Origin of the sequence: Pectobacterium sp. F1-1 (assembly GCF_025643735.1) — a bacterium.
Classification (GTDB): domain Bacteria; phylum Pseudomonadota; class Gammaproteobacteria; order Enterobacterales; family Enterobacteriaceae; genus Pectobacterium; species Pectobacterium colocasium.
Map to the genome: position 1 here is coordinate 2595213 of NZ_CP104733.1, position 57671 is coordinate 2652883.

General features: G+C 50.4%; 42 protein-coding genes (2 of these 42 cut by a window edge). 25 read left to right on the plus strand and 17 right to left on the minus strand.

Going from position 1 to position 57671, the window contains the following annotated elements; genetic code table 11:
• The 3 genes from NAL19_RS11460 to NAL19_RS11470 form a co-directional block, all read right to left on the minus strand.
• Positions 1 to 1070: the 5' portion of an ABC transporter substrate-binding protein gene (locus tag NAL19_RS11460; protein WP_263057392.1), read on the minus strand. It extends 10 nt beyond the left edge of the window; only the first 1070 of its 1080 coding nucleotides appear in the window; the start codon lies at positions 1068 to 1070; the stop codon falls past the left edge of the window.
• 464 nt (positions 1071 to 1534) lie between these two features.
• Positions 1535 to 3001 (minus strand): NAD-dependent succinate-semialdehyde dehydrogenase, encoded by a 1467-nt coding sequence (locus NAL19_RS11465; protein ID WP_263057393.1) that lies wholly within the window; start codon positions 2999 to 3001, stop codon positions 1535 to 1537.
• A 10-nt stretch (positions 3002 to 3011) separates the two neighbouring features.
• The gene (locus NAL19_RS11470) at positions 3012 to 4277 is read right to left on the minus strand and encodes a 4-aminobutyrate--2-oxoglutarate transaminase (protein ID WP_225084816.1); all 1266 of its coding nucleotides are present in this window, start codon (positions 4275 to 4277) and stop codon (positions 3012 to 3014) included.
• Between the two features lie 153 nt (positions 4278 to 4430).
• Between NAL19_RS11470 and NAL19_RS11475 the strand changes: the two genes are divergently transcribed.
• From NAL19_RS11475 to NAL19_RS11505, 7 genes are all read left to right on the plus strand, one after another.
• The gene (locus NAL19_RS11475) at positions 4431 to 5924 is read left to right on the plus strand and encodes a PLP-dependent aminotransferase family protein (protein ID WP_225084817.1); all 1494 of its coding nucleotides are present in this window, start codon (positions 4431 to 4433) and stop codon (positions 5922 to 5924) included.
• Between the two features lie 194 nt (positions 5925 to 6118).
• The gene (locus NAL19_RS11480; protein WP_225084818.1) at positions 6119 to 7213 is read left to right on the plus strand and encodes an ABC transporter ATP-binding protein; all 1095 of its coding nucleotides are present in this window, start codon (positions 6119 to 6121) and stop codon (positions 7211 to 7213) included.
• 653 nt (positions 7214 to 7866) lie between these two features.
• Positions 7867 to 8538 carry a hypothetical protein gene (locus NAL19_RS11485; RefSeq protein ID WP_225084819.1) on the plus strand — a complete coding sequence of 224 codons (672 nt, stop codon included), beginning with the start codon at positions 7867 to 7869 and terminating at the stop codon, positions 8536 to 8538.
• A 112-nt stretch (positions 8539 to 8650) separates the two neighbouring features.
• Positions 8651 to 10612, plus strand: coding sequence for a DUF1800 family protein (locus NAL19_RS11490; protein ID WP_263057394.1), 1962 nt, complete (start codon positions 8651 to 8653; stop codon positions 10610 to 10612).
• A gap of 16 nt (positions 10613 to 10628) precedes the next feature.
• Positions 10629 to 11828 (plus strand): DUF1501 domain-containing protein, encoded by a 1200-nt coding sequence (locus tag NAL19_RS11495; protein WP_263057395.1) that lies wholly within the window; start codon positions 10629 to 10631, stop codon positions 11826 to 11828.
• A 33-nt stretch (positions 11829 to 11861) separates the two neighbouring features.
• Complete coding sequence (locus NAL19_RS11500) at positions 11862 to 14933, plus strand: DegT/DnrJ/EryC1/StrS family aminotransferase (RefSeq protein WP_263057396.1); 3072 nt, start codon at positions 11862 to 11864, stop codon at positions 14931 to 14933.
• Positions 14930 to 15958, plus strand: a complete 1029-nt coding sequence (locus NAL19_RS11505) for an NAD-dependent epimerase/dehydratase family protein (protein WP_225084823.1) — start codon at positions 14930 to 14932, stop codon at positions 15956 to 15958. The genes NAL19_RS11500 and NAL19_RS11505 overlap by 4 nt, the downstream gene beginning before the upstream one ends.
• Before the next feature lie 382 nt (positions 15959 to 16340).
• Here the strand turns inward: NAL19_RS11505 and NAL19_RS11510 are convergent, their stop codons facing one another.
• Positions 16341 to 16868, minus strand: a complete 528-nt coding sequence (locus NAL19_RS11510; RefSeq protein ID WP_263057397.1) for a MarR family winged helix-turn-helix transcriptional regulator — start codon at positions 16866 to 16868, stop codon at positions 16341 to 16343.
• Positions 16869 to 16930: 62 nt separating this feature from the next.
• On the opposite strand from NAL19_RS11510, the gene NAL19_RS11515 reads away from it, so the two are divergent.
• Positions 16931 to 17803: a DMT family transporter gene (locus tag NAL19_RS11515; protein ID WP_263057398.1), complete on the plus strand. Its 873-nt coding sequence runs from the start codon at positions 16931 to 16933 to the stop codon at positions 17801 to 17803.
• Positions 17804 to 17901: 98 nt separating this feature from the next.
• Here NAL19_RS11515 and narI read toward each other — a convergent pair whose 3' ends face one another.
• From narI to NAL19_RS11540, 5 genes are all read right to left on the minus strand, one after another.
• Positions 17902 to 18606 carry a respiratory nitrate reductase subunit gamma gene (narI, locus tag NAL19_RS11520; protein ID WP_411561396.1) on the minus strand — a complete coding sequence of 235 codons (705 nt, stop codon included), beginning with the start codon at positions 18604 to 18606 and terminating at the stop codon, positions 17902 to 17904.
• On the minus strand, positions 18606 to 19325 hold the full coding sequence (narJ, locus tag NAL19_RS11525; RefSeq protein WP_263057399.1) for a nitrate reductase molybdenum cofactor assembly chaperone: 720 nt from the start codon (positions 19323 to 19325) through the stop codon (positions 18606 to 18608). Before narJ ends, narI begins: the two co-directional genes overlap by 1 nt.
• Positions 19318 to 20898: a nitrate reductase subunit beta gene (narH, locus tag NAL19_RS11530; protein WP_263057400.1), complete on the minus strand. Its 1581-nt coding sequence runs from the start codon at positions 20896 to 20898 to the stop codon at positions 19318 to 19320. The genes narJ and narH overlap by 8 nt, the downstream gene beginning before the upstream one ends.
• Positions 20898 to 24719, minus strand: coding sequence for a nitrate reductase subunit alpha (locus tag NAL19_RS11535; protein WP_263057401.1), 3822 nt, complete (start codon positions 24717 to 24719; stop codon positions 20898 to 20900). Before NAL19_RS11535 ends, narH begins: the two co-directional genes overlap by 1 nt.
• 669 nt (positions 24720 to 25388) lie before the next feature.
• Complete coding sequence (locus tag NAL19_RS11540; RefSeq protein WP_263057402.1) at positions 25389 to 26777, minus strand: NarK family nitrate/nitrite MFS transporter; 1389 nt, start codon at positions 26775 to 26777, stop codon at positions 25389 to 25391.
• A gap of 336 nt (positions 26778 to 27113) precedes the next feature.
• Between NAL19_RS11540 and narX the strand changes: the two genes are divergently transcribed.
• From narX to NAL19_RS11560, 4 genes are all read left to right on the plus strand, one after another.
• Positions 27114 to 28922 (plus strand): nitrate/nitrite two-component system sensor histidine kinase NarX, encoded by a 1809-nt coding sequence (gene narX, locus NAL19_RS11545; protein WP_263059703.1) that lies wholly within the window; start codon positions 27114 to 27116, stop codon positions 28920 to 28922.
• Positions 28915 to 29565, plus strand: coding sequence for a two-component system response regulator NarL (gene narL, locus NAL19_RS11550; protein WP_225084830.1), 651 nt, complete (start codon positions 28915 to 28917; stop codon positions 29563 to 29565). The genes narX and narL overlap by 8 nt, the downstream gene beginning before the upstream one ends.
• A 327-nt stretch (positions 29566 to 29892) precedes the next feature.
• Positions 29893 to 31170, plus strand: coding sequence for an acyltransferase family protein (locus tag NAL19_RS11555; protein ID WP_225084831.1), 1278 nt, complete (start codon positions 29893 to 29895; stop codon positions 31168 to 31170).
• A gap of 296 nt (positions 31171 to 31466) precedes the next feature.
• Positions 31467 to 32507, plus strand: coding sequence for a DUF481 domain-containing protein (locus tag NAL19_RS11560; protein WP_225084832.1), 1041 nt, complete (start codon positions 31467 to 31469; stop codon positions 32505 to 32507).
• 73 nt (positions 32508 to 32580) lie between these two features.
• Here the strand turns inward: NAL19_RS11560 and NAL19_RS11565 are convergent, their stop codons facing one another.
• On the minus strand, positions 32581 to 33267 hold the full coding sequence (locus NAL19_RS11565; RefSeq protein ID WP_015840489.1) for a gamma-glutamylcyclotransferase: 687 nt from the start codon (positions 33265 to 33267) through the stop codon (positions 32581 to 32583).
• Between the two features lie 440 nt (positions 33268 to 33707).
• On the opposite strand from NAL19_RS11565, the gene NAL19_RS11570 reads away from it, so the two are divergent.
• The 3 genes from NAL19_RS11570 to dauA all read left to right on the plus strand — a co-directional run bounded on the left by NAL19_RS11570 (position 33708) and on the right by dauA (position 37756).
• Complete coding sequence (locus NAL19_RS11570) at positions 33708 to 34511, plus strand: siderophore-interacting protein (protein WP_263057403.1); 804 nt, start codon at positions 33708 to 33710, stop codon at positions 34509 to 34511.
• Positions 34512 to 34797: 286 nt separating this feature from the next.
• Entirely contained in the window at positions 34798 to 35898 is a 1101-nt protein-coding gene (gene chaA / locus NAL19_RS11575) for a sodium-potassium/proton antiporter ChaA (protein ID WP_225084834.1), read from the plus strand.
• A gap of 163 nt (positions 35899 to 36061) precedes the next feature.
• The gene (dauA, locus tag NAL19_RS11580; RefSeq protein ID WP_263057404.1) at positions 36062 to 37756 is read left to right on the plus strand and encodes a C4-dicarboxylic acid transporter DauA; all 1695 of its coding nucleotides are present in this window, start codon (positions 36062 to 36064) and stop codon (positions 37754 to 37756) included.
• A gap of 113 nt (positions 37757 to 37869) precedes the next feature.
• Here the strand turns inward: dauA and rdrB are convergent, their stop codons facing one another.
• From rdrB to NAL19_RS11595, 3 genes are all read right to left on the minus strand, one after another.
• A complete protein-coding gene (gene rdrB / locus NAL19_RS11585) occupies positions 37870 to 40452 on the minus strand; it encodes an antiviral RADAR system adenosine deaminase RdrB (RefSeq protein ID WP_263057405.1) in 2583 nt (860 codons plus the stop codon).
• Between the two features lie 9 nt (positions 40453 to 40461).
• The gene (rdrA, locus tag NAL19_RS11590; protein ID WP_263057406.1) at positions 40462 to 43062 is read right to left on the minus strand and encodes an antiviral RADAR system adenosine triphosphatase RdrA; all 2601 of its coding nucleotides are present in this window, start codon (positions 43060 to 43062) and stop codon (positions 40462 to 40464) included.
• Between the two features lie 147 nt (positions 43063 to 43209).
• Positions 43210 to 43605 carry a hypothetical protein gene (locus NAL19_RS11595; RefSeq protein WP_263057407.1) on the minus strand — a complete coding sequence of 132 codons (396 nt, stop codon included), beginning with the start codon at positions 43603 to 43605 and terminating at the stop codon, positions 43210 to 43212.
• 138 nt (positions 43606 to 43743) lie between these two features.
• Between NAL19_RS11595 and folM the strand changes: the two genes are divergently transcribed.
• The 3 genes from folM to NAL19_RS11610 are packed head-to-tail and all read left to right on the plus strand — an operon-like array spanning position 43744 to position 45812.
• The gene (folM, locus tag NAL19_RS11600) at positions 43744 to 44466 is read left to right on the plus strand and encodes a dihydromonapterin reductase (protein ID WP_225084837.1); all 723 of its coding nucleotides are present in this window, start codon (positions 43744 to 43746) and stop codon (positions 44464 to 44466) included.
• A 57-nt stretch (positions 44467 to 44523) separates the two neighbouring features.
• Positions 44524 to 45012, plus strand: a complete 489-nt coding sequence (locus tag NAL19_RS11605) for a sigma-70 family RNA polymerase sigma factor (RefSeq protein ID WP_263057408.1) — start codon at positions 44524 to 44526, stop codon at positions 45010 to 45012.
• Positions 45009 to 45812: an anti-sigma factor family protein gene (locus NAL19_RS11610; RefSeq protein WP_263057409.1), complete on the plus strand. Its 804-nt coding sequence runs from the start codon at positions 45009 to 45011 to the stop codon at positions 45810 to 45812. Before NAL19_RS11605 ends, NAL19_RS11610 begins: the two co-directional genes overlap by 4 nt.
• 74 nt (positions 45813 to 45886) lie before the next feature.
• Here NAL19_RS11610 and NAL19_RS11615 read toward each other — a convergent pair whose 3' ends face one another.
• From NAL19_RS11615 to NAL19_RS11625, 3 genes are all read right to left on the minus strand, one after another.
• Positions 45887 to 46462 carry a YceI family protein gene (locus tag NAL19_RS11615; protein WP_263057410.1) on the minus strand — a complete coding sequence of 192 codons (576 nt, stop codon included), beginning with the start codon at positions 46460 to 46462 and terminating at the stop codon, positions 45887 to 45889.
• Between the two features lie 234 nt (positions 46463 to 46696).
• Complete coding sequence (locus NAL19_RS11620; RefSeq protein ID WP_263057411.1) at positions 46697 to 48253, minus strand: EAL domain-containing protein; 1557 nt, start codon at positions 48251 to 48253, stop codon at positions 46697 to 46699.
• 322 nt (positions 48254 to 48575) lie between these two features.
• Complete coding sequence (locus tag NAL19_RS11625; protein ID WP_263057412.1) at positions 48576 to 49148, minus strand: hypothetical protein; 573 nt, start codon at positions 49146 to 49148, stop codon at positions 48576 to 48578.
• Positions 49149 to 49368: 220 nt separating this feature from the next.
• On the opposite strand from NAL19_RS11625, the gene rstA reads away from it, so the two are divergent.
• The 7 genes from rstA to NAL19_RS11660 all read left to right on the plus strand — a co-directional run bounded on the left by rstA (position 49369) and on the right by NAL19_RS11660 (position 57077).
• Complete coding sequence (gene rstA, locus NAL19_RS11630; RefSeq protein WP_263057413.1) at positions 49369 to 50106, plus strand: two-component system response regulator RstA; 738 nt, start codon at positions 49369 to 49371, stop codon at positions 50104 to 50106.
• On the plus strand, positions 50103 to 51416 hold the full coding sequence (rstB, locus tag NAL19_RS11635) for a two-component system sensor histidine kinase RstB (RefSeq protein ID WP_263057414.1): 1314 nt from the start codon (positions 50103 to 50105) through the stop codon (positions 51414 to 51416). Before rstA ends, rstB begins: the two co-directional genes overlap by 4 nt.
• Before the next feature lie 178 nt (positions 51417 to 51594).
• On the plus strand, positions 51595 to 52005 hold the full coding sequence (asr, locus tag NAL19_RS11640) for an acid resistance repetitive basic protein Asr (protein ID WP_263059704.1): 411 nt from the start codon (positions 51595 to 51597) through the stop codon (positions 52003 to 52005).
• Between the two features lie 494 nt (positions 52006 to 52499).
• Complete coding sequence (locus NAL19_RS11645) at positions 52500 to 52757, plus strand: type 1 fimbrial protein (RefSeq protein WP_263057415.1); 258 nt, start codon at positions 52500 to 52502, stop codon at positions 52755 to 52757.
• Positions 52758 to 53058: 301 nt separating this feature from the next.
• Complete coding sequence (locus NAL19_RS11650; protein WP_225084845.1) at positions 53059 to 53880, plus strand: trypsin-like serine peptidase; 822 nt, start codon at positions 53059 to 53061, stop codon at positions 53878 to 53880.
• 514 nt (positions 53881 to 54394) lie between these two features.
• On the plus strand, positions 54395 to 56173 hold the full coding sequence (locus NAL19_RS11655; RefSeq protein WP_225084846.1) for an EAL domain-containing protein: 1779 nt from the start codon (positions 54395 to 54397) through the stop codon (positions 56171 to 56173).
• Positions 56174 to 56219: 46 nt separating this feature from the next.
• The gene (locus tag NAL19_RS11660) at positions 56220 to 57077 is read left to right on the plus strand and encodes an EcsC family protein (protein WP_263057416.1); all 858 of its coding nucleotides are present in this window, start codon (positions 56220 to 56222) and stop codon (positions 57075 to 57077) included.
• Here NAL19_RS11660 and hrpA read toward each other — a convergent pair.
• Positions 57074 to 57671: the 3' portion of an ATP-dependent RNA helicase HrpA gene (gene hrpA, locus NAL19_RS11665; RefSeq protein ID WP_263057417.1), read on the minus strand. Its footprint extends 3290 nt past the window's final position; 598 of the gene's 3888 nt are visible here — the last part of the coding sequence; its start codon lies beyond the right edge, outside the window; it ends in the stop codon at positions 57074 to 57076. The two genes, NAL19_RS11660 and hrpA, sit on opposite strands and share 4 nt — an antisense overlap.

A 57671-nucleotide genomic window follows, 5' to 3' on the forward strand; every position in this document is an offset into this window, starting at 1 on the left:
GCCCAGGCGTTAAAACGCTGCTCCAGCTCTTCACCGTGATCGATCCAAAACTCAGTATCTACCTGCAATGCCTGTGCCAAATTATCCGGCGCAGTCGGCAGATTGGCAGCGACGGCTGGCGTTAGCAGGCTGATGGTTTTGACGTGTGTCGGGCCATAAGGAATGTTCTCGGCGAACACCTTCTGGTTTTCCGGCTGGTTGGCAAACGCAATAAACTGCTCCGCCAGCGCCTTGTGCTTGGAGCCTTTGACGATCGCCCAGCTATCCAGATCGTAAATGCTGTCAGCCCAGACGATCTTGAAGTCATGCCCTTCTTTCTGCGCCGCCGAAACGCGACCGTTATACGCGGAAGTCATCACCACATCGCCCGACACCAGCCATTGCAGCGGCTGTGCGCCAGATTCCCACCATTGAATGTTGGATTTGATCTCATCCAGTTTCTTAAAGGCGCGATCGACCCCTTGCGGCGTCGCCAGTACCTTGTAGAGATCTTCACGCTTCACGCCATCGGCCAGCAGCGCGATTTCCAGCGTAAATTTGGCGCTTTTACGTAACGCACGTTTGCCGGGATACGCTTTCACGTTCCAGAAATCGGCCCAGCTTTTCGGTGCCTGCTTCAGCTTCTGTGCGTTATAGGTCAGAACGGTTGACCACAGGAAAATCCCCGCGCCGCATTCGGTGACCGCCCCTTTAACGAACTGGGATTGATCGCCGAGCTTTGACCAGTCCAGCGGCTCAAACAGCCCTTCACTACAGCCACGCATCAGCTCAGGGCCTTCGACTTCCACCACGTCCCAGCCTACCTGTCCGGTTTCCACCATCGCCCGGATACGCGCCATTTCGCCGTTATACTCACCGGCTTCCACCGTACCTTTGCCCGCCGCAGCGAACGGTTTGTAAAATGCCTTATCCTGCGCATCTTTGTTTAAACCGCCGAATGAGATCACCGTGACGGATTCCGCCTGTGCCTGACAGGCCATCGTCACCAGAAAAGCCGTAGCCGCGATTTTTTTCAGCGCCTGACGCTTGAACAGTCCTTTTGCTTTGGAGAGAGTATTAAGTCTGGACATTCTTTTGCTCCTGGAGTGGTAGTCAACGTAAAGGTCAAATGCGTTTCACAATTTTGCCCATTGCATTTTTGATGCATCATGTATCATCTTAATCATGCAAAAAAAGATGAGCATAAATTGTGCCAATTAAAAAATTTTATTGATGTTTTGCTACAGCGGCGGCGGGAACGGTGATGAGAAGCATCAGGGATACACGGCGATCCTTTGCACCTGATAAGACGTCACCCTTTTTGCCATGTTGTGGTGCAAATCAGGACTGCCTTGCACCATCCAAACGCATTGCGCGTCTGGTATATATTCGTAATACTTCAAGTTGCATGTGCGTTGGCTGCGTTCACTCACCCGAATCACTTACCTGAGTAAGCTCATCGGGACTCCTTCTCTTGCCGCCTTCCTGAAACTCGAATTATTTGGAATATACGCGTGCCGATATCGACTATCGACACGCGTTTCTTACTGACGATCTATCGTGAAAGATCGACGCAGAGATATTTCATTTCCAGATAGTCTTCAATACCGAACCGTGACCCTTCACGCCCCAGCCCAGACTGCTTCACCCCGCCAAACGGCGCGACTTCATTCGAAATCAACCCGGTATTAATGCCGACCATGCCGTAGTCCAGTGCTTCCGGCACCGTCCACTGACGCACGGCATCACGCGTGTAGACATAGGCCGCCAACCCAAATTCGGTATCGTTCGCCATCGCTATTGCCTCGGCCTCATCACTGAAGCGGAACAGCGGTGCCACAGGTCCGAACGTCTCTTCGCGGGCGAAACGCATTTCGCGCGTCACCCCGCCGACGATGGTTGGCGTGAAGAACGTGCCGCCCAGTTCATGACGTTTACCACCCAGCAGCAGCGTTGCTCCGTGCGATAACGCATCGGCAATGTGTTGTTCAACCTTACTGACCGCATCAGCATCAATCAGCGGCCCCTGCGTCACGCCCGGTTGCGTACCGTCGCCAACCTTCAATTTGCGTACTTCCTCAACCAGCCGTTCGACCAGCGTTGGATAAATACCGTCCTGCACGTAGATCCGGTTGGCACAAACGCAGGTTTGTCCACTGTTGCGGAACTTGGAGGCCAGAATGCCCTTTACCGCCTGCTCCACATCAGCATCATCGAATACGATAAACGGCGCGTTGCCGCCCAGTTCCAGCGACAGCTTTTTCACTGTTGGCGCGCTTTGCGCCATCAGGATACGACCCACTTCCGTCGAACCGGTAAAGCTCAGTTTACGTACCACCGGGCTATCGCACAGCACTTTACCGACCGACTGCGCATCACCAACGATGACCTGCAAGACGCCGCGCGGAATACCAGCCTGCTGCGCCAGTTCCGCCAGCGCCAGCGCGGTAAACGGCGTTTGCTCGGCAGGTTTAACGATCATGGAGCAACCTGCCGCCAGCGCGGGCCCAACCTTACGCGTAATCATCGCCGCCGGGAAATTCCACGGCGTAATCGCCGCACACACGCCAATGGGCTGCTTAATCACCAGTAGACGCTGCTGCCCCTGCGGGGATTGCAGCACGCTGCCTTCAATGCGCTTGGCTTCTTCCGCAAACCAATCAATGAAGCTGGTCGCATAGGCGATTTCGCCCCTGGCTTCCGCCAGCGGTTTTCCCTGCTCTGCCGTCAACAGCGTAGCCAGGTCATCCTGATTGTCCATAATCAGGCGCGCCCACGCCTGCAACAGCGCGGCACGTTCTTTTCCTGTCTTCTTACGCCATTCAATCAGCGCCCGTTCAGCCGCGGCAATCGCCTGCTCGGTTTGTGACACCGTCACGAGCGATACCGACCCCAGCACCTCGCCCGTCGCCGGATTGGTCACATCCAGACGTTCACCGCTTTGGCTGTCTTGCCACTCGCCGTCAATCAGGCAGTGTTGACGGAATAAGGTTTGTTGTTTCAGTAACGTTTTCAGTTGCATAGCTTCTCTTCTATCGTGTTAATACGCGCGTCAGAATGCTCATGGCCTTGCTGAACTGATCGTCAGGCACCGTTAACGGATACAGGAAGCGGATCACGTTGCCATGTACGCCACAGGTTAGCAGCAGTAGACCCGCTTCCAACGCGCGTTTCTGAAATTGACGTGTTAGCTCTGCCGATGGTTTACCCGTGTGCGGGTCGTTAAATTCTGCCGCCACCATTGACCCTTGCGCACGAATTGCCACCAGCGCCGGACACTGCACTTTGATATTTTCCAGCGTTTCCACCAGCGCGGCACCGAGACGCTGTGCCCGCTGGCACAATTTCTCGTCTTCAATCACATCCAATACCGCCAGCGCGGAGGCCACCGACAGCGGGTTCCCCGCATAAGTACCGCCCAGTCCACCCGGCGATGGCGCGTCCATGACATCAGCGCGACCGACAACGCCGGAAATCGGGAAGCCGCCGCCCAGGCTCTTCGCCATCGTAATCAGATCGGCTTTCTCTGTGTAATACTCCATCGCGAACAGCTTACCGGTACGGGCAAAGCCTGTCTGCACTTCATCGGCAATCAGCAGGATGCCGTGCTCATCACACAGCTTACGCAGCCCGCTAATGAAGGCCGGTGGCGCGACGTTGAAGCCACCTTCACCCTGCACAGGCTCCAGCAGAATGGCAGCCACCTGATCGGCGGCGATATCGGTATGCATCAAGCGTTCAACGCTTTCCAGCGCCTGTTCAACGGTGATGCCGTGTTGCTCACTTGGATAAAGCGCATGAAAAATGGAACCAGGGAACGGCCCGAACCCTGTGGAATACGGTGCCACTTTGCCCGTTAGCGTCATGGTCAGCAGCGTACGGCCATGAAATGCTGCGTTGAAGGCGATGACGCCGGGGCGTTTGGTGTACGCGCGGGCGATTTTCACCGCGTTTTCCACGGCTTCAGCGCCGGTGGTAAAGAACGTCGTTTTTGCTACGCCCTCAATCGGTGCCAGCGCGTTGATGCGTTCGGCCAGTGTAACGTAGCTGCCGTAAGGCACAATCTGGTAGGCCGTATGGGTAAAGCGATCTAACTGCTCGCGCACTGCCGCGACAATCTTCGGGTGGCGGTGGCCAGTGTTCAGTACCGCAATCCCGGCAGCGAAATCGATAAATTCCCGACCTTCCACATCCCACAGGGTGCTGTTTTCCGCACGCTCGGCATAGAAATCACACATGACACCCACGCCACGCGGTGTGGCGGCCAGACGGCGTTGATTCAGTTCGCTATTCTTCATGGTCTGCTCCGGTATCCCAAACACATCTGTTAGTCGTTGAACGAGGATGAGTCAAACGATAATGGTTAGTGTAGTTGCAAGATGATGATGTCATTTAGACGTGAGATGGTTCTATAATCCAGTGCCAGTTTTGAATATTTGAAGGATCCACTTTTGCGCTCACTTCTGACCGATTTATTGCTTCAGCGTTTAGCCGACCAGCACGATGGTGCGCTAAACAAGCGTTTATATGACTGCATTCGGCTCGCGATTCTCGATGGGGCGATTGCCGCTGGCGAGCGCCTACCGTCGTCGCGCGATCTGGCACAGCAGTTGTCGCTGTCGCGCAATACCGTGCTGACGGCTTATGAACAGCTACTGGCTGAAGGCTATATTGACGCGCGCAAAGGCAGCGGAACCTTCGTCACGGAACAGTTGCCCGATGGCAATATGCAGCCCGTGGACAGTGCCAAGGCGGGCGACGTGCGTGAGCCTAAACATGAGCTTTCGCGTCGCGGTATGCATCTGCTGGGTTATGCCGGTGCCTCCGCCCGACAATGGGGGGCGTTTATGCCGGGTATTCCGGATATCGCCAGCTTTCCTCACGACCTATGGCGACGCATTCAAACGCGCCTGACGCGCCGCGTGCGTCCCGAACAACTGTCCTATTCACCGATTGGCGGTTGCCCCGAGCTGCAACTCGCCCTGGTGGATTACCTGCGCGTCGCCCGCTCCGTTGAGTGCACGCCGGAACAGATTCTGATTACTGAAGGTACCCATCAGGCGATGGATCTGCTGGCTAAAATGCTGTGCAACCCCGGTGATTTGGCGTGGATTGAAGATCCCTGCTATTGGGGAATTCGCAATGTCCTGACGATTAACGGCCTGCGTGTCGCCCCTGTCGATGTCGATGAACAAGGGCTTGCACCGCCGGAAACGCTTGCGCCCGATGCCATCCCGCGCCTGATTTGCGTGACACCGTCACATCAATATCCACTGGGCGCGGTGATGAGTCTGACACGACGTCAACGGCTGCTGGCACTGGCGCAGGAGCACGGTTGCTGGGTTGTGGAAGATGACTACGACAGCGAGTTCCGCTTCTCCGGCAGTCCGATCCCCGCGCTGCAAGGGCTACAAACGCAGTCGCCGGTGATCTATATCGGTACATTCAGCAAAACGCTCTACCCCGGCCTGCGCGTCAGCTACATGGTACTGCCGCCGCTGCTGGCAACGTCGCTGAAGACAGCCCATTCTGAGCTTTACCGCGGCGGGCACTGGCTCACGCAGGCGACGCTCGCACAGTTTATCCGCGAAGGCCACTACGCTGCACATATCCGCCGTATGCGCCTGCTGTATGCCAGACGCCGCGCCCTCTTGACGTCGTTGATTGAGCAGCATCTGGGGGCGGATTACGTTGGGGATAACAGCAACGCTGGGCTACATATGCTGCTCAGCCTGCCTTCCCACATCGACGATGTTGTGCTGAGCGCCGCGATCTTGCGCCGTGGCGTGATGGTTAAACCGCTTTCCAGTTACTATCTGCAACCCACCCAGCAGCGTGGTTTACTGCTGGGTTACGCCAGCGTGGAAGAAGAGCAAATGACACAAGCGTTCGCGGTGATTGTGGCCTGTATTCAAGCACTGAATACGTCTCATCCGACGGCATGACCGCATCTCATTTTCATACCCACTCATTCGCACCGTCACGGTGCCATCCGATACCAGCACGCCCCATGACGGGGCACCCATTGTGATGAATTAACGCATTTTAGCTTGTCACAGCACGGTATTTTCTGCTTGCGAAGCATCCGGCATGGTTTATGCATTCTTATGAATAACAGTGACTGCCGGAGAGTGAAAAAATGAGAAATTATGTCAGCTTCAGGAATGTTCAGAAGACCTATGACGGCGACCGCCTGATCGTCAAAAACCTGAATCTGGATATTCGTGAAGGTGAATTTCTGACCCTGCTTGGGCCATCCGGCTCGGGAAAAACTACCAGTTTGATGATGCTCGCCGGGTTTGAAACCCCGACGCAGGGGGAAATCCTGTTGCGCGATGCACCGTTGCACCATCTCCCGCCACATCAGCGTGACATCGGCATGGTGTTTCAGAACTACGCCCTGTTTCCGCACATGACCGTGGCAGAGAATCTGGCGTTTCCGTTGTCCATCCGTCGCCTGAACCGTGCCGATATCAAAGAGAAAGTGGATCGGGTACTGGATCGTGTGAAGCTCACCAGTCTGGCCGACCGCTACCCTGCACAAATGTCTGGCGGCCAACAGCAGCGTGTCGCGTTGGCTCGGGCGCTGGTCTTTGAACCCAAATTGGTACTGATGGACGAACCGCTGGGTGCGCTGGATAAACAGCTGCGCGAGCATATGCAGTTGGAAATCAAAGAGCTGCATCAGTCACTGGAGCTAACCGTGGTGTACGTGACTCACGACCAGAGCGAAGCCATGACCATGTCGAACCGCGTCGCCGTGTTCAACGACGGTGTGATTCAGCAGATGGACAGCCCCAGCGATATCTACGAAAAACCGGAAAATGCCTTTGTGGCGCAGTTTATCGGCGAAAACAATACGCTGCTCGCCACACGTGCCGATGCCGAAGGCGCGTTCTACCGGGCAACCCTGGACGACGGCACCTCGCTGCGTGCTCTGAAAGTCCGCCCCAGCTCGCCGGGCCGCAAAATTACGCTTTGCATCCGCCCGGAACGTATTCACGTCAATGCACCTCATACCGATAATGGCATGCAGCATGTCACTGCACGCATTCAGCAGTTCATCTATCTGGGCGATCACGTCAGGATGATGACAGAAGTGGCTGGCCAGCCACAGTTTATGGTGAAACTTCCCGCCAGCGAAATCCAGCCACACTGGAAAGCCGGCACCGAAGTCGATTTGTCGTGGCAGCCAGAGCATCTGCGCGCGCTGGATAGCATCATTACGCATTAACTGACAAAAGCAAAAAAGATGTGCATCACATGCAGTGCGCAAAAATGTGCGCACTGTTTTTACTTTACACCGCCCCTCTCCCTCTCTGCCCATACATATTAGCCATAATCATCTTCCCCATACCCTTTAACATATATACTCGTAATACTTCAAGCTGCATGTACGTTGGCGGCGTTACTCGGCACACTGGCGTGTGCCTCAGCCCGTTGGGGCCGCTGCAAGCAGCGTTCAAACCTGCCTATGGCAAGTTTGTCACTCGCCCGAATCACTTACCTGAGTAAGCTCATCGGGATTCCTTCTCTTGCCGCCTTCCTGAAACTCGAATTATTTGGAGTATAATTAAAGAATAACCGATATGTTCTGAGGTTATTTAAAAGCAATAACACATCGATTAAAAAAGCATTTTGTGAACAAAAAACTCGGCATATCATTAATAATGCTTTCGGCAAAGCTGACATTATTAAATAACCGGGGAGAAATAACAAAAACAAAAAAAACATAAAAGCCACCACAAAATGTTCGAACACTGTAATAAACACAGTCACAAATGAAATGATAAAAGGATTGTCATTATGCTTTCAAAATATTACCCTTTCCTCATTATAAAAACATTTTATCGCCCTATAGAGGTCGCTATTCGTTGGAGTAATTTAATGTCATCAGAATTGGAAATACTTAGTAAATTCGATGAGAACCCACTCATTTTCTTACATTCATCTACTCAAACATGGCCAAACCTGTCATTAAACCACGAAAGAGTACTTGATGGACTCATCAATGGGGAACTGCGGCATAGCAAACGCGGCGTTATCAGTTCAACCCCTATGGACTTAAACGACCCCGATTTATCCATTCGTCATGTCGATCTAAAAAACTGGATGATGTCATATTATCCAAATGAGAAGCCTGATTTTTTATTCTCTCCAGAGGAGCGGTTCTCAACTACAACAATAAATATAAATTCGGTGCAAATACTTTTGGCCGAATTAGAGGTGATGCGTATAAAGAACAACCATCTTGAAATGCAGTATAATAAGATAAAAGACGATTACCTTTCACTACAAGCTAATTGCGCATCAGCGATGCTGAATTCAACACAGTCTGCACTAGGAGAACGGAGCGAGAGTACATATTTAACCGTTATCGGGGCGTTAATTAGCCTATATAATCAACATTCACCTTCAGGCCAAGCATATACACTTTTCACCTCTCAGGATGCGGTGATTTCGGCATTAATTGCTCACTATGGCGATAAAAGGGGGATTTCCAAAAGCACGCTTGAAAACAAGTTCGCTCAGGCAAAACGTCTGCTCAATAACTCATAATTTTTAACCTTATCAGGGTTTCCATCACCCCAGCTAAGGTGAAAACCAACGACTCCTTTTACATAGTAGATATCCACATCATTCTATTACGTCTGAGGGATAATCTACTATCATGCATAAACAAGCTCGTTTTGCATTCGTGTATCTCACGCTATTTCATACACAGCAGCTCTCATCAACCCGTAGAAAACCACGACCATCATTTTTTGCAAGTAGTCTATGCAACATGCTCATTCTGCTGTGGTCTCTCACATTCGGTACCTCAGCAATCGCCTTAACAATTGCAGAAACACGCCATCTGGTCGACCGCACTGGATTTGGCACAACCCCACAGGATATTGAACGCTTCAAAGATATGACGCGGGAACAAGCCGTGGATTATCTGCTAAGCACACTCGATGCGCCTTTTTATACTCTTCCCCCTGTTTTCGTACAGAAACCTTATCCAGATTACTGGCAGAAAGGCTGGCGAGAGCAAAATATGATTTTTTTACGTATCAATGAAATTAACCAGCTACAAGCGTGGTGGGTGCAGGAAATGATTCTTACACCCACCCCATTTGCCGATCGCCTTACGCTGTTCTGGCACAACCATTTTGTTTCACGGTTTGACAATACCCTTATCAGTGCCCCTTTTTTCGATCAGCTCACTCTATTTCGTCAGGTAGGTAGCCAGAGTTTTCGCCTTCTGACGCGAAAAATACTGCAAGACCCTATGATGCTCAGTGGGTTGGATAACACCTCTAATACACGCCAGAATCCTAATGAGAATCTAGCCAGAGAATTGATGGAACTTTTCACGCTGGGAGATGGTAATTACAGTGAGAATGACGTCAAACAGGTTTCTCGTATTCTGGCGGGGCATACTGTGAACGCCACACAACAATGGCGTTATCAATTCAATGCAAGTGCAGCGGTACCCGGCGAGAAAATCGTATTAGGTAAAAGCATTCAGGGAACTCCCGACGAGGAGCTCGATCAGCTTGTCGATGTTTTATTGTCGCAGCCCCAAACCGCCACTCGTTTAGCGAAGAAATTCTACCGCGCCTTTATTTCCCTAGACGATGACCCTGAAACAGTATCCGCATTAGCACAAATTTTACGTAACAATGACTATGCGATGAAACCGTTCATACGTGAATTATTGCTTAGTCCAGCTTTTTGGCACGAGCGCAATCGTGGAGCATTGGTCAAATCCCCGCTGGACCTTATCGTCGGTTTTTCTCGCACGCTGTCGCTGGTGTTGCCCGATCAACACATCCTACTGGATTATCTTCAGACTCTGGGGCAAAGCCCATTTATGGCTCCCTCAGTGGCGGGATGGGAAGAGGGAATAGGATGGCTTGATGGGAAGACACTGGTTGATCGTACCAGAGTACTAGCACGACTGTGGTCTGCTGTAGAAAGCCCGCAGCCAGAGAACGATGGGATAATCGTGCGTTTTTCATCCGAAAGCCGCGGACTACCTGCGCACTTTATCGTTACTGCCAATGGGGAAAAGCTTGCCAGAATTACTGCAAAGATCGGGGTAGATACCCGGCAAGAGCAAGCCTCCAACGAGCCGGGAAATCTGAAACCAATGTGGGAAACAGTGACTATTCCCTTTCCCAACGGGTCCGAAACCTTGAAAAATGTCACCATTACGATGGATGCGGATGAACCCGACACTAACTTATTTATCAATTGGATTTCCTTCAAGGGTTATCGTTTTTCTCCACATCAAGCCAGTTGGATCATCCCGAAAGGTTCCTCCTGCCTTGCAGACTCACCATTAGGATCTTTTTACTGCAACCTGAGTTTATCTTTTGACCTTACCACACCGATCGGGAGCGAAGCGGCCAGCCTGATAGATCGGAACACCCCACTCAACGCCAATATCGAATACGGTACGGGTCGCCTAAAACCGCAATTTAGCCAATTGGGAAGCAGGCTCCCTACTCACGTGACGCCTTACGCTCGCATACCTGCTCATTCACTGCTGGCTCTCTCACCTTTTAGCCCCCCCGTCAATTGGGACAACAGTGCAGTGACCTTAAAGGCACTAACACTTGACCCTGTATTTAATCTGAAATAAATAAGGATATTTGTTCATGTCAGCACCCCTTATACCATCACGGCGTTTACTTCTCAGTGGGCTTGCCGCAGGAATATTGGCAACAATGCTTCCCCTGCGTGTGTTCACCAAAAGCACAATCCCTGTAAATAAGAATTTGATCGTCATTGAATTATTTGGGGGAAATGATGCGTTAAACACGTTGGTTCCCTATCGGGATCCGCTCTATCAACATTATCGCCCTATGCTAGCGTTAAAAGCGCACGAATATGCCACCTTAAACGACGATTTGGCCTTTAACATCGCCTGGAAAAGACTCGCTCATCTATTTCAAAAGGGAGAATTAGCCGTAATACAAGACGTTGGTTACCCTTCTCCCAACTTGTCTCATTTCAGTTCCGCCGCAATATGGGCCAATGGTGCTGACACCCCAACGCTGAAGTCAGGGTGGGCTGGCCGCGTTCTGAGCACCTCTTCACGTGAGGAACGATATCATGATACTGATGGCATTATTCTCTCTGGCGATCGGTCTTTACTTATCCATCCGACGATCCAGGCGCTGGCGCTTCAGGATAGTCGTGCCCTACTTAGTGCCGATTTCACCCTAGCCTCCGCCCAAACGAATGATACAAACACACTAGCCGCACAACACATCCTTCGGTTAATGGAGAGTACCAGCATAATAAGTCGACGAATTCAAAATAAGCTGCGTAATCAGAACCATTTCACTCGCCGATTTACCCACGACGGCTACATTGAACCGCAAAATGCCCAAGCGGCGACGATACTCTGGCTTATAGAGAATAATGTCCGTTCACCGCTATACAAAATAAGCTTGTCTGGCTTCGATCTGCATAGCCATTTGCGCGGTGAACATGAACGCCAACTCAGCAAAGTAGAAACGTTAATGTTGGGGCTACGGCAAGGGCTCATCGATATTGGTGCCTGGCAGGATAGTCTGATTATGGTGCACTCAGAGTTCGGACGTCGACCAAAAGAAAATGCATCGGGCGGAACCGATCACGGTACCTGCGGGCCAATGTTGTTATTGGGGGGGCAAGTCGAAGGCGGTATCTGGGGAGAACGCAGCCCACTCGATAAGTTAGATAGCGATGGCAATCCTTATTTCTCAACCGATTTCCGCTCGATATACGCGGCCGTCGCCGAACGCTTTTGGAAACTACCAATGACTCAGACAGGGAGAATGCCGATCTCTCCTCTGAATATTCGGCTTTAGCCGAGCGCCTTATTTCTACGGGACACCCTTTATATGAAAAAAACCATGTCACTTAACCATTCCACAACGATCACCGATAAGGATAGCTGGCAAATGCTGGCAAAAATCCGGCAATCCTGTCGTGATAATATCCATATAAGTGGAGACCTCCCCACCAGACAAGCCGATATTCTCGTTTGCCTAACGCTGTATAACGAACCAGCCCACATGCTTGCCGATACACTGGCAGGGCTGGTTCGTAATCAGCAAGAGTTAACTGTAACGTTTGCCAATCGTCCGCCCAACATCATCATTTGCATCCTGCTTGATGGCACCGACAGCGCTCACCCATCAACGGTTTCGCTTTTAGCATCGCTGGGATTACGGCCCATGCCAGCGCCCAAACCGAACCATCAGAGCAATTCGTTGACGCTTCAGATCAGCCAGCAGTCCGCTTCTCATATTCTAGGCTGCTGTGATCAATCTGGCATAGCTGAAAGTCCGGAGCAGAACATAACACTACTTCTTGCCAACAAGCATCATAATGCAGGAAAGTTGGACAGCCACGCCTGGTTTTTTTGGGGCGTAGGAAGTGTCGTTAAGGCCGAATTTGCCATGCAAATCGATGCAGGCTCGGTGACAGAATCAGCATGTTTGATAGCGTTGCTACAAAATATGTGGCGAGATCCTTATTGTGGAGCCGTCACAACGCGCGTTATGCTCCCAGTTCCCACGGATGCAAACCTGGCACAAAATTGGCAATACGCCGATTTTATGTGGGAAAAAGTCAGTGATTGGGCCATCGGCAGTGCCCTGCATTATCTGGAAGTGGTTCCAGGGCAATGCAGTATGGTTCGATGGAGCCAATTTTGTGAAAACCATGGACATCCGCACGCGCCGATTGAGGCCTACCTACGTGGGCTAATTCCCCAAGGTTTACTGGAACGCAACCTGTTTCTAGCGGAAGATCGGGTGATGGGTTTTGAACTGGCTACACACTATAAAGGGAGCGGGGTACGTTATGAGCAAGATGCCGTCGTATGCTCGGATCCAGCTCCTACCTTTATAGAGCTTCTGCGTCAACGACGGCGCTGGGTTAACAGCACCATTGCCGCCCGCTTACACTCGTTATCCCGATTGCCCGAGGTGATAACACAGCCCTCTCTTTCACCAATGCGGCGCTGCAATATTACGTTTTCTTTACTTTGGGGAATGTTGCAGTTTATTTCTCAATTTATGATGCCCTCATTTAGTGCCATTTTGCTCGCGGCAGGTGTACACGCATTTGTCAGCCGTATCCTGCCAGACGTCAATCCGTCACTTAACACCACCGTAGCAATAGGTGTGGCACTGCTTTTTCTTGTCATCTGGCTCGGAACCCTCTATATGAGCCGTAGTGCCAAGTTGAATAACGAGCCTGGAACGGGCTTCCACATCGCTGCGATGTCGTTGCTTGGGGGATTACTGGGGTGTGCATTCGTCTTGGCACTTTTGGAAACATCCATACAGAGCGTTAGTCTCATGGGCATAGCTCTGTCACTACTTTGCCTTGCAATTGGACTACATTCATGGAGTTATCTGCGACAGTTCCTACGCTGGATGCCTCTTTACCTCGTTCTATTACCGATTTTCAGCCTCTATCTGACAACCTACTCCATCGCCAACATTAATGATGTCAGTTGGGGAACCAAAGGGTTGACTACTCACCAGGCTGGGGATAATAAACAAAAATCGTGGGCAGCCACACGCGACAAACTGCTATTTATCTGGGGAGGCGCTTCACTGACCGTCGTATTGCTGTTCTTGCTGGCACTCCCTAACACACAATGGATGTTCATTATCCAATGTGCCGCCATGTTTTTTTGCACTCGAATAATACTGTCATCGATCGCTAGCATCGGTGCCAGCATCACCATACGATTGCGCACGCTGCGTAAACACGCACCCGTTCCCTGTGTCGATCGCGCTCAATCTCCAGTCTCCCCCTTGCTCCCTATCGTCAGGCCGGTTTTCCCACCTTTCGAGTCATTCGCGTCGCTCATAGAAGAGAGTCTTGCCCTAGGTAATGTTACTAACAATGGCCCCTATGTTCGCGAATTGGAAAATCGGCTAACTGAATATCAATCGGTTCCTACACGCGTATTCTGTAACGGAGAGCAGGCATTAATTACCCTGTTACTGGCAGCCGATATTCACGGCAAAGACGTTATTGTTCCCTCATTTACCTTTGCTGGCACGCCTCATGCTGTCGTGATGGCTGGGGGAAATCCAGTTTTCGCTGATATCAAAAGCAAGGATTGCCCACTACTGGATCCCAACGATGTCATACGTTGCATCACGGCGAATACTACTGCAATTGTCGCGGTGGACGTTTATGGCTATGCCAGCGACTATACCGTATTACAACAAATTGCACGAACCCACGGACTACGTCTGTTTATCGACAGTGCTCCTGCATTTGGTACCACGGTTGATGGACAACGAACAGGGGGGTTCGGCGATGCACAAATTTTCAGTTTTCACGCCACGAAGTCATATAACACCATTGAAGGTGGCTGCCTATGCAGTCATGACGCGGAACTCATCAAACGTGCCGAAGCGATTCGCAATTTCGGGCAGGATGCATCTGGTATCTGTGTACTTCCTGGATTGAATGGCAAGATGAGTGAGATCAACGCGATTATCGGGCTGGCACAACTTCCTTATCTGGAATCCCAATTAACATGCCGTCGGCAAGCAGCGTCGCGTCTGATTACGGGAATGGCTGCCATTCCCGGACTGACCCCCTGCTTACCCCCCGAGGGACAATGCCCTGTATGGCAATATCTACCCATTTATGTAGATGCGAAGCGCTATGGTATGAGTCGTAATGACCTGCAACACGCGCTGCATGCCCAAGGGATCATGGTGCGCAGCTATTACGCACCGGCCTGTCATCTCATGCCCGCCTATGCTGGGAAACGGCAGGTCTCGCTCCCACAAACAGAACACCTGTCTGCATGTGTTTTGGCATTGCCAATTTACAACGACATGACGGAGAAAGAATGCGAACTCATCATTACCTCGCTTAGCGCATTAGCCCTTTCTTCCATCACTCACCACGTCGCTGAAGGAGTACACGCATGAAAAACACCATTCTGGTTGCTGGCGCAGGTGGCTACATAGGCATACCACTATGTCATTTATTAATTAATCAGGGATACCGCGTGGTAGCCTTCGATCGCTTTTACTTCGGCATGCCCATATCAGAAATGCCACAATCTCCAGAATTCCATACGCTACGTGGCGATATACGCTACATCACCTCCGATATATTGCATAATGTTGAAACCGTCATCGATCTCGCGGGATTAAGCAACGATCCTGCCGCACAGATATCATCCACGCTCACCCATGCCATCAACTACGAGGGCGCTTGTCATCTCGCAAATACGGCAAAAAAGGCGGGCGTTCAGCGCTACATTTATATGAGTTCCGCTTCAGTTTATGGTCGTTCTGGTACAACATCAGCAGATGAGGAAATGGAGTGCAAACCGCAGAGCCTCTACGCAGAACTGAAACTCAATGTGGAACGTAAACTTCTCCAGTTGCGCGATACCACTTTTCATCCTGTCATTCTGCGCAATGCCACAGTGTTCGGTCTTGCACCTCGCATGCGTTATGATCTCTCCGTCAATATCATGACGCGTATGGCAGTGCGTGAGAAATGCATTACCGTTGATGGCGATGGCCTCCAGCATCGTCCGTTTATTCACGTTCAGGATGTCGCCCGTGCCTTACTACTCGCCTTACAGGTTGATCTCCCACTTTCAGTGTCCCCCGTTTTTAATATTGGTGGCGAAACGTTAAATCACACCATCAACAACATTGCAGCCGTCATCTCCGAGGAGGTTCATGGGGTGAAAATCGTTCATCGCCCTCTATCTCTGGATACTCGTGATTATCGCCTCTGTTTTTCCCATGCGAGAAATACGTTAGGTTTTTTACCGACACGCAGCATTCGTGATGGAGTAAGAGAAATTGTTCATGTGCTAACGACCGATCAGCAGGCGGGAACACAGCCGACCTGCTTTACCGCACAGTGGTACACGGATTTAATTGAGTGGGAGAAACGTCTACAGCCTTTGCAGCTAGATGGGCATCTTTTTTAGGTGTACACAGACAACATTGATGGAGTAAGGGGTTGTAAAACAGCCCCATCGCACAGTCACACCAACGAGGAGGTAACCATGCATCGGAGGGATATCCCAGAAATCCAGGCTAATCATGAGCATCATATTTTGCCAGGTGGCATTTCAACGCAACTGCATGATTGGTTTTCTTGATATTGAAGTAACAGAACCCGTTTCCCTTGTTCAGGGGCAACGGGTATAGCACTAGTCTCGTATTTTGCGGTACACCCACAGCACGACATGAGGCGCGCAGCGTAATGGCGCCGTCAAACTGCCACCGGTGCAGTCGGCTGTAACGGTTATCAATAAAATCTTGCCCATCGCGCTGTCAGCAGATTGACGCATGGTATTCAGAAATCATTCAGTTCATTTTGTTATAGTTTTCCAGCTCTCGCAGTAGCGCTGCAAGGTTAGCATCAAGAGAAGCCAACACATCGGCAGGCAGCACCGAGAGCACCTGACGCTCGTTCTCAATGTGTGCCTCAACGGCGCGATTAATTAACTCAAGCCCTGTGCCGGTGAGTTGCACAAGCGTACTGCGCGCATCCTGTGCGTTTTGCACACGTTCGATAAATCCTCGGGTTTCAAGGCGTTTGAGCCGATGAGTCATGGTGCCTGACGTCACCATCAGCGTGGAGAACAGCTCGGTTGGGCTGAGGCAATGCGGCGCGCCCGCACGCCGTAGCGTCGCCAACATATCAAACTCCCAACTGCTCAGGTCAAATCTGGAGAAACAGGATTCCAGACGCTGATCCATGAGGACTGCACAGCGTCGGAGGCGTCCAATCGGCCCCATGGGGCTGGCATCCAGATCGGGACGCTCACGCCGCCACTTATCAAGAATGGCATCTACTGCGTCGTATTCTCGCTCGCGAGTCGAATTTTTCATTTATCTTGACTTCAAGGTAATTGCTCAACACTATCATAGTATCTTGAATTGAAGGTAAAGTCATGAACACGATATCCTCACCACACTATTGGCGTGACGTCTTACTCACGGCGCTGGCTCCCGCGATTTGGGGGTCGACCTACATTGTGACATCCGAACTCCTACCACCGGATCGCCCTTTTACCGCGGCGCTTATCCGCGTGCTGCCTGCGGGTCTGCTGTTACTGTTATTCACCCGCCGCTTTCCCGCCCGACGAGACTGGTGGCGTGTGATTGTGCTCAGCGCCCTGAATATCGGTGTGTTTCAAGCTCTGCTGTTCGTCGCCGCTTATCGCTTGCCTGGTGGGCTGGCGGCAGTCCTCGGCGCGATCCAACCGCTGCTGGTGATGGTGCTGGTCTGGGCGGTGGATCGTCGCGCCCCCAGACTGGCGACGCTGTGGTCGGCGATAATCGGTGTGGTCGGCATGGCTATTTTACTGCTGTCACCGCAGACGACATTTGAACCCGTGGGCGTCGCCGCCGCACTGCTGGGAGCGGTCTGTATGGCGACGGGAGTCTGGCTGACGCGCCGCTGGCAGCTCGATCTGCCCGTGCTGCCGATGACGGGCTGGCAACTTTTTATCGGTGGGTTAATGCTGGCTCCCGTGGCGTGGGTAGTCGATGCGCCTCTGCCTGCGTTAACGCTGTCGCAATACGCTGCTTATACCTATCTCTGCCTGGCTGGTGCCGTGATCTCTTATGGGCTGTGGTTTCGTGGCATAACCCGTCTGCCAACAATTGCCGTTGCGTCATTGGGATTACTGAGTCCGTTAACTGCCGTCGTGCTGGGTTGGGTGTTACTTTCACAATCGATGACCGGTACGGCGTTTCTGGGTTTGGCGATCGTATTAGCCAGCGTCTTCGCCGTGCAATGGACGACGGCGCGAGGCAAATAATCGCTGAACTGCCGATGACGATCGTTGTTGGCGGGGAAAGATGAAAAGGAAACCATTAAAACAGCGGCGTTATCATAACACCGCCGTTTTTATCATATCTAGCGACGGTTACGCACTAACTGGTAGCGACGCGTCAGATACTCGACCGGTGCGCTCCAAATGTGAACCAGACGGCAGAACGGGAACAGCACAAACAGCGTCAGCCCCAGAACGATGTGCAATTTAAAAATCAGCGCGACACCCGCCAGATGTTCAGACCCTCCCCCCTGGAAAAACGCCACGCTTTGTGCCCAACCGACCAGCTTCAGCATTTCACTGCCGTCCATATGCTGTGCAGAGAATGGGATGGTCAACAGCCCCAGACCGGCCTGAATCACCAGCAGAGACAGAATGAGAATGTCGCCAACGCTGGAGGTGGCACGAATACGCGGGTTGGTCAGACGGCGTTTTAACAACAGCACGCCACCGACAAACGTCAGCAGACCCGCCGCACCACCGCCGAACATCGCTATTTTCTGTTTTACATCCATCGGCAGGAAGGCTTCGTACATCCAGTGCGGCGTCAACATACCGAGAAAGTGCCCGGCAAATACGCCCAGAATCCCCAGATGGAACAGGTTAGACGCCAGACGCATCCCTTTCTTATCCAGCATTTGGCTCGAACCCGCACGCCAGCTGTACTGGCCGTAGTCATAGCGCAGCCAGCTACCAATCAGAAAAATCGCCATCGCCAGATAGGGATAGATATCAAAAAAGAATACATTGCTGTAGTTGATAAATGAAAAGTTGGTGATTGCACTCATTAGCGTTGCCCTCCCGCCGATGTCGCGTCAAGATTCAGATATTGCGGCACCACCGCGCCAGCAAAGCGGCGTTGGTGTTGCGTTTGTTGGGCCGATGCGCAGCCTTCTTCGCCGAGGAACTTAACCTGTTCCTCTTCCCACACGGCATCCAGCGCCTGCGGCGTGTCGTCACGCGCTTCATCAGCCACCTGATGTGTGACATCGTCACTTTTCAGGTCACTACCGGACAGCGCCAACAGCAGATCGAACAGCACGGCATAGCGGCTGTCACGCTGCTGCAAACGCGCGCCAATCAACGCCAGAATCGGCGCGATGTCGAGTAAACCCGCGTGCCCCTGCGCGGGCTCCAGACGAGAAAGGTACTCAAGATACAGCGGCAGGTAGTCCGGCAGCTCACGGCAATCCAGCGCCAGACCGGCATCCTGATATTGCTGCATGAGATCGACCATCGCCTGACCACGGTCGCGAGACTCACCGTGAACGTGTTCGAACAACAGCAGCGAGGTCGCCCGACCGCGGTCAAACAGGCCGCTATACTCCGCCTGTTTGTCCAACAGATCCTGCGCGCACAGCGTATTAATGAACTGCATGAGCTGATGACTCTCACGCAGCGGTAAAGCATCGGCCTGCTCTACCGCTTCGATCAACTCAGCCCGGTTTTCCCACAGCTCGCTATCGGGATAGTCCAGCAGGCGGGCAATAATCCGCAGGCTAATCATGGTTCGTCTCCCGCATGATTTTGCTGTTCATATCGCGCGTTTTGCTGCTGACATCAATCGCATCAATACGTTTGCTGTTGAACAGATTGAATTTGGTATCGCTGCCGTGGCAGCCATCGCCAAAGCTGAAGCCGCAGCCTTTACTTTCTGGGAATGCTTCACGCGCCAGTTCACGATGGCTTGATGGAATCACGAAACGGTCTTCGTAGTTCGCAATCGCCAGATAGCGGTACATTTCCTGCGCCTGCGCTTCGGTCAGCCCAACCTGCTCCAGCGCGCTGGTATCGATTTTGCCTTCTACGGTTTCTGCACGTTTGTAGTGACGCATCGCCAGCATACGTTTCAGCGCCAGCAATACCGGCTCGGTATCGCCTGCGGTCAGCAGGTTCGCCAGATATTGCACCGGGATACGCAGGCTTTCGACGTCCGGCAATACGCCAGTGTGCGCCAATTGACCCGCGTCTGCGGCAGACTGAATCGGTGACAACGGCGGCACGTACCACACCATCGGCAGCGTGCGGTATTCTGGGTGCAGCGGCAGCGCCAGCTTCCAGTCCATCGCCATTTTATACACCGGCGACTGCTGTGCCGCTTCAATGACGCTGTTTGGAATGCCATCTTTCCGTGCTTGTTCAATGACTTTCGGATCGTGCGGGTCAAGGAACACGTCCAACTGGCTCTGGTACAGATCTTTCTCGTTTTCCACCGAAGCCGCTTGTTCGATGCGATCGGCATCATAGAGCAGCACGCCCAGATAGCGGATACGCCCTACGCAAGTTTCCGAGCAAAGCGTCGGCTGGCCGCTTTCGATACGCGGGTAACAGAAAATACATTTTTCTGATTTGCCGCTCTTCCAGTTGAAGTAGATTTTTTTGTACGGACAACCAGTCAGGCACATACGCCAGCCGCGGCACTTATCCTGATCGATCAGGACGATGCCGTCTTCGCCGCGTTTGTAGATCGCGCCGCTCGGGCAAGTTGCCACACACGCGGGGTTCAGGCAGTGCTCACACAGACGCGGCAGATACATCATGAACGTGTTTTCGAACTGGCCGTACATCTCTTTCTGCATTTCGTTGAAATGGACAGGATCGAAGTTTTTATCCTTGGAGCGTTTACTGAATTCACCACCCAGATCGTCTTCCCAGTTCGGCCCCATTTCGATTTTCTTCATCCGCTGACCGGTAATCAGCGAGCGCGGACGGGCGACAGGCTGGTGCTTACCTTCCGGCGCTTTACGCAGGTTCTGGTAGTCGTAGTCGAACGGCTCGTAGTAGTCGTCGATTTCCGGCACATCCGGGTTAGCGAATATTTTGGACAACACGCTGATGCGGTTACCCATACGCGGTTCGAGCTTGCCGCTGATTTTACGGATCCAGCCGCCCTTCCATTTGTCCTGATCTTCCCAGGCATGGGGATAACCCACGCCCGGTTTGGTTTCGACGTTGTTAAACCAGGCGTATTCCATCCCTTCACGACTGGTCCAGACGTTTTTACAGGTAACGGAGCAGGTGTGACAGCCGATGCACTTGTCCAGATTCAGCACCATGCCCACTTGTGAACGAATTTTCATCAGGCTTTCTCCTGCTGTACCGGTTTCTGTACTGTTTGTTGCTGAACCGTTTTTTGCTGAACCGTTTTTTGCTGAACCGTTTTTTGCTGAACATAGTCCTGGTCTTCATCATCCAGCCAGTCGATGCGTTTCATTTTACGAACCACGACAAACTCATCGCGGTTTGACCCGACGGTGCCGTAGTAGTTAAAGCCATAAGCCAGTTGGGCATAACCGCCGATCATATGGGTCGGTTTCGGCGTGATACGGGTTACCGAATTGTGAATACCGCCGCGCTGCTGGGTCACTTCCGATCCCGGCAGGTTAATGATGCGTTCCTGCGCGTGGTACATCATCGTCATACCCGCAGGTACACGCTGGCTAACCACCGCACGCGCCGTCAGCGCACCGTTGGCATTGAACGCCTCTATCCAGTCGTTATCTGCAATACCCAACTCGCTGGCATCGTCTTCGCTCAGCCAGATAATCGGGCCGCCGCGTCCCAGCGTCAGCATCAACAGGTTGTCGCTGTACGTGGAGTGAATGCCCCATTTCTGGTGCGGCGTCAGGAAGTTCAGCGCTTTTTCCGGGTTGCCGTTAGACTTCTTATTCATCACCGGCTCCGCCGCACGGGTGTCGACGGGAGGACGATAAACCAGCAGGCTTTCACCAAAGGCGCGCATCCACTCATGGTCTTGATACAGCTGTTGGCGGCCGGACAGCGTACGCCACGGAATCAGCTCATGAACGTTGGTGTAACAGGCGTTATAGGAAACGTGTTCGTCTTCCAGGCCAGACCAGGTCGGGCTGGAGATAATCTTGCGCGGCTGTGCCTGAATATCGCGGAAGCGAATTTTTTCGTCTTCTTTATTCAGTGCCAGATGCGTGTGGTCACGCCCCGTGAATTTACTCAGCGCTTCCCACGCTTTCACCGCCACCTGACCATTGGTTTCCGGCGCCAGAGACAGAATCACTTCTGCCGCATCGATCGCCGTTTCAATCTTCGGACGACCTGCCGCCGCACCGTCAGCCTTGGTGTAGTTCAGCTTTTTCAGGAAATCGACTTCGGTCTGTGTGTTCCAGCCAATACCTTTACCACCGTTGCCTAACTTGTCCATCAACGGACCGAGCGAGGTGAAACGTTCGTACAGGTTCGGGTAATCGCGCTCCACGACCATCAGGTGCGGCGCCGTTTTGCCCGGAATCAGGTCGCATTCGCCTTTTTTCCAGTCCTCCACGCCGAACGGCTGGGCCATTTCCGCCGCAGAGTCGTGTTGAATCGGCAAGGTCACCAGATCGGTTTCCTGACCCAGATGCCCCTGACAGACACGGGAGAAGGCTTTCGCGATATCTTTGTAGATTTCCCAGTCGCTTTTCGAATCCCAAGCGGGATCGACAGCCGCAGACAGCGGGTGAATAAACGGATGCATATCCGAAGTATTCATGTCGTCTTTTTCGTACCAGGTTGCCGTCGGCAGGACGATGTCGGAGTACAGGCAGGTGCTGGACATACGGAAATCCAGCGTCACCACCAGATCCAGTTTGCCTTCAACGCCTTGATCGTGCCATTCCACCTCTTCCGGCTTCACGCTGCCCGCCGTGCCCAGATCTTGCCCTTGAATACCGTGCTCCGTACCCAGCAGATACTTCAGCATGTATTCGTGGCCTTTACCGGAGGAACCCAGCAGGTTAGAACGCCAGATGAACAGGTTGCGTGGGTAGTTTTGCTGGCTATCCGGCTGCTCAGCGGCAAATTTGATTTCGCCTGATTTCAACGCGGCAACGGTATATTCCTGCGGCGTAACACCAGCGGCACGCGCTTTCTCTGCAATATCCAACGGGTTAACGTTCAACTGCGGTGCAGACGGCAGCCAGCCCATACGTTCGGCGCGCACGTTGAAGTCAATCATGCTGCCGCTAAAGCGGGATTTGTCCGCCAGCGGTGACAGCAGTTCCTGCGGCGCGACGGTTTCATAACGCCACTGGCTGGAATGGTTATAGAAGAACGAGGTACTGTTCATGTGACGTGGCGGACGCTGCCAGTCCAGACCAAACGCCAGCGGCGTCCAACCGGTTTGCGGACGCAGTTTTTCTTGTCCGACGTAGTGCGCCCAACCGCCACCGCTCTGACCGACACAGCCGCAGAAAATCAGCATGTTGATGATGCCGCGGTAGTTCATGTCCATGTGATACCAGTGGTTGATACCGGCACCGACGATGATCATCGAACGACCGTGCGTTTTATCGGCGTTATCCGCAAATTCACGCGCAATGCGGATGATGTTCTGACGAGAAACGCCAGTAATTTTCTCAGCCCAGGCTGGGCTGTACGCTTTCACATCGTCATAATCACGCGCGCAGTTGTCGTCGCCCAGACCGCGATCCAGACCGTAGTTCGCCATCGTCAGGTCATACACGCAGGCCACCAGCGCGTCGCTACCGTCAGCCAGCGTCAGGCGCTTAACCGGCAGTTTGTGCAGCAGGATGTCTTGTAGCGCAACGTTATTGAAATGTTCGCTGACCGCGCCGCCAAAATACGGGAAGCCGACATCAACCACATCGTCGTGCGACCCCAGCAGGCTCAAGCGCAGCTTCACTTCTTCGCCGCTCAGGCCGTCGCGCTGTTCCAGGTTCCATTTACCTTGATCGCCCCAGCGGTAGCCGATCGACCCTTGCGGTGCCGTCAGATTACCGGTTTCCTGATCAACTGCGATGGTTTTCCACTGCGGGTTGTTGTCCTGCCCGAGGTTGTCCACCAGATCGGAGGCACGCAGCATTCGACCTGCGGCGTAATAGCCGTCCTCACGCGGTTCCAGCAGCACCAGCATCGGTAAGTCCGTGTATTGACGCACGTACTCGCTGAAATACTGGCTCGGTTTGTCGAGATGGAACTCTTTCAGAATAACGTGGCCCATTGCCAGCGCCATCGCGCTGTCGGTGCCTTGTTTCGGGTTCAGCCACTGATCGCACAGCTTGGCGATTTCCGCGTAATCCGGCGTGACCGCCACGGTTTTGGTGCCTTTGTAGCGGACTTCCGTAAAGAAGTGGGCATCCGGCGTACGGGTTTGCGGTACGTTAGAACCCCAGGCAATGATGTAAGAAGAGTTGTACCAATCGGCAGACTCCGGTACGTCGGTTTGCTCCCCCCAGGTCATCGGTGACGCTGGCGGTAAGTCACAGTACCAGTCGTAGAAGCTAAGACACACGCCACCGAGCAGGGAAAGGTAACGCGCCCCCGCAGCATAGGACACCATCGACATCGCAGGAATCGGTGAGAAGCCGATAATACGGTCTGGGCCGAAGGTCTTGGCGGTGTAAACGTTAGAGGCCGCGATCAGTTCGTTGACTTCATTCCAGTCAGAACGCACGAAGCCACCACGACCACGAATTTGTTTGTAGTATTTAGTCTTCTCGGGGTCGTTGACGATGGACGCCCAGGCATCGACCGGATCGCTGTGCGTCAGTTTCGCTTCACGCCACAGTTTCAGCAGGCGCTTACGCATCATTGGGTATTTCAGGCGATTAGCGCTGTAGAGATACCAGGAATAGCTGGCACCGCGCGGGCAGCCACGCGGTTCATGGTTAGGCAGGTCCGGGCGAGTACGCGGATAGTCGGTCTGCTGCGTTTCCCACGTCACCAGACCGTTTTTCACATAAATCTTCCAGCTACATGAACCGGTGCAGTTTACCCCGTGGGTAGAACGCACGATTTTGTCATGCTGCCAGCGACTGCGATAGCCGTCTTCCCAGTCACGATTGGTATTGAGGGTCTGGCCATGACCATCGGAAAACGGTTCGGCCAGTTGTTTGAAGTAACGTAACCGGTCAAGGAATTTGCTCATCCGGACTCTCCTGCTGCGAAGCCTGCTGGCCCCTGTCGTTATGGAATGCTCGTAGCAGACATCTGTTTTTGCTTACGACACATCGCTCAAGTTGGCGCTAGCGTATCCAGCCAGCCCCTCGTCAAAGTTGATAACGATCAAGAGAGTTTCCCGCTTAAAAATGGCATTCCTCATCAACTACCACCAAAGAATTATGACAAAAATATCAATTAAGATATTGATATTAAATAATAAAAACAAACCTATTAACTTTGTGTTTATACTGAATTCACACACACGACTATTTAGAGGTAGTAGTCGGGAGGCGACGAAAAATTGCTCGAAAAAGAGAGATTATCTATTAGTTTTCTGTCCTTATTTTTTTGGCGTAAAAAATTATGCTGAGGAGAGAGCGGGCTTAGGATGAGCCGCAAGGATGCGGCGAAAGCTTGCGCCACGTCGGGAACGTGTCGCAAGCGATCCGCAAAGTCCGATACCGACGAAGGCACCGCATCAGCGGCATAATTTCCGCCAAAAGCCTGGGGTCACGGGGCGAGCGGCGATTGAGCCGCCCCGTGTCGGGCGCGTGCTACGGAGTAGTATGAAAATGACAGCATTAATCGCGCACGGAACCACCTCTTAGTCGACATAAGAATGTGACTAAGAGGTGGTTGGGAGGCGGGTCAACGCTTAGCGTTGCTTTCTGGCATAAAACAGCCAGGTAACCAGAACGCACACCACGTAGCACACCACAAACACTTTCATGGCGCCGGTGGGTGAACCGGTTAACTCCAGCGACATCCCAAAGGCTTGAGGAATGAAGAAGCCGCCAATAGCGCCAATGGCCGAAATAAAGCCCAGCGCCGCTGCAGTATCCGTGGCGGCGGTACTCTGCGCATCCGCATCACTTCCGCCCTGTGCTTTAACCCGCTCTGTCGTTAATTTACGGAAAATGACGGCAATCATCTGGAAAGTAGAGCCACTGCCTAGCCCCGCCGTCAGGAACAGCATAATGAAAATGCCAAAGAACATCCCGAATGACCCCGCAGAGTTTGCACTCGGCAAGGACAGAAACAGCAACACCGAGAAAATCGCCATCAGGATGAAGTTAATCAGCGTGACCTTCACGCCGCCAAAACGATCAGACAGCATTCCGCCCACCGGACGCGCCAGCGCCCCCAGCAGCGGCCCAAAGAACGCGTAGTACAGAATCACGATATCTGGGAACTGCGTTCTGGACAGCATGCCGAAGCCCGCCGAAAAACCGATAAAAGAACCGAAGGTGGACAAATACAGGAAGCTGAGTACCCACAGATGCATCTGCTTCAAAACCGGTAATTGCTTGCGTACCGACGCATTCGCCGTTGAAAGATCGTTCATGCCAAACCAGGCAGCGGTTGAGGCAATCACCAAAAACGGAACCCACATCCAGGCAGCATGGTGCAACCAAATCTGATGGCCGTCTGGCTGAACCACGCCATTGCCGGAAAATCCCAGAATTGGCAGGAAAATCACCACCGGCACCAGCAACTGCATCACGCTCACGCCGAGGTTACCCAAGCCGCCGTTAATACCCAGCGCACTCCCCTGACGTGATTTGGGGAAGAAGAAGCTGATGTTAGCCATGCTGGACGCGAAGTTCGCTCCCGCGAAGCCACACAGCAAAGAAATCGTCACGAAAATGCTGTAAGGCGTGTGCGGATCCTGTACGGCAAACCCGAGCCAGATACACGGGATAACGAGAATGAAGGTACTCAGCGTCGTCCAGCGGCGACCACCAACTAGCGGGATAACGAAGGAGTAAGGAACACGCAACAGCGCGCCGGAAACGGAGGGCAGCGCGGTCAGTAAAAAGAGTTGGTCTGTGGTAAAACGAAATCCGACCTTGTTTAGGTTAACGGCCACGGTGCTGAATATCATCCAGACACAAAACGACAACAGCAGACAGGGCACAGAGATCCAAAGGTTACGTTGTGCTATCCGTTGGCCGCCAGATTGCCAGAATTTTGTATCTTCAGGATTCCATTCCCTGATCAGCGTGCTTTGCGATACTTTTTCGGGTGATGAAGGCTGCGTCATAAAAACCTCAATAAATAAAAACGCGGTAGAATTAAGGCGCAACATTAGGGATTACACAGCAGGTAAAGTTGATGCAAATCAACGCGCTGTCAGGTAAAAAAACCGTGTAAAAACAGCCACACTCCTTAATGAGTAATAAAAATAGAAAAATAAGCAGCGACAATTCAATCTGTTATATCTCTCTTTTTTCTTACTGTCATACCCCCTTTCAAGGCACAGATATTCGGTGGTACTCACTAGTGGGTATAGGGTTATCATGTAGGATCGGGAAAAATGCCAAAAGGATTATCCTTCCCGGTACTGGTTTTCTACTCCTCCAGCAGAGGTCGCTGTATTATGTTGAAACGTTTCCTGCTGCCGCTGTCGCTCGTCAATCAGGTCGCGCTATTGATGCTGCTACTCGGTTTGCTGGGTATTGCAGGTATGTCGGTTTCCAGTTGGATGTCGCAAAGCATCCAGGGTAACGCGCACGCCATTAACAAAGCAGGTTCGCTGCGCATGCAGAGTTACCGCCTGCTCTCGATGGTGCCGCTCTCCGCCGAGAATGAAATTTACCTGCAAGAACTGGAAGAAGACGAAATCAGCAGCGATCTGCAACAGGCGGTACGCCGGGAAGGGCTCAGCGAACAATTCACCGCGCTGCGCATTTTCTGGCTGGAAAACCTGCAACCGCATTTGCGGCAGGCCACACAGGCTTCTGATGCTTCAGCAGATGTCGCCCGCTTCGTGAAACAACTCGACGATCTGGTTTCCGCCATCGATCATAAAACCGAACAGCGATTGATGATGGTCACGCTGGTGCAACGCATCTTCATCGGCATCATGTTTATTCTGCTGGCCACCACGTTCTTTTATCTGCGTCGCCGTCTGTTGACACCGTGGCGACGTCTGGTTTCGATGGCGCAGGCTATCGGTCACGGCGATTTCACCCAGCGCGTCGCCATTAACGGTCATGATGAAATGAGTACGCTGGGACAGGTGCTGAACAGCATGTCGGACGAACTTTACGCCATGTACCACAGTCTGGAACAGCGCGTGGCCGAGAAAACCGCCGACCTGCAACAGAAAAACGATCTGCTCTCTTTCCTTTATCGCGCTAGTCGACGCCTGCATACTGGCGCGCCGCTGTGCAGTCGGCTAATGCCGATCCTGAACGAACTCCCCACATTGACGCCGCTGCGCAATATTCAGCTGCGGCTGTATGAAGACAACAATCAGGAACAATTTCATCAGTTTAGCGATGACAGCCCGCCACAGCCGGAGCACTGCCCGGACAGCAGTTGCCAAAGTTGCGGCATGCAGGGGAAACGGGAAGATCTGCCAAGTGAGCCTCACTGTTGGGATTTGCACGATAAACACGGGCAGTACGGCGTCGTGCTGGCCACGCTGCCGGGCAATACCGCGCTCAGCCGCGATCAAAATCAGTTACTGAATACCTTATTGGAACAGTTGACCAGCACGCTAGCGCTGGAGCGTCAATCCAACCACCAACAGCAGTTGATGCTGATGGAAGAACGCGCCACCATTGCCCGTGAGCTGCACGACTCTATCGCCCAGTCCCTTTCCTGCCTGAAAATTCAGGTGAGCTGCCTGCAAATGCAGGGTGGCGATTTACCCCCCGTTTCGCAACAGTTGCTGACGGAAATGCGGGAAGAGTTGAACACCGCCTATCGCCAACTGCGTGAACTGTTGACCACCTTCCGGCTAAAGCTGTCGGAATCCGGCTTACTTGCCGCGCTGCGGGCGTCAGTCGATGAATTCAGCAAGCGGCTTGGATACCCCATCGAACTCCACTACCGTCTGCCGCCGCAGTCGGTCTCCGCGCATCAGGGTATTCACGTTCTGCAAATTGTGCGTGAAGCACTGAGCAATATTTATAAGCATGCGCAGGCTACACAGGTCGATATCACCCTACAGCTACGTCAGGGCTACATTGAACTCAGCGTGGCCGATAACGGCATTGGTATTCCTGATGATGCCAGCCGCGCCAACCATTATGGACTTATTATCATGCGCGACCGTGCACGGGGTTTGCACGGCGAATGCATTGTTCGACGCCGGCCGTCGGGGGGCACTGAAGTGAACGTCAGCTTCCTCTCCGAACACCGTCACCGGCTGCCATTAACAGGAGAAACTCATGATTAACGAAGATGCCGCCACCCTACTGCTGATTGATGACCACCCCATGTTGCGCAATGGCGTTAAACAACTCATCAGCATGGATCCAGAATTACAGGTGGTCGGTGAAGCCAGTCACGGCGAACAGGGTGTCGAACTCGCGGAGCAACTAGACCCGGATTTGATTCTGCTTGATTTGAACATGCCCGGCATGAATGGCCTGGAAACGTTAAATCGTCTGCGGGAAAAATCGTTGTCTGGCCGTATTGTCGTCTTTAGCGTATCTAACCACGAAGACGATGTTGTCAACGCCTTAAAAAATGGTGCCGATGGTTACCTGCTTAAAGATATGGAACCGGAAGATTTACTGGCTGCGCTACATCAGGCCGCATCAGGAAAAATGGTACTGAGTGAAACGCTGACGCCGATTCTGGCCGCCAGCTTGCGCGAAAGCCGTCACAGCAGCGATCGGGATATTCAGCAGCTCACCCCGCGCGAACGCGATATTCTGAAACTGCTGGCTCAGGGGTTGTCCAATAAAGTCATTGCCCGCAAACTCACGATCACAGAAAGCACCGTTAAAGTTCACGTCAAGCATCTGCTGAAAAAAATGAAGCTAAAATCGCGGGTTGAAGCGGCAGTCTGGGTACTACAAGAAAAAGTGATTTAATCAAATTGTCACAAAAAACAGCTACTGTCAGCAGTACGGATAAGGCGCTCTGGCGCCCTATCGTCCGATATTATCCTCGCGTAAGCGAGGATGCCGCCACTGTGGATAAGAAACTATCGTTACTAAAAAACGGTCGTTGATAAAAAACTGTCGTTAATAAAAACAATGGGTGGAAATACCACCAATGCCCCGCAAAAACCTAAACGGTTGCTAAACGGCACCGGCATTTATAGCCATTATCCTAATTAATGTGACGTTGCTCTCGTCTAAACTAGCTTGTAATCGCATTTTTCGGCTTTTACACCGAGTTTAACGTTGAGGAACAACATGAAGAAGGTCAGTAAGGAGCGATTTATCGGCCTGGAGTGGTTACGATTTTTGCTCGGCTGCTATGTGATGATTTATCACACGGTGCACATTTACCCCCAGCGTGAGCGCATTCCTTTCTTAAGCGAACTCACCAGCATGGGGTTCTTCGCAACCAGTACATTCTTTGTTCTGTCTGGTTTTTTGCTTGCGCATGTCTACATTAAGGACGGACGTTTGCGTGAGCCCGCTCGTCAGTTCTGGGCCAAACGCTTCTTTAATCTTTATCCCATTCATATCATTGCCCTGCTGTCTTCTATTGCTGTTGTCACGCTCATGCAGTGGCTAGCCGTGCCACCGGAAGGGCAAGTCGCCAGTGCGCGTTTTGTCATTTATGACACCAACGACCCCGCGGCCGACCCCGAAACGCTGCGCCATTACATGACAAATGCGCAGTTGGCGTTCAACGGGATATTGCAGGTACTGATGTTGCAGGCATGGAATCCTTACTTCCTGACCTTCAATGCCCCGTTGTGGTCACTTTCTACCCTGTTCTTTTTCTATCTGACCTTCCCGCTGCTGGCTCCACGTTTGCTAAACAGCCGCCATCCGTGGCTGTGGATGGGGATCGTTTGCCTGCTGTATCTGCTGCCGCCGATTTGGGTGATTTGGCAACAGCAGTTCGGCATGCCGTACACCGGATTATTGCAGCGCGGACCGATCTTCCGTCTGCCAGAATTTCTGGCCGGTATTTTGGGGTATGCACTGTTCCGTCATTACCGTCAGAAAGATCGCTTACCACTGACTAAAGGTCAGCGCTATGCGCTCGCCCTCTTTATTAGTGTGAATTTCCTTGTCGCTACCTGGCTGTTCACAAAAGGCGAAGCCTATTGGTATTTCCTGTTGCATAACGGTTTGCTCCTGCCAGCTCAGGTCGGTTTAGTCTGCCTCAGCGCGCTGGCGCGTGAACCTAATAGCGAGTGGCTGCGACATTGGTCACCGCGCCTGGGTGCGGCATCACTCTCGATCTTTGCGCTGCACGTTCCGCTCTTCAATCTGTTCCGTACGCTGGAACAGTTGGTGCGCGGTAACCCGATGGCCTGCTTCAGCGACTGGGATCAGTGCATTGCCGCCGCAGGTCAGGTGCAGCTCTCCATGACGGGCTATATCATTTTCCTACTCACCACCGTGACGCTCTGTGTGCTCTTCCAGGAACGGATCGTGCTGCGCGTGAGGACGTTCCTGACCTCGCGTTTCCTTAGCAACAACAGCACATCACGCACGCAACGTACCGCGTAGTACCGCTTTCGCACACGTTTCTCTGGCCTGAAATCGTCTGGGCCAGAGAAGCCTCTCACGCATAATGACGTTCCTTTCGATTGGCTCCAAAATGTGACAGACATCGCGTTATAGCCGTTAATCATCAATAGCAACTTTTATAACTATTTACATTCTAATCAATTACCGTTTTCGGGTAGAGCATCACTTCGATTCCTGTTAATGTTTGCCGTTCCGGGCTAAACCGGTTCGTTATCAACGGCTGTACGTCTTTGACGGACATCTCAATACATGTCACCACTGTTTACTTGGCAATAATGACACTATCCAAACACGCAATCTCTTCCCTCAGCCTGGTTATCGCCCTCTCTGCTGGCATTACGCAGAGCCGCGCTGACACCATTTGGCTGAACAACGGCGACAAGCTCACAGGGAAAATCACGCTGCTTGACGGCGGTAAACTCTTTATCAACACCGACTATGCTGGCTCTATTTCTGTAGCCTGGGACAAGGTGAAAACCTTTGAATCCGACCATGGTCTGGTGATTCAAGGCGAACGTTACGAGAAAGGCGTTTTGTATCCGACGATCAAAGCGGGCGAAAACCGCGCCATCATCGCGAACCCGTCGCTGGCTAACGAAGCCGCTGGTCCACAAACATTGCCGCTTTCCGAGATCACGTCCATCGTCGCGCAGAAGCCACTGGTGACCGATTTCGCCTGGAAAGGCAATATTGACGCCGGTATGTCGCACAAGAAGAGTTCGACAGAAACGGATAACTACGATGTGACGCTGAACACCAAAGCCCGTCACGATACGTGGCGACACAACCTTGATGCCAGTTACCATTTGGCAAAAGAGGATAAAGTCGAGAGCACCAAGAATGCGGCTGGCGAATATGCGCTGGATAAATTCGTGGATGAGAACTGGTTCTGGCAGGGTCGTTACCAGTACAAACGCGACTGGATCGAAAGCATTAAAATTAACCGTTCCTTCGGTCTTGGTCCTGGTTATCAGTTCTGGGATAACGACTTAGGCGCGTTCTCTCTGACGTCGCTGGTCAACTCCCAAACCTTCGTATACCGCGATCAGGGCGAGGATGACTTCTATTCTGGTGGCATAAAGTGGGCGTACAACCGCTATATATTCAGCAAATCCGTTGAAGCCTTCACAAACGGTGAATTGGGGCGCTCATTTGATGGCACTGCGCCAATCTACCTGAAAGCGGATGCAGGCCTGCGCTTCAAGCTGACCGACTGGTCTTCTATGACGATGAAAGTGTCACGTACCCGTATCGAAAGTAATCAGGGGAATGTTGACGACACGCTGTACACCATGGGTGTTGGCGTCGGCTGGTAATTCGGTCGCTTCATTCGTTTCAAGGTGAACGGCGACATCGTCGTTCACCTAAACGCTCACGCTCGTCGCGCCGTTATTGTCCGTTCCCTGCCGCCGCAGAGCACGACTGTTGCAAAATACGCACCCGTTGCGCCAGCTCGCTCACGCTTGCATCTTCCGTCCCGTGATTTTTCAGCTCTTGCTCCAGCGCAAACAGATATTGCGCATTGGTGCCGAGCGGCCCGCTCGCACGGGCAATCAGCGGGGCAACGCTCTGAATACAGGTATCATTTTCATTCAGGGGATGTTCCGGCTCAGACACAAACACCAGCGCCGTCAGCGGTGCGCCGTTTTTCCGCTGCAGCTCACACCAAAGCGGACGATAGCACCCCGTCAGCATTTCGCGCTTCCAGAGCAGTTCCAGATCTTCACGCAGAGAAGCCTCCGGTAGACGGAAAGCCAGACCTGTCGTTTGTCCACCGGGCTGCAACGCCAGCATCCGCCCCGGCTGAGTTACCGTGCCGCGACCGATGGTGAGACGCAGGCAAAAAGCACGCTGCCACCCTGTCAGCGTGGCCAGACAGGTTTCTTCGGCGTCAAAAACCGGGTTCCACATTAGTGAACCGTAGCCAAATACCCAGACCGGACAGCTATTGGGCCGGAGCGCCAGCATCCTGTCCAACGAATCAGCCCGCTGTTGCGGCGTGAGCAGTAAGGTTTCTTCAATACAACCAAAAGACGTTCTACAATCTGCTTTCTGCAAAAAATCGCGTGTTAACACTACTTACCACCCCCAACCTTACTCTTTTCCTGCTCGTCAGATCGGCTCTCGCCCTGCGTTTAAAAACCTAACTGCTTCATCTGCTTAATTTTACAACACCATCAATCTTGAGGTTATTCATTTATGGCTTTGCGATCAAGTTTGATAGTGGTCACAAAAACTAAAAAAGTTCGTGATAATGTTTCACTCACGCAAGATTCCGCTTTTATATCAACTAATCGGCAACTCGCCGTCAGACTTGACGTATTCCTGATACAAACCTCATTTTTGTGACGTCAGGAACCTGCCGGAAGCCGTATGCTTGACGTGAAAGCTCTCGACATCAATAAAAAGTATTCACTACGACAAGAATAATAACGGGCAGACATCAAATGATAATAATTATCATCTCGTGTTATTATCATCCTTAATTTGGAATCGACTATCCACGGAGACACTGAATGGCAACGCCGCGTCAGCCTGTTTTAGTTCAGGTGAAACACATCCACGATATTTCCCCTCATTTACGCTGCATTACGTTCCATCACGACGCGTTGCGCGATTATCCGGCCGAGCGATACGGTGCACACATCAAGCTCTTTTTTCCTCAGGCAGGACAGCAAAAACCAGCGCTGCCCGCGATTGGCGAACGCGGCCCGGTCTGGCCAGAAGGCGAAGCCCGCCCTATCGTTCGCACCTATAGCGTTCGTGCGCTGCGCCCAGAAGAGGCAGAGCTGGATATGGTTTTCGCCCTGCATGAACACGCCGGACCTGCCGTCACGTTTGCCCGTCAGGCCAAACCCGGTGACTGGGTTGGTATTTCACAACCCGGTGGCCCGCTCCCCATGCTGCCGCCAGCGGCCACTTATTATCTGGCTGCTGACCCGTCGTCGCTCCCCGCGCTCATGGCGCTGCTAGAGAATCTGCCTGATGACGCTCAGGGGCACGCAGTGATCCGTGTCGACAGCGAGGCGGATAAACTCGCTATCGCTAAACCCTCACCGCTTCAACTGCACTGGATCGTCGGTGGAACAGAGGCAACCGACGCGCTGTTGCAGCATTTTCAGGCGCTTCCGACGGCTGAAAATGCGTTTTACTGGTTAGCGGGTGAAGATCGTATCGTGGTTCAGCTTCGCCGCCACGTGCGTCGCGAGCGCGGGTGTGAACGAAATCAGATGTATGCCGTGCCTTATTGGCGAGAAGGGTTAAATGAAGAGGATTATCATCATAAACGCCACGATATTATGGATAATCCTGACGAATAACCCTAAAAAATATATTTGATATTATTATGATAGGGAGAAGATACCGGAATTCTCCCTTCTCAATTAAATTTTACCTCAAAGCGTAAAAATCCGTAAAACTCCCCGCATCGCATCGACAATCTGTTATTATCTTGTTCGTTTTATTACGTTATAACTACTTTCTAGTAACCTTTTGCTGTTTATTGTCGTTTTATCTCCGGCACCATTCGGGTGGCCGATAGGCTAGCTTGAAGTATGACGGGGATATTTTGCCGCATTATTCCTCTGGATAAGGAGAACTCCCGCAATGAAGTCTCATGCTGAGGTGGTCAAAACTCGCCATCATGAATATTCCCTCATTTTTCCTGTTATTGCGCTGGCCGTGCTCTACATGTGGGGCAGCTCACAAGATTTTATCGCCATTCTCGGTATTAACGCCCTCGCGTTAGCCGGCATACTTTTCAGCGCGTTCAGCGTGGTACGTCACGCCGACGTGCTCGCACACCGTCTGGGTGAACCCTACGGGTCGTTGATCCTCAGCCTGTCCGTCGTCATTCTGGAAGTCAGCCTGATTTCAGCGCTGATGGCAACCGGTGACGCAGGCCCGGACCTGATGCGTGACACACTCTATTCCATTATCGTGATTGTCACCGGCGGCCTGGTCGGTTTCGCCCTCTTGCTCGGCGGCCGCAAATTCGCCACGCAGTATGTTAATCTCAGCGGCATCAAGCAGTACCTGATGGCGATCTTCCCATTGGCGGTGATTGTGCTGGTTTTCCCCAGCGCCTTGCCCGATGGTAATTTCAGCGTATCGCAGTCGCTGATTATTGCCGCGATTTCCGCGGCGATGTACGGCGTGTTCCTGTTGATCCAAACGCGTACGCACCAAAGCCTGTTTGTGTATGAGCACGAAGACGAAGGCGACGGCGACGATCCTCATCACGGTAAACCGTCTGCGCACAGCTCGCTGTGGCACACCGGCTGGCTGCTGATTCACCTGATTGCCGTTATCGCGGTAACCAAGATGAACTCCATGCCGCTGGAAACGCTGCTGACCGAAATGAACGCGCCGACACAGTTTACTGGCTTCCTGGTCGCGCTGTTAATCCTCTCTCCTGAAGGATTGGGAGCGATCCGCGCCGTCCTGAAAAATCAGGTACAGCGCGCTATGAACCTGTTTTTCGGTTCCGTGCTGGCGACCATTTCACTGACGGTTCCTACCGTTACGATCATTGCCATGATCACTGGCCGCACGCTGAACTTCGGTCTGGATATGCCGCACATCGTGGTGATGCTATCGGTGCTGGTGCTGTGCCACATTACGTTCTCCACGGGTAGAACCAACGTATTAAGCGGTAGTGCGCATCTGGCGCTCTTTGCCGCCTATCTGATCACCATCACGCTGTAACCCCTCTGCCGACGCGGTTTTCGCCGCGTCGGCTCCGCAAGACTGCACTTCTCTTGATGTATATCTGGATCTTCTGAGCGCGTCCGGCGTATCGTAAGGCTGTCGTCGACGGACCGGCAGGCCCGCCATGTTGATTTACTTCCTTACTTTGGTTTCTGCTTAGATGAAAACGCACGGAATTAACGGCATCAGGCCGTTCAGCGCGCTGATTGACGCGTGCTGGCGCGAAAAATATACGCTGCAACTTTTTACCCACGACATTATCGCTGGCGTTACCGTCGGTATCATCGCCATTCCTCTGGCGATGGCTCTGGCCATTGCCAGCGGCGTTCCTCCACAGTACGGGCTCTATACCTCGGCGATTGCCGGGATCGTCATCGCCCTCAGCGGCGGTTCGCGCTACAGTGTGTCAGGCCCGACAGCCGCCTTTGTCGTTATTTTATATCCCGTGTCGCAACAGTTCGGGCTCTCTGGCTTGCTGGTTGCCACCTTGCTTTCCGGCGTGTTTCTACTGCTGATGGGGATCTGCCGTTTCGGGCGTTTGATTGAATATATCCCACTCTCCGTGACGCTAGGGTTTACCTCTGGGATCGCTATCACCATCGGCACCATGCAAATCAAGGATTTCTTCGGCTTGCAGATGGCCGTGGTGCCCGAACATTACGTCGAAAAAGTGGCAGCGCTGGCGCAATCGCTGCCTACTCTGCACCTTGCGGATACATTGATTGGGGCCACGACGCTGCTGGTTCTCATCCTCTGGCCCAGACTCGGTATTCGCCTGCCCGGCCATTTGCCCGCGCTGCTGGCTGGCGTCGCGGTAATGGGGATCATGTCGCTGCTCGGTGAAAATGTAGCAACCATCGGTTCCCGATTCAGTTATCTGCTGGCGGACGGTTCGCAAGGGCAAGGGATTCCGCCCATCCTGCCGCAACTCATTCTGCCGTGGGATATTCCGTCACCGGATGGAAAGACGATGACGCTGGATTGGCAAAGTATTTCCGCTCTGCTGCCCGCCGCATTCTCGATGGCGATGCTGGGCGCGATTGAGTCGCTACTGTGCGCGGTCGTGCTGGACGGGATGACGGGCAAAAAACACAATTCTAATGCGGAGCTGATGGGGCAAGGTTTCGGTAACATCATCGCACCCTTCTTTGGCGGAATTACCGCGACCGCTGCGATTGCCCGTTCCGCCGCCAATGTGCGCGCTGGCGCAAACTCGCCGATCTCCGCCGTGGTGCACGCACTGTTGGTGCTATTGGCGTTGCTGATACTTGCGCCGTGGCTGTCTTATCTACCGCTGGCGGCAATGGCATCGCTGCTGCTGATTGTCGCCTGGAACATGAGCGAAGCGCATAAGGTAGTAGATTTACTGCGTCACGGACCGAAAGACGACATCATCGTGATGCTGCTTTGCATGTCGTTGACCGTACTGTTTGACATGGTGATCGCCATTACGGTCGGCATTGTGCTGGCATCCCTGCTCTTCATGCGGCGCATCGCGCAGATGACCCGTCTGAGCGAGCTGCCGGACACAAAAATACCGGACCATCTGGTCCTGCGTGTTAACGGCCCGCTGTTTTTCGCCGCGGCAGAGCGCATCTTCAACGATCTGACCGTGCGCAGCGAAGGCTATCAGAATATCATCTTACAGTGGGATGCGGTGCCTGTGCTGGATGCGGGCGGGCTGAATGCGTTCCTGCGCTTTAGCGACACGCTGCCAGAAGGCAAGCAGCTCATCATCACCGACATTCCCTTCCAGCCGTTAAAAACGCTGGCGCGGGCGAAGGTCCACCCGATTGAAGGACGGCTCAGCTTCTACGGTTCATTAGCGCAGGCGATTGAGGCGACCACGAAGTAAAATATCGCATAGTGTGAATAACACTATGCGATATGGTGGCAATAGTTCTGTTGATTATATAGCATTACCTTTATTGATAATGCTATTTTCAGCAATATCAACAAGCCGTTTTATTATAACGAGTCTTGAGAGAGATGATTGGTTCTAAAAATATCAACCCCCTTCTGGCGTATTGAATTTATCCATAAATCAGACATCCAAGCACCTATATTGTAACATTGAATGGCTGCCTCTCTCATTAATCGATGCTCATTGGCTATTGTTGTAGGCATTAGTGCACTATCATCAGTATTGATACATACCGCCAACGGCCCCGAACGTAAACCATAACGGTTATATTTTTCTCCCGGTTTTAACCATTCTGGTTGCGGAGGATTCCAGCGAAATAGTGGATGCTCGTGATACTTCCCAAGCCGACCGATATAAATATTAGAGGTAGGGCAGGCTTCAATAACCAATCCAAGGCGGCTGTACTTCTCCATCAAGAAATCCTGAATTGCTTCATACAAACGCATTTCGCCTTGCGATAAAATATCTTCATCATCACTGACACGAGTAGAAAATAGTTCTCCTTCATCAGGCTGACAATTAACAGAAATAATTCGATTAAAAGGACTACTCTTTTCTTTCTCTATTCCGCTATCAAGATAACGCTGCCAAAATATCCGAGCTTTATGTGCATCTACGGCATCATTTGATAATAACCACTCACCATCTGGAGCCCATTCAGAAAAATTGGTCATATCTGACTGCATATCTTCATAATCCGGCCAGTTACGACGCAGCAGCCAAGCACGATATAATAAATTAGGCGTACACACATCCTTATATAATAACTGAGACCAGTGATGAATTTTATCCCTTAATTCATGCATAACGGGAACATGTTCTACAGTATGTTGTGAGAGCTGAACCGCCTGATGATACGCCCAAACCATATTGTCTAGGTGCTGTCCCGCTGTCAGATAAGCGCGTCGTTGACGATGAGCCCAATCGTTAACATCGATACCCAGTGCTAAACCATGTCCCAGACGATCTCCCTCGCGGAGTTGACAAAATTCAACGGCCTCATCAATCGCTCTTAAACCGCTGAGCAAATGGCTATAATCTTCTCCTGCATGTACCGTGATGAAGGGGCGTTGCAACCGAGTGGACATTGACATACCACCTGGATGTTTTGCCGCTCTCAATACACGTAATACAGGAGCAAAAATCTCTATTGGGAGCTCATTTTCATTTCCTGCAACATCATAACCACGAACGAGTCGGCGTAAATCAACATTGCGTGGTTCGCTGTTATATTCATCGCAGGTATAAGGTGTTTCTTTAATTGTGACTGAAGCACTAAATTCTTCAAATGCACGAGTTTGCTTTAATAATTTCGCACGAAACTCCTGTACTCGTCGATCATAAGGATAATTTACATCAGGTAACCCTCGGGTGAAATGGACAACCAGATGAGCGTGCTCTGGAATAAACTGTTTTTCGTGACTAGAATAGAAATCCATTAATTTATGGTGATAAATATTCGCTCTTTTTCCATTTCCTAAAACAACATCAGGAGAAACTCGATACTCACGAAATGTGTTGGTGTCCATATCGAATCGAGCCACTTCCTTCTTAAATAGCGTTTTATCTTGTCTGCGAGCATCAAAACCGAAAAACTCAACGAATTGCCCCAACCCTACCGCCGAAACCACCATGTAATTACGTAACACATGACTAACGCGGATGAAGTTATCTAAACAACTAAGATAGTCAACTCGATGCTGTCCAAATATCAACCCAGCACAGAATAGCATCCAACGGTGATGCCCTTGCATATGAGATTGCATCGAGATATGCAATAACCGCTGTTGTAAGGTCGACGGCTCATAAATTTGAGTAAAATCATTCAATAGCCGAATATTAACCGATGCTTGCGAAACGATTGCATCATTTAATAATGTGTAATTTATGCCTTTTGATGACCGCTTATGCTCTTTTTTATCACTTTCGCCATAAATACAAGATAATAGACATGCCACGTACCCGGAAAAAAAATCAGGCAATTTATTCTTATTCAATAAGTCACTTTCAAAAAGTGTGTACTCTTCACGGCGTGGCCATTTTAGATCTTTTTTTAGTTTACCGTCCCCATTGATAAAACTCAGCATCGATAATGATGAATAGCCATGTCCGTTAAAGTGGACATGATTATCCGCATAGGCAGCATCATTTCTCTCACTAGGGAAAGCAAATGCACACTGCCTTCCGGTTAGAGTTTCAATAAGTTCATGTTCAGATAGCCCCCCCCTATCCACTAAGCTCATGTAAGAAATAACGATTACCCAAGCAGGATCAATGATAGAACAAAGCATAATCCAAGCTTCTAGCTTTTCACGACGAACTTCAAAGCAATCGCCAACCCAAATAAGGAAATGATCAGCAAGTTTTGCCAACACACCCAAACTACCTAGTGTACCTGAAGGTAGATCCCAGAGTTCTGCATTACCTTTTATATCTTCTTTTCGTAAACTCCCTCCAAAATAGAGTTGATAATCCTGAGCAGCCAAATAGAGCGTGCTACGTTCATTATCCAAGTGCTCCTCCAAACGTGGAGCTTTTTGTAAATGCTGTTTTAACCAATAATTAAATAACCTATCTGAGGTAAGATAGGTTACAGGGATAAGCCATCGAGGATCTTGATTATACATATAACATCCTTAATCATTGTTTTCTAAAACATGAGAAAGGCCATTAAACATCCAACTTATGTGTCCACGAATTTTTAATTGTGAGCGTATATATTTATCGGATTTCATTCTTTCGTATACTCGTCTAGCCTCAGCAGGATTTTCTTCAGCCCAATCTGCCACCTCAGATGTTTTAATCGTCAGATTACCTGATTGAATATAATAATACTCTTTTAGTTCCTCAAAACTCATCCCCTCAATTTCATTTACCACTTCAGGATTTTCATTATTATTTACAACACGACTACTCCCGATTGGATATGCATCCATTTTAACCAATTTAAAAATGGGATGACACCACATTGCTTTGAGTAAAACAGCATAATCATCTTTTTTAAGAGCGCTAATTTCATCACCTGAGTCGGAAGGTGGCGTTAATATATTTGAAATATTTTTTGAAAGCGTTCTATCCGTTTGTGTTAATTTAGTATAACTACGCACCGAACTGGATCTGGCTCCAGTAGCGACATTTGTTTTTATTACTATCCCTTCACGAACAAATGATGCCAGTGCATTGATAAATATATATTCAAATCGCTTAGCAAGATCAGAAAGATGTTCATCTTTAAAACTATCTTTATCTTTAACCATATTCTCCCTTAGCACTTTCAACTGTGTAAATGTCTTATTGAAAATAACACTAATCAAAGGAATTAAATTTCTACCTTTTAGAGATGGTATTTTATTTACATTAATCCACTGATAAATATCTTCAATAATTGAATCCATTTCATGACTATATTCAACCGGAATACTACTTTCTTCTTTTTCATCACTCTTATCATCTCCCTGCTCATCAATTATTTTAGTAGGATTTAAAGAAAATATTGAATAAAAAGGGGTGCGTAGTAACATTTTTTTAAACTGAACCTGGAATAGTTCTTTTTTATCACACACAACTAATAAATTATCTGTCACAGCCAACATTGACCAAAAAAGCACTTCAAACGCGCGACTAAAGAAAATATTATATCGTCTGTTTTGTTGTCGGCTATAATAATCATGATGAGTATAGATAGCAATTAATACCTTATCGCTATAACTATTACCCTCAGCAATATCCTTGCGGACATACATCTGATCCATAATAAATTCAAGCGGAGGCAAGCTACGTACAATATTATTGTTCACATCAGAAAAAACAGCATTAAGAATATCTTCATTTTTATTTTTAGCATTTAAATCCCCTATGCATTGTATCTGTTGACTATAATAATTCTTCATTGCCCAGCGGTAACGTCCTTTTTGCATCAGTGGGTTAAATGCTATCACTTCCTTCAAATCCAATTCATCTGAACTCTGCATTGAATTAATCATTAAGAAAGAATCCGCATTCGTTAACGCTACACCATCTTGTTTTTCCTCTGCCCACACGGAAAAACCTCGCCAGAGACGATCTTTATTCTCATCATATCCCTCCAACATTGTAGGGGTTAATAATCGAGTAAACTGTGTAATTTCCCTGGCACTTTCAGGCTGTGGCCAATCAGTACTTCTTTCTTGTCCATTACATAAAGCATAAAAAGTAGCTTTAATTTTCTTTTCATATTCATTATATGTTATATCTTTAGTTGGCTCATCTGCACTATTTTTATATTTTATTTTTAATTTTGATAAAAGCTGTCTAATTGGAACCAACGGCAATCTGTCATGATTAGGGAATACCTTCGTTAGATAAGCGGCAGATAAACGTTCGGCAACTGCTTTTCCTTCAACAAAGTTACTGGCATTTTTGTTTTTAGCTAGTGATTCTTCAAACCTCATCGTTGTAATATGGCGATATAGACCATCATCACCACTCACAAGGGGTAATATTAAAGGGCAGGAAAGCAAACAACGGATATCATCTAACACACCAAAAGCATGGTCAATTTTCATATCAACATCATCAATTGGCAATACCAATGCATCGCAACCAAGCAACTCCACACTGGCAATTAAAAACTGATGAAAATAGTGTTCAATATGTATCCCCGAACGATATTTTTGTATTCTATCTATCCCTCTAAATTCATCAAACTCAGAGGATTTACCTAATGCTCCTGATAGGTTTTTTAATGAATGGTAAAAATCATCTTTTATTTCTTGCTTAATATCAGGACGTTTTAACGCTTTATCGACAGATGCATAAACAGTAGCGATAATCACTTCTGAAAAACGATCGTTTATGTTTAATAAAGTTGGATCTATCACATCAATAAAATGTAGATTAGGTGATTTATTGGATTTCTTGGTGTGTCTTTTCCACACAGCTTTGGCATTGTGTAAAAAAACCGTTTTACCCGTCCCTCTCGCTCCACTAATGAATATAGCATGATGATAGCTACTAAATTTTTCTGGGGAAATTTCATTTCCAACATGGGCATTTTTATAACGTTTAGCCTCTTCACCCATTTTATTTAAGAGATGCACTAACGTTTCATTTGCATCTTGTTGCCACAGTCCATTTTGCTCACTCTCTTCTTCAAATGAAGAGAACTCATCCTGATACTCTGGAGAATCAAGATTAAGGATTATTTCACCAGACATAACCACCTCTAAAATAATTAAAAATTTAATAATAACCACCATGAATCATTTCTTTAAAATGAAAACCACTGATAATGAGACATGTAAAATCAATCACAGGATGTAATTAATAGATGGCGCTAACATATTTTTATAAAAAAACAGCAAAGTCAATCAACGAGTTATTTTTCAAAACAATACTTATTTTCTCTACATACAAAACCGGACGGACAGGCGTTCACCCCGCAGTGTTAAATCCAGCGCCGCGTCACATTCGCGGCTAATGGCGCTCAGTTGCTCGTTCGTCAATGAATAAGGCAGTTGGATATCAAACACGTTCAAGCCTTGCTGACGTGCCAGCGTAATCAGCCTGATAATGTTGGTTTCATCACTCACCTGCGTAGAAAGTACCTGTAGCGCCAGTCCCTTCAGTCGCTCCTTCGGCGCACTCTGCCGAGCCGTCTTGGTCACCATGCCAAAAATGGGCATCACGCCGTACATCGCATCCACAAAACGCCAACGTTTCTTACACAGTGCCGCCAAATAATCCGTATAGTCCAGACAGAGTTGCTCACCGGAACTTGTAGACTCAGGGGACTTTTCCATATTCCCTCCTCTCCTCTTCGCCAGTGTCTTGCTGCGCACTACCCTGACGGGTATAAAACCGTAACCTGTATAGTGGTTAATTAAGGTATATTGTCACGGTTCGCACCCTTTTGACTAGCGTGTTGAGGAGACCTAATTGTGACAACTTTTTCTTCTGCTCCCGTGTTAATTACCGGCGGCGCACGGCGTATCGGGCTGGCACTGGCGCGTTCGTTTCTGGCTCAGTCGATTCCGGTCATCATCAGCTATCGCACGCCTTATCCCGAGTTGGAAGCACTACAGCAGGACGGTGCAATTTGCCTGACCGCCGATTTTTCCACCACGGAAAATATCTATGCGTTTGCAGAAGAAATCCAGTCACTCACGCCGCGGCTGCGCGCCATTATTCACAATGCCAGCCGCTGGGAGCCAGAAAGCCCCACCATACCGCCAGAGCAAACGCTGGCCGATATGCTGCAAATTCATGTCTATACGCCCTACTTGCTCAACCAGTTACTGGAATCTTGCCTGCGTGGGCAAGGCGTGGCTGGCGCGGATATCATCCATCTGACGGATTACGTGGTAGAAAAAGGCAGCGACAAACACATTGCCTATGCCGCCAGTAAAGCGGCGCTGGATAACATGACGCGTTCGTTCGCCCGCAAACTGGCGCCGGAGGTGAAAGTCAATGCGATCGCCCCCGGTCTCATCCTGTTTAACGAACAGGATGACGACGCCTATCGTCAGCAGGCGCTGGACAAATCCCTGATGAAAATTGCCCCCGGCGAAGCGGAAATTGTCCGACTGGTGGATTATCTGTTCAGCAGCAACTACGTCACCGGAAAAACGCTGGGCGTTGATGGTGGGCGGGCTTTGCGTTAAAGCCCTGAGTCTCAATGTGAGGATAAAAACATCACCACCAGCGAAGTTCGTCAGCAGTTGACTGCTCATTTGACGCGCCTATGGCGCTATGGACTGGTGCTGTCGCGTAGCCATGAAGTAGCCGAAGAGCTCGTCCAGTCTACCTGCGTTCGTGCGCTCGAAAAGAGTGCACAGTTTACGCCCGGCACGCGTATCGACAGATGGCTTTTTTCCATTCTTCATTCGATATGGATTTCCGAACTGCGCGCACGCCGCGTACGTCAGGGACAAGGGTTTATCGAAAGTGAAGAATTACTGGCACCCGATACCCATGAGCAGGATGACAATCGTCTGCATTACCAGAAAATAATGCAGCGCGTCAGCGCGCTTCCAGAAGCGCAACGCAACACCGTCTTTTTAGTTTATGTCGAAGGGTTTACCTATCAGGAGGCGGCAGAGACGCTATCGGTACCCATCGGCACCATTATGAGCCGACTGGCCGCTGCACGAGGTACGCTGGCGAAATCCATTGATACCCAGCCCTCGGCAAAGGAGAGACTGTCTTGAAAACCATGCGTTTTACGCCCCCTTACAGTGACGAGGCCATCGTTGCCTGGCTGGATGGCGAGATGAACGAAGCCGATGCGCAACGATTCAAGGCGCAACTTGAGGGGGATGAACAGCTTGCAGAGCGCGTCGCGGAACTGATGAAAGGTCAGCTTGATGTTGAAGCCGCCTTCGCCCCTTTACTCGACAAAGCGCCTGAGGCGAGGATGCAGGCCAGGCTGGAGACGTTATTGGCGGAAGCACCGACATCAGCCACACCTTCATCTTATGCCGGTGTCAGCCGTCGTTCACTCATTGCTGCTTCACTCAGTTTTTTGGTGTTGGGATCGGGGCTAGGCTACCTCGCGCGTTCTCCTGGGATGATTCTCAGCGACAGCGAGAAAATTCGCGATCTTGAAGCGCAGTACATGTCGCTGTACCGCGCGGAAACCTTACTCGATGCGGACGACACCACACAGGCCTTGCAACGTGGACTCTCTCGTACTGCTCAGGACATTGGGTTGCCTCTCAATGAGCAACAGCTGACGCTTCCCGATGCAGAATTGAAAATGGTGCGTCTGCTGCGCTATGACCAGACATCGATTGCACAGATTACCTGGTTGCATGCCGAATATGGGCCGATGGCGCTCTGCATTTCCCCCGAACGTCAGACAACGGCCACTGCGCTTAAAAATGAGCAACGCCATGATATGCAGGTTGTCTGGTGGTACGCCCACGGCTATCAGTTTGTCTTAATTGGCCGTAGCCCTGTAGCACCGCTCACAGAAAGTGCACTCAGATTACAAACGTCGCTGGCATAACCCGTGAACGGCCTTCCACACACGGACGATGCCACGTATGGAAGGCCGTTATTTATTTTATAAGGCGTGTCGGGTTAGACGGCGTTTCGGGCTTTCGCCCGGATTTCAATAGTAATCGCGACGCGATCGTCTACCACACCGGTAAACCGATCCATGTTAAAAGACGAGCGCGAAATAGCGGTGGTAGCATGGAGAGACAGTGAACCGTCATGAGATGCCGCTCCGACCTGTTCTTCAAGCGTGGCTTCCAGAATGACCGGACGTTGAACGTTTTTTACCGACAGTGAACCAAAAACCCGAAAGTGCCCCTTCCCCAGTGCCACAACCCTGCTGCTAGTGAAAATAATATCGGGATAGTGCTCAGCATCAAAAAACAGGCTGCTTTTTAACTGGTAGGTCAGCAGACTGTTGGAAGCCTGTAACGTCGTGATGGGGATTTTCACATCAATACGGTCATTCATTTCCTTTTCAGCGTCCAGTGTAATGTTGCCCGTCACGCCATTGAGAGAGGCTTGTGACAGGTGACCAAATGCTTGCCATGACAGCGCAATGGCCGTGTCATCAGTGGCAACGGTGTAGTTAAGAGGCATAGCATGCAACAGTGGACTAATGAGCAGTCCGGCGGCCAATACGGGAAGGATACGCGTCATAACAGGATTCTCCTCAAAGTAAACAACGCGTAAACGCTCAGGCGTGCTAATTTATTCGGTCAAACCTGATTATTTTTCTCGATACGGAGAAAATATCGAGCGTTGATGGTAGGCGGGCTTTGCGTTAAAGCCCTGCCACAAAGACATCGCCGGATATTTCATGCTATGTCTTCTTCTGTTGCATCTTGCACGGTCGTTAAGTTACGGCCCGTAATGTGGGAACCAACATAAAAATCAGGGACACACGACGTGATTTTCTTCCTGATTGATTAACAGGCTCTCAATATTTTTTGCTGACAATGAACGATAAAAAAGCCACCTCTGAATTAAGCAACTCGCATCAATTCCTCTGGCAATCGCTAATTGATCAGCCTCTTCAACGCCTTCAAAAACAATATCTTTCCCCATATCTTTAATGAGTGAGCAGATTGCATGCAATATCTTTTCTTTATTCTTGTTGTCCAGGTTTTTCATTAACGAACCGTCAAGCTTAACTTCATCGAATCTGAAACCGGTAAGCCATGCCAAATTCGAATTCGCCACACCAAAATCATCAATCGCCAGTTTGATGTTCATTTTTGCTGCATGCTCAGCAAAAAGCTGGATTTCCTTTTGCGATAACTGGCAGCGCTCTGATATTTCCAATTTTATCTGTTCAGCTTCAACACGATGTAGAGTACACACCTCAATCAATCGGTTGATGAAAGCCGGATCGCTAATCTCATGATCGGTTATATTTATAGACAGCGTCAACTTCCTGTTTTCATTGAGAACAGCTGCCATCTCTTTTACTGACGTTCTTATTACAAAGTCAGATATTTTTGAATAAAATCCGATTTTTTCTGAAATCTTTATAAAAATCTCAGGAGAAACAGAGCCATGTATACCATCACGCCACCTGACTAGCGCCTCAAGAGCCGCTATTTTCCCATCAATAGCGTTCACCATCGGTTGATATTCAAGAAAAATATCCCCTCTCTTAATGGATTTCTTCAAACGGGATTTCAGCGATTGTCTTTTATCAACAATATTCAAGCAGAAGAAAGTCAGGAACCCACCCAGCATCAATGCGACCACCATAACAAAAGACAGGAGACCCGGTGTGAGCGACAGCAACCCGCTGCGCGCATTTTGAGCCATCACGCAAAACCGCCATTGGGGACTACAAAGACTCGTGTTGGCGGTAAATATTTTTCTCAGTAACGGATTACCTGAAGCAACATATTCTTTCGAATTCGATTCAAAATACTTCTGCGATTTATCCGCTGATGTCATAACGAAATATCCATCCGCCACAGTATTCAATATACTCTCATAGGTTCCTCGCGCGACAAACACCGCAGCATGGCCTTGATAGAGGCCAATATTGTTATACAGAGTTTTGCTATTATTTTTCACCTCAATAAACACTGGCTTATTATTTTCCGCTTCATTCTTAACAGTAATATACAGAGGAGGGATCACCTCTCCCCAAAAGGCACTACAATCAATCCGATTTTCTTTTAAAGAAGCAACATCTTCAATATTGAGATGACGCCATCTTATCATTCTTAATTTTTCAATGTAGTTTGGCGAACAAATATCATCATCAATAGCATTAATATCACCCAATGCAGACAGTGCTTGTTCTGCTAAGATTTCAGTCTGAAAGCGTAACTTTTCAGAACGCAATGTTAATTTATTTTCCTGATGATTAATCAATAATTCATTTAATGAAAACAAAAAAGAAAATGAGATAACAACCATCATAAAAATGGTTGTTGTTATCTTTTTAAATCCTGAAAAACGCATCGCAGTCCAATGTCAGTTAATACTCAAAAGAGCATTTAATCCAGACCAGCGATAGTAACCAGATGAAATTTTCGTGTCCAGTTCTTTCAAAAACATGCAATAAAAATTAGCACGTTTTTATAATTCACTTCGGTTAATAAATCAGCCCCATGTTATTAAGAAACATCAATTTAAAATCGATAAGTAACCTTTTTATTACATAAAGAAATAACCGACCAGTCACACATTAATGTATTTCATATACATAATACGGATAATTATTGCCCCCCGTCGCCCACCGATATGCACGCCCCCGAAAGCACGTGCAACAAGATAACAGTAACTATTTCGCCTCTTTTTTCTTCGCCCGAACCTTGCGCTGGTACGCTTTATTGTCGGCGACATACGCCAGATACGCCGCACGCGTCAGGCCGCCGGTTCGCAGAGCAAAGGCATCGTAGGTGGTATCAGGCGGAAAATCGAACTCGGCCAAAACCTGTTCCCATGCTTCACGGTGTGAAGGATTGTGTAGTGTTTTATCGTAATCAGGGAAACCGCTACCCGCAAAGCATTCGGCTGATACGCTGCTATAAGCGCCATTGTTCATATAGCTACGGCCAGCCCTGAAAACCGTATCCTGGCTGTCTTTATTGATCGAACAGGGCCCCCATGACAGGCGATAATCGCTTTTCTGGGCGCTGATACTGGAGCCATAGCCAACCGGAAACAGAATGTCCTCTTCCGCCAGCATTTTCGACCCCATATACGCATAGTTACCGCGCAGAAAAGCGTCATCGCAGATAAAATAGCCATCACGAACGGTGATAACATCCCATTCAGGCGACAATGGCGCCAACCCAAAATAAGGGCGTAAGGCTTCCTGCATCCAGCTGTTTATCTGGTCAATTGGTTTCATCTTCAGCGCAGTTCCCTGTGGAATAATCGGTAACGGTGGCGTGGCCGTTCTCGGCAAACAACGAGATTCCGCTGCGATATCGCCTAAAAAAACCTGCTCCGCAGCTTATCTAATTCGGTCAAGTAAACAAACACTTAACACCCATTTACGCTTCATTTCTCGTTTATCGCCTATCATCAGGCTATGCTATCAGGAATGAGATGGGGATGACGTAGATACCATGCATAAGATTGTTTTTATAGAAGATGATACCGAGGTAGGGAAATTGATCGCGGCCTACCTCGGCAAGCATGACATTGATGTTCAGGTTGAAGCGCGCGGCGATCAGGCATTGGCCTTTATTGAACAACAGCAGCCCGACCTTGTGCTGTTGGACATCATGCTGCCCGGCAAAGACGGCATGACAATCTGTCGGGAATTGCGGCCACAGTACAGCGGCCCGATTGTGCTGCTGACGTCGCTGGACAGCGATATGAATCATATTCTGGCGCTGGAAATGGGTGCCGATGACTACATTCTGAAAACCACACCACCCGCCGTGTTGCTCGCTCGTCTGCGTTTGCATTTACGCCAGTACGCCACTGCGCCACAGGCTGTAGCGGAAAAAGCGGCACCCGCCGCATTGCAGGTGCACAAATCCCTGCACTTCGGCCTGCTCTGTATCGATCCGGTTAATCGGGAAGTGACGTTAGGGCAAGAGCACATCGTGTTATCCACCGCAGATTTCGATCTGCTTTGGCAACTGGCGACCCACGCCGGCCACATCATGGATCGGGATGCACTGCTGAAAAACCTGCGCGGCGTCACCTACGATGGTATGGATCGCAGCATTGACGTTGCGATTTCCCGCCTGCGTAAAAAACTGTACGACAACCCGCTGGAGCCGTTCCGTATCAAAACGGTGCGCAACAAAGGCTACCTGTTCGCCCCTAATACCTGGGAGAGCGTCACGCTATGAGAAAGCTGTTCGTCCAGTTTTTTCTATTGCTGTTCGCCTGCTTTGTCGTCATGACGCTACTGGTCGGGCTGGTCTATAAAGTCACGGCCGAACGCGCTGGCCGTCAGTCCATGGATGACCTGATGAAAAGCTCGCTGTATCTCATTCGTAATGAACTGCGCGCGATTCCGCCCCGCGACTGGCATAAAACGATCAACCAACTTGATTTAAACCTGTCGTTCAAACTGCACATCGAACCGGTGAGCAAATATGCGCTGAGCCCCAAGAATCGTCAGCGCCTGAATGAGGGGGAAATTATCGCGCTGGATGATGAATATACGTTTATCCAACGCATCCCTCGCAGCCACTATGTTCTCGCCGTCGGCCCTATTCCCTATCTGTTCTTCCTGCACGAAATGCGGCTGCTGGATTTACTGCTGGTGATGCTGATTGGGCTGTCGCTGGCGCTGCCGGTTTTCTTATGGATGCGGCCACACTGGCAGGCGATGTTAAAACTGGAGAATGCCGCGCAGCGCCTGGGGGATGGTCATCTGGAGGAGCGTATTCACTTCGATAGCACTTCCAGCCTGTTCCGGCTTGGCATCGCCTTCAACCGCATGGCGGATAATCTGAACCAGCTCATCAACAGTAAAAAGCAGCTGATTGATAATATTGCCCACGAGCTGCGTACGCCGTTGGTCAGGCTGCGCTATCGGCTAGCCATGAGCGACAACCTGACGGAAGACGAGCAGCAGGCGTTAAACCGGGATATTGGTCAGCTTGAAGCGCTCATTGACGAGCTGCTGACCTATGCCAGACTCGACCGTCCGCAGGTGACGTTACACCTTACCAATATTGATATTCCTGCGTGGTTACAGGCAAAAATTGACGATTTTCGGCTGATCCACCCTGATAAACAGATTTCGCTGGAGATGCCCCATTCAGCGCAAATTGGCGCACTCGATCTGCGCCTGATGGAGCGGGTTCTGAATAACCTGGTCGGTAACGGATTACGCTTCTGCCACAACCGATTACACATCAGCCTGACATCCAACGCTGAGCATATCGCCTGTCTGCAAGTCGAAGATGACGGCCCTGGCATTGCCCCCGAAAGCCGGGAAAGCGTTTTTGAACCGTTTATCCGTCTGGAAGCCGGTATCGAGAATAGCAGCGGCGGGTGTGGGCTCGGGCTGGCCATTGTTCATGCTATCGCTCGGGCTTACGAGGGCAGTATTACCGTGGACGAAAGCCCGCTCGGCGGCGCGCGCTTCCGCTTTTGCTGGCCAGTAAAAACCACGACAGCGCAGGCTGCCATCACCAGTCAGCACTAGCACCGAGGCGGCGGTAACCCCGCCGTTTTTCTTCAGTTCCCCTCGTTTTCCTGGCTTGTACATTAGGTTACACGCCGAAACCAATTACTCACTGAAGCCGCTCTCTGTTTCTCCTATTCTCTCTTCACCGGCCCAACCGAGGGCTACGAAACGTGAATGAGATAACGAGGAAATGATGATGAATAAAGTATTAGTTATGATCGCAGGTGCGGCACTGGGTCTGTCCTCTGTAGCGTTTGCCGCGGATACCGTAACCAGCACGCCTGCTCAGCCTATGGCGACCACGTCTGCTCCGGCTAAAGCCGTTCACCATAAAAAACAGGTGAAAAAAGCGAAACCAGCCGCTGAACAAAAAGCGCAGGCTGCCAAAAAACACGTGAAGAAAGCGAAACCAGCCCCTGCGCAGAAAGCGCAGGCTGCCAAGAAACACGTGAAGAAAGCGAAACCAGCCCCTGCGCAGAAAGCGCAGGCTGCCAAGAAACACGTGAAGAAAGCGAAACCAGCCCCTGCGCAGAAAGCGCAGGCTGCCAAGAAACACGTGAAGAAAGCAAAAACTGCAAAACCTGCTGATACTACGCCAGCAGCGTAATTGGTAAGCATCCACGCCTTCCGATAAGAAGGCGTCGTTTTCGGCCAGTCCTGACTTGAATCACATCGCTAAGGGCTGACCACAATAAAACCACGAACAAACACCCGGTTTACCGGGTGTTTATTTCATCGGGGGATAGGAAAATGATGCGTCGTTACTCATTTGAAATTATGTTATCCCTCGTTTTGCTCTGTGGCATTATCACCCTGAGTTTTTTTCTCTAGTCCATAATGCTTCTGCATTGCGCAGTGATGAATAAAGCTCACCAGATTAAAGAACGTTACAAGCAATAATGCGCGATATGATATTTGTTCGCCTGACGACGTTAAAGAATAAACCAGAAAATTTCAAATAGTTACGAATCCAGCCAAACAAAAATTCCAGAATAATAAAGTTTTATCATTCAGCGCCGTTTATATCATTACACTCCGGGCAATACCGAGAACGTCATAATGAAAAAAATCCTGCCAATATCTGCCCTAGCGATCTGCCTTATGGCTGCTACATCGTATACCTTCGCCTCCTCTTCATCGACGGGCGTCATCCGCTTTGTGGGTGCCATCGTCGAGCCCGTTTGTAATGTGACGACACAGGCAAGTAATGTGGCCGTCAGTTGCGAACGACAGGGGGAAGTACAAACGCTACAAATGAAAAGCGGTGCACAATACGCGGTGTTACCACAAGGCATCGGTTCTGTGAGCGCGAAAAACGTGAGTTCACATGCGCGTATCGTGATCGTCAGCTACGAATAAGCGTGATGACACCACGAGATGCCGTTTACTGATGCAAAAACGCTACGCCACAGAAAATCGTGGCATAGCGTTTGAAGTGGCATAGCGTTTGAAATAGTGGGACACCGTGAAGCACGCCGCAGAAACCATTTTGCCGCTCGGTCACCCTCCTCCTGCCACCGCCCAGTGATGTCACGCACCGCCTTTTACACTCAATAACACTTTAATTTTCAGTCCCTCACCAACAAATACATCTATAGTTAATCCAACACGCTATATTTAGCGCCTCAAGATGACGTTTATCATAAGGTTTATTCACTACATGCGCATATCAGCCTGGTTGTTATGTTCATTATCATTTATCTCCCCGCTAAGTTGGGCTGAGTCTTCACCAACCGATACCGACGCACAGAAGCAGCAACAAATCTTATTTTTCAACCACGACGATCGGGATATTGTTCCTGATACGGCAGTCTGGCCGTGGCAAGCTATTGGGCAGTTGGAAACCGCCAGCGGGAACCTCTGCACTGCGACGCTGATTTCCCCCCATCTGGCGCTGACGGCTGGGCATTGCGTCGTCACGCCACCGAAAGGCGAGATCGATAAACCGGTCGCGCTGCGCTTTCTGGCGACAGAAAATGGCTGGCGTTACGAAACGACGGAAGTTGAAGCGTTGGCGAATAAAACACTCGCCAAAAAATTGAAAGCCGACGGCGAAGGATGGATCGTGCCGCCCTCCGCAGCACCACTGGATTATGCCCTGATTCGGCTAAAGCAAACGCCGCCGGGGATTCGCCCGCTTCCGCTCTGGCAAGGCAGTCGTCAGGAATTGATGCAGGCGTTGAAAGATAACGGTCAGCGCGTCACGCAAGCTGGTTACCCGGAAGATCATCAGGAGACGCTGTATCGCCACCAAAACTGTGTGATCACGGGCTGGGTTCACACCGCCGTGATGGCACACCAGTGCGATACGCTGCCGGGTGATAGCGGTTCCCCCCTCATGCTGAATTCAGCGGCAGGCTGGGTGCTCATGGGCATTCAAAGCTCTGCGCCCGATGCCAGTGAGCGCGATCGGGCCGATAATCGTGCCGTTTCCGTTACCGCGATTCGTCAGCAGTTAGAAACATTGGCAAAACAACGCTAACTCCCCCGTCATAGACGCACAACCGCCAGGCAAAAACTGTTAATTCAGGGAGAGTCTGGCGTCAATCACTTCCCCTCAGCAGCATGGTATAAAAAAATATCTGTTCTATTCTTATCAGAGATATAGGTTAATCCTCCATATTGTTACTGTAACAAGTGATTCAGCTCACTAAACGCGGCCAACGTACATGTCACTTGAAGTATGAGGAGTATATCAGGATGTTATTTTTATCTTATGGAACATGTCATTTCTTATAATTAGATTCTCATTTATTCGCAGAGCATTTTCTCGGCTAAACCCTTTATCTGCACTCGCAAGTTATCGGAAAATATCATAAATTCATATCGTGCATTGAAAACCGAAAACATGATTTAAGACAAAAAACGTCGAAACCTTAACGGAAAGATAAAGGTAGTATAATAAGTTACCTCAATTTTTAGCCTCTATGTTATTGTGTCACCGTTAAATTAAATTGATGTCGTCGCGATTATTATTGCGAAAAGGAAGAGTCTACATGTTAAAACATTTGAGTCATGACGAAAAGAAACGCATGCAGACTCTCGACGAATTAAAAAAAACCGATAGTTCTCAAGACGATATTCTTCAGAAACTCACAAAATTGGCCTGCCAACTGCTCGAAGCCCCAACGGCACTCGTGACGCTAACCGGCACCAAATCTCTGCACGTTAAAGCAAAAACTCATTTCCCTTTGGATGATATGGATAAAATCGGTTCATTCGACCATTTTACCGTACAAACGGGTCAATCCTTTATCTGTCCCGATGCTATTCAGGACGAACGTTTTAACGATAGTCCTTACGTAACGGGCAAACCGTTTATCCGTTTTTATGCTGGCGTTCCGCTTAAAACCAAAGAAGGCTATTCTATTGGAACGTTCTGCATTATTGATTATATACCGCGCACTTTCAGTAAAATCCAACTGCGGTTACTGCACGATTTAGCCGCCATTGCGATGGTATTAATGGAATACCGCAACGCGATTGGGCTAATTGATGCGGTGACTCTGTTGCCTAACCGTCAACGTTTGATTGACGACATCAGCCACATTACCGACATCCACGAGCGCTACCTGCTTATTCTGATTGATACCATCGACATTTCTTATGCCTATGAAATGGGATGCGCGCTTGGGATGCCAACGGTAGAAGGCCTGCTGAAAGATATCGGCATCTTCCTGCGCCTCAGTTTAAGCACGCCAGAGAATATTTACTGCGCCGCGGTAGGCCGCTTCGCTCTTTTGGTGAAAGCGGATAAAAAAGAACAGGTGCTGGCGGAGCTCGACGCCTGCGCCGAACGAATTCATGAAAGCATTACCAGCCATATTCCACTCAAACTGGAATTTTTCGTTGGCTATACTGAATTCCAAATTCCGGCCAACGATCCTCAGCGAATCCTGCGTGAGTCCATGAGCGCGCTACGTGCCGCTATCATCAGGAATATTCGCCAGTTCGCCTACAACTACGAGGCCGATAAGGCACAGCAAATCGCCTTTACCTTGCTCAATGAACTGGCCGATGTGTTGCAGAACAACAAACCGGGTCTCTATCTGGTTTATCAGCCGAAATTGTGTATCAAGACCAATACCGTCATCGGCGCCGAAGCGCTGATTCGCTGGCGTCATCCCGATTTGGGTGAGATTTACCCTGACCAGTTTATTCCGCTCGCGGAAGGTACCACGCTGATGCGTCCGTTAACGGATTGGGTAACCCGGGAAGCGGCATGCCAGGTGAAACAGTGGCGTCAGGAGGGGTTTAGCTTCCCGGTATCGATTAACGTTTCTGCCAGAAATTTCTCCGAGAATGACTTTATCCCACGCCTTATCACCATTCTGGAGAATCACGGCCTTACCCCTCAGGACATTGACATCGAGTGTGTCGAGACGCAGAAAATCGTCGAAAGCACTGAAACGCTCGCCATCATTCAAACGCTACAACAGCTCGGATTTACTATCGCCCTTGATGATTTTGGCACGGGATATAGCAACCTAAGCTATCTGCGCAATATCCCTTCTACGGTGATAAAGCTGGATAAGTCATTGATTAAAGATATCAAAACTGACCATAAAAGCCGTGTCATTGTAGAATCGATTATCAGCATGCTGCACAAACTCAACTACGTAGTGCTGGCGGAAGGCGTGGAAAATAAAGAAACGCTCGACTATCTGGCCTGTTTTGGCTGTGACGAAGTACAGGGCTACTATTTTTCCCGCCCCCTTCCTCCAGAGGCCTTTACCATCTGGTTAACGACGCATTCATCACAAACGCCGACATAGCATCCCCGTTAGGCGGACTATTCAACAAACGGTATGGAGAACGCGCATGACGCTTCTTACGTCGCAGGATGAGCTCGCTATCAGAAATGCCATGGCTCTGCTGGAAGCCCCCTCTTTTGCAATACAGGCGGCGAATCTGGTTGGAAAACCGATTGAATGGAGCCTATCAAAGTTGCCTGCCATGGTGAAAAACAAAATACAGGATGTGGTTCACACGGCGCTATACAAAGCGGTAGACGCTGCGCTCTATACGCTGGACGATGCGCCCGCTCGCGTGGCATCCCCAAAGACTCATAAGCTGGCCGTCGCCGCGTCCGGCGCCGTCAGCGGTTTTTTTGGCGCGGCTGGCTTGCTGGTCGAACTGCCTGTCAGCACCACGATCATGATGCGTTCCGTCGCGGATATCGCTCGCAGCGAAGGGTTCTCCCTCACCGATCTTTCCGTCAAAGCCGCTTGTGTGGAAGTTTTCGCGCTCGGTGGGCCACAAGAAAGCGACGACGCTGCCGATTCCGCCTATTACACCTCACGCGCCGTTCTGGCCGACATCACCAGACATACTACACGTGAATTAATCGGCATCGCTGGCAAGAAAAGCGCAGGAAAAGCCTCTGCCCGAATGAGTACCTCGCAGGCAGGAAAAACGCTGGCAAAGCTGATTGACGCCGTCGCCACCAGACTGGGAGTGACCATGACGGAAAAAATGGCCGCGCAGATTGTTCCGGTGATTGGTGCCGCCAGCGGCGCAGCCATTAATACGCTGTTTATTCATCATTACCAAAACATGGCAAAAGGCCACTTCATCATAAAACGTCTGGAGCAGACCTATGGTGAAGACGCGATCAGGTCGGCTTACCTTGAGCTTAAAAACAGCCATCGCCGACCTGATGTGATAACCAGCGATTAGCCTTCAACCTGCTCCATCGCCTGCAATACGCGCTTATCCGAAATCGGGAACGGCGTTCCCAACTGCTGGGCAAAGTAGCTAACACGCAGCTCTTCAAGCATCCAGCGCACGGCTTTCACCTCGTCATCGTCACGTCGCTCCGCAGGCAACTTGTTCCACCACTGTTGCCATGCCTGTTGAACCTGCTCCACCTTCAACATCTGTGCCCGGTCACGGTGGACATCCTGCGCCAGCTTCTCCAGACGTCGCTCTATCGCTTGCAGGTAGCGCAGCACGTCAGGCAGGCGCTGCCAGCCGTTTTCGGTCACAAAGCCGCGGAAGACCAGACCGTTCATCTGACTCTTGATATCGCTTAGCGCCAGCGCCATCGCCATGTCTACGCGCCCTTTCAGGCGCTTGTTAATGGTGAAAACGGCCGTCAGAATTTGCTCAACCTGTTTGGCGATATCCACTACCGTCTCGTTAAGCTCCGCGCGCACTTTTTCATGCAGTTGCTGGAAGGCTTCTTCCTGCCAGACCGGACCGCCAGCTGACTCAATCAGCTTATCCACCGCGCAAGCGATACAGTCATCGATGAGATCCAACACTTTGCCA

What these genes read in the sequence shown, in the direction of transcription:
- NAL19_RS11465 (WP_263057393.1), bottom strand. Translation starts at nt 3,001, where the DNA reads ATGCAACTGAAAACGTTACTGAAACAACAAACCTTATTCCGTCAACAC.
- NAL19_RS11470 (WP_225084816.1), bottom strand. Translation starts at nt 4,277, where the DNA reads ATGAAGAATAGCGAACTGAATCAACGCCGTCTGGCCGCCACACCGCGT.
- NAL19_RS11480 (WP_225084818.1), top strand. Translation starts at nt 6,119, where the DNA reads ATGAGAAATTATGTCAGCTTCAGGAATGTTCAGAAGACCTATGACGGC.
- NAL19_RS11485 (WP_225084819.1), top strand. Translation starts at nt 7,867, where the DNA reads ATGTCATCAGAATTGGAAATACTTAGTAAATTCGATGAGAACCCACTC.
- NAL19_RS11490 (WP_263057394.1), top strand. Translation starts at nt 8,651, where the DNA reads ATGCATAAACAAGCTCGTTTTGCATTCGTGTATCTCACGCTATTTCAT.
- NAL19_RS11495 (WP_263057395.1), top strand. Translation starts at nt 10,629, where the DNA reads ATGTCAGCACCCCTTATACCATCACGGCGTTTACTTCTCAGTGGGCTT.
- NAL19_RS11500 (WP_263057396.1), top strand. Translation starts at nt 11,862, where the DNA reads ATGAAAAAAACCATGTCACTTAACCATTCCACAACGATCACCGATAAG.
- NAL19_RS11505 (WP_225084823.1), top strand. Translation starts at nt 14,930, where the DNA reads ATGAAAAACACCATTCTGGTTGCTGGCGCAGGTGGCTACATAGGCATA.
- NAL19_RS11510 (WP_263057397.1), bottom strand. Translation starts at nt 16,868, where the DNA reads ATGAAAAATTCGACTCGCGAGCGAGAATACGACGCAGTAGATGCCATT.
- NAL19_RS11515 (WP_263057398.1), top strand. Translation starts at nt 16,931, where the DNA reads ATGAACACGATATCCTCACCACACTATTGGCGTGACGTCTTACTCACG.
- narI (WP_411561396.1), bottom strand. Translation starts at nt 18,606, where the DNA reads ATGAGTGCAATCACCAACTTTTCATTTATCAACTACAGCAATGTATTC.
- narJ (WP_263057399.1), bottom strand. Translation starts at nt 19,325, where the DNA reads ATGATTAGCCTGCGGATTATTGCCCGCCTGCTGGACTATCCCGATAGC.
- narH (WP_263057400.1), bottom strand. Translation starts at nt 20,898, where the DNA reads ATGAAAATTCGTTCACAAGTGGGCATGGTGCTGAATCTGGACAAGTGC.
- NAL19_RS11535 (WP_263057401.1), bottom strand. Translation starts at nt 24,719, where the DNA reads ATGAGCAAATTCCTTGACCGGTTACGTTACTTCAAACAACTGGCCGAA.
- NAL19_RS11540 (WP_263057402.1), bottom strand. Translation starts at nt 26,777, where the DNA reads ATGACGCAGCCTTCATCACCCGAAAAAGTATCGCAAAGCACGCTGATC.
- narX (WP_263059703.1), top strand. Translation starts at nt 27,114, where the DNA reads ATGTTGAAACGTTTCCTGCTGCCGCTGTCGCTCGTCAATCAGGTCGCG.
- narL (WP_225084830.1), top strand. Translation starts at nt 28,915, where the DNA reads ATGATTAACGAAGATGCCGCCACCCTACTGCTGATTGATGACCACCCC.
- NAL19_RS11555 (WP_225084831.1), top strand. Translation starts at nt 29,893, where the DNA reads ATGAAGAAGGTCAGTAAGGAGCGATTTATCGGCCTGGAGTGGTTACGA.
- NAL19_RS11560 (WP_225084832.1), top strand. Translation starts at nt 31,467, where the DNA reads ATGACACTATCCAAACACGCAATCTCTTCCCTCAGCCTGGTTATCGCC.
- NAL19_RS11570 (WP_263057403.1), top strand. Translation starts at nt 33,708, where the DNA reads ATGGCAACGCCGCGTCAGCCTGTTTTAGTTCAGGTGAAACACATCCAC.
- chaA (WP_225084834.1), top strand. Translation starts at nt 34,798, where the DNA reads ATGAAGTCTCATGCTGAGGTGGTCAAAACTCGCCATCATGAATATTCC.
- dauA (WP_263057404.1), top strand. Translation starts at nt 36,062, where the DNA reads ATGAAAACGCACGGAATTAACGGCATCAGGCCGTTCAGCGCGCTGATT.
- rdrB (WP_263057405.1), bottom strand. Translation starts at nt 40,452, where the DNA reads ATGTATAATCAAGATCCTCGATGGCTTATCCCTGTAACCTATCTTACC.
- rdrA (WP_263057406.1), bottom strand. Translation starts at nt 43,062, where the DNA reads ATGGTGGTTATTATTAAATTTTTAATTATTTTAGAGGTGGTTATGTCT.
- NAL19_RS11595 (WP_263057407.1), bottom strand. Translation starts at nt 43,605, where the DNA reads ATGGAAAAGTCCCCTGAGTCTACAAGTTCCGGTGAGCAACTCTGTCTG.
- NAL19_RS11615 (WP_263057410.1), bottom strand. Translation starts at nt 46,462, where the DNA reads ATGACGCGTATCCTTCCCGTATTGGCCGCCGGACTGCTCATTAGTCCA.
- NAL19_RS11620 (WP_263057411.1), bottom strand. Translation starts at nt 48,253, where the DNA reads ATGCGTTTTTCAGGATTTAAAAAGATAACAACAACCATTTTTATGATG.
- NAL19_RS11625 (WP_263057412.1), bottom strand. Translation starts at nt 49,148, where the DNA reads ATGAAACCAATTGACCAGATAAACAGCTGGATGCAGGAAGCCTTACGC.
- rstA (WP_263057413.1), top strand. Translation starts at nt 49,369, where the DNA reads ATGCATAAGATTGTTTTTATAGAAGATGATACCGAGGTAGGGAAATTG.
- rstB (WP_263057414.1), top strand. Translation starts at nt 50,103, where the DNA reads ATGAGAAAGCTGTTCGTCCAGTTTTTTCTATTGCTGTTCGCCTGCTTT.
- asr (WP_263059704.1), top strand. Translation starts at nt 51,595, where the DNA reads ATGAATAAAGTATTAGTTATGATCGCAGGTGCGGCACTGGGTCTGTCC.
- NAL19_RS11645 (WP_263057415.1), top strand. Translation starts at nt 52,500, where the DNA reads ATGGCTGCTACATCGTATACCTTCGCCTCCTCTTCATCGACGGGCGTC.
- NAL19_RS11650 (WP_225084845.1), top strand. Translation starts at nt 53,059, where the DNA reads ATGCGCATATCAGCCTGGTTGTTATGTTCATTATCATTTATCTCCCCG.
- NAL19_RS11655 (WP_225084846.1), top strand. Translation starts at nt 54,395, where the DNA reads ATGTTAAAACATTTGAGTCATGACGAAAAGAAACGCATGCAGACTCTC.
- NAL19_RS11660 (WP_263057416.1), top strand. Translation starts at nt 56,220, where the DNA reads ATGACGCTTCTTACGTCGCAGGATGAGCTCGCTATCAGAAATGCCATG.